The organism is Bradyrhizobium sp. Leaf396, from assembly GCF_001424605.1.
Lineage (GTDB): Bacteria > Pseudomonadota > Alphaproteobacteria > Rhizobiales > Xanthobacteraceae > Bradyrhizobium > Bradyrhizobium japonicum_C.
The window spans coordinates 112,613-168,062 of record NZ_LMQJ01000056.1 but is presented as its reverse complement, the minus strand read 5'-3'; the positions used below and the strand labels follow the sequence as shown (position 1 = coordinate 168,062).

General features: G+C 65.4%; 52 protein-coding genes, 2 tRNA genes and 2 pseudogenes (1 of these 56 only partly in view). 35 read left to right on the top strand and 21 right to left on the bottom strand.

Annotated elements, in window-relative coordinates:
* Positions 1 to 36 precede the first annotated feature (36 nt).
* Complete coding sequence (locus tag ASG57_RS30415) at positions 37 to 630, top strand: thermonuclease family protein (protein WP_057198746.1); 594 nt, start codon at positions 37 to 39, stop codon at positions 628 to 630.
* Positions 631 to 679: 49 nt separating this feature from the next.
* Here ASG57_RS30415 and ASG57_RS30410 read toward each other — a convergent pair whose 3' ends face one another.
* The gene (locus tag ASG57_RS30410) at positions 680 to 1,195 is read right to left on the bottom strand and encodes a L,D-transpeptidase (protein ID WP_024338747.1); all 516 of its coding nucleotides are present in this window, start codon (positions 1,193 to 1,195) and stop codon (positions 680 to 682) included.
* 338 nt (positions 1,196 to 1,533) lie between these two features.
* Entirely contained in the window at positions 1,534 to 3,480 is a 1,947-nt protein-coding gene (gene acs, locus ASG57_RS30405; RefSeq protein WP_024338748.1) for an acetate--CoA ligase, read from the bottom strand.
* A 398-nt stretch (positions 3,481 to 3,878) separates the two neighbouring features.
* On the opposite strand from acs, the gene ASG57_RS30400 reads away from it, so the two are divergent.
* Positions 3,879 to 5,045, top strand: coding sequence for a DNA topoisomerase IB (locus ASG57_RS30400; protein WP_024338749.1), 1,167 nt, complete (start codon positions 3,879 to 3,881; stop codon positions 5,043 to 5,045).
* Positions 5,046 to 5,173: 128 nt separating this feature from the next.
* Here ASG57_RS30400 and ASG57_RS30395 read toward each other — a convergent pair whose 3' ends face one another.
* From ASG57_RS30395 to tsaD, 3 genes are read right to left on the bottom strand one after another with little or no spacing between them, the layout of a single operon-like run.
* A complete protein-coding gene (locus ASG57_RS30395; protein WP_057198745.1) occupies positions 5,174 to 5,587 on the bottom strand; it encodes an EVE domain-containing protein in 414 nt (137 codons plus the stop codon).
* A gap of 2 nt (positions 5,588 to 5,589) precedes the next feature.
* Positions 5,590 to 6,570, bottom strand: coding sequence for an NAD(P)H-dependent glycerol-3-phosphate dehydrogenase (locus ASG57_RS30390; protein WP_057198744.1), 981 nt, complete (start codon positions 6,568 to 6,570; stop codon positions 5,590 to 5,592).
* A 2-nt stretch (positions 6,571 to 6,572) separates the two neighbouring features.
* Positions 6,573 to 7,646, bottom strand: coding sequence for a tRNA (adenosine(37)-N6)-threonylcarbamoyltransferase complex transferase subunit TsaD (gene tsaD, locus ASG57_RS30385; RefSeq protein WP_057198743.1), 1,074 nt, complete (start codon positions 7,644 to 7,646; stop codon positions 6,573 to 6,575).
* A gap of 152 nt (positions 7,647 to 7,798) precedes the next feature.
* Here tsaD and ASG57_RS30380 point away from each other — a divergent pair, with 152 nt between their 5' ends.
* The 6 genes from ASG57_RS30380 (at position 7,799) to ASG57_RS30360 (ending at position 12,485) form a co-directional block, all read left to right on the top strand.
* On the top strand, positions 7,799 to 8,545 hold the full coding sequence (locus ASG57_RS30380; RefSeq protein WP_057198742.1) for a uroporphyrinogen-III synthase: 747 nt from the start codon (positions 7,799 to 7,801) through the stop codon (positions 8,543 to 8,545).
* A 77-nt stretch (positions 8,546 to 8,622) separates the two neighbouring features.
* Positions 8,623 to 9,885: a COG4223 family protein gene (locus tag ASG57_RS30375; protein WP_057198740.1), complete on the top strand. Its 1,263-nt coding sequence runs from the start codon at positions 8,623 to 8,625 to the stop codon at positions 9,883 to 9,885.
* A 36-nt stretch (positions 9,886 to 9,921) separates the two neighbouring features.
* A complete protein-coding gene (locus ASG57_RS30370) occupies positions 9,922 to 11,685 on the top strand; it encodes a heme biosynthesis protein HemY (protein ID WP_057198738.1) in 1,764 nt (587 codons plus the stop codon).
* A gap of 99 nt (positions 11,686 to 11,784) precedes the next feature.
* Positions 11,785 to 11,860 (top strand) — tRNA-Thr (locus tag ASG57_RS30365).
* Positions 11,861 to 11,911: 51 nt separating this feature from the next.
* Positions 11,912 to 12,037, top strand: coding sequence for a hypothetical protein (locus ASG57_RS39760; protein WP_283805268.1), 126 nt, complete (start codon positions 11,912 to 11,914; stop codon positions 12,035 to 12,037).
* 52 nt (positions 12,038 to 12,089) lie between these two features.
* Positions 12,090 to 12,485, top strand: a complete 396-nt coding sequence (locus ASG57_RS30360) for a hypothetical protein (RefSeq protein WP_024338756.1) — start codon at positions 12,090 to 12,092, stop codon at positions 12,483 to 12,485.
* Between the two features lie 134 nt (positions 12,486 to 12,619).
* Here the strand turns inward: ASG57_RS30360 and ASG57_RS30355 are convergent, their stop codons facing one another.
* A complete protein-coding gene (locus ASG57_RS30355; RefSeq protein ID WP_024338757.1) occupies positions 12,620 to 13,675 on the bottom strand; it encodes a polysaccharide deacetylase family protein in 1,056 nt (351 codons plus the stop codon).
* Positions 13,676 to 13,928: 253 nt separating this feature from the next.
* Here ASG57_RS30355 and ASG57_RS30350 point away from each other — a divergent pair, with 253 nt between their 5' ends.
* Together ASG57_RS30350 and ASG57_RS30345 are read left to right on the top strand one after the other, a co-directional pair.
* Positions 13,929 to 14,222 (top strand): hypothetical protein, encoded by a 294-nt coding sequence (locus tag ASG57_RS30350; protein ID WP_024338758.1) that lies wholly within the window; start codon positions 13,929 to 13,931, stop codon positions 14,220 to 14,222.
* Between the two features lie 170 nt (positions 14,223 to 14,392).
* A complete protein-coding gene (locus ASG57_RS30345) occupies positions 14,393 to 14,605 on the top strand; it encodes a cysteine rich repeat-containing protein (protein ID WP_024338759.1) in 213 nt (70 codons plus the stop codon).
* A 143-nt stretch (positions 14,606 to 14,748) separates the two neighbouring features.
* Here ASG57_RS30345 and ASG57_RS30340 read toward each other — a convergent pair whose 3' ends face one another.
* Entirely contained in the window at positions 14,749 to 16,437 is a 1,689-nt protein-coding gene (locus ASG57_RS30340; protein ID WP_057198736.1) for an MFS transporter, read from the bottom strand.
* A 136-nt stretch (positions 16,438 to 16,573) separates the two neighbouring features.
* On the opposite strand from ASG57_RS30340, the gene ASG57_RS30335 reads away from it, so the two are divergent.
* The 7 genes from ASG57_RS30335 to ASG57_RS30305 all read left to right on the top strand — a co-directional run bounded on the left by ASG57_RS30335 (position 16,574) and on the right by ASG57_RS30305 (position 24,307).
* Entirely contained in the window at positions 16,574 to 17,947 is a 1,374-nt protein-coding gene (locus ASG57_RS30335; RefSeq protein WP_057198734.1) for a hypothetical protein, read from the top strand.
* A gap of 34 nt (positions 17,948 to 17,981) precedes the next feature.
* Positions 17,982 to 19,352 carry a cytochrome P450 gene (locus ASG57_RS30330; RefSeq protein ID WP_057198732.1) on the top strand — a complete coding sequence of 457 codons (1,371 nt, stop codon included), beginning with the start codon at positions 17,982 to 17,984 and terminating at the stop codon, positions 19,350 to 19,352.
* 50 nt (positions 19,353 to 19,402) lie between these two features.
* A complete protein-coding gene (locus ASG57_RS30325; RefSeq protein WP_024338763.1) occupies positions 19,403 to 20,812 on the top strand; it encodes an adenylate/guanylate cyclase domain-containing protein in 1,410 nt (469 codons plus the stop codon).
* A gap of 177 nt (positions 20,813 to 20,989) precedes the next feature.
* Entirely contained in the window at positions 20,990 to 21,478 is a 489-nt protein-coding gene (locus tag ASG57_RS30320; RefSeq protein WP_024338764.1) for a tellurite resistance TerB family protein, read from the top strand.
* A gap of 220 nt (positions 21,479 to 21,698) precedes the next feature.
* Complete coding sequence (locus ASG57_RS30315) at positions 21,699 to 22,478, top strand: SDR family NAD(P)-dependent oxidoreductase (protein ID WP_024338765.1); 780 nt, start codon at positions 21,699 to 21,701, stop codon at positions 22,476 to 22,478.
* A gap of 123 nt (positions 22,479 to 22,601) precedes the next feature.
* Positions 22,602 to 23,396 carry a glutamine amidotransferase gene (locus ASG57_RS30310; RefSeq protein ID WP_024338766.1) on the top strand — a complete coding sequence of 265 codons (795 nt, stop codon included), beginning with the start codon at positions 22,602 to 22,604 and terminating at the stop codon, positions 23,394 to 23,396.
* 98 nt (positions 23,397 to 23,494) lie between these two features.
* Positions 23,495 to 24,307, top strand: a complete 813-nt coding sequence (locus ASG57_RS30305) for an enoyl-CoA hydratase (protein WP_057198730.1) — start codon at positions 23,495 to 23,497, stop codon at positions 24,305 to 24,307.
* A gap of 111 nt (positions 24,308 to 24,418) precedes the next feature.
* On the opposite strand, the gene ASG57_RS30300 is transcribed toward ASG57_RS30305, so the two are convergent.
* Positions 24,419 to 24,494: transfer RNA gene (locus ASG57_RS30300), tRNA-Ala, on the bottom strand.
* 204 nt (positions 24,495 to 24,698) lie between these two features.
* Between ASG57_RS30300 and ASG57_RS30295 the strand changes: the two genes are divergently transcribed.
* Genes ASG57_RS30295 through folD form a run of 3 tightly spaced genes read left to right on the top strand, consistent with a single transcriptional unit; the run spans position 24,699 to position 26,243 of the window.
* Positions 24,699 to 24,989 (top strand): YggT family protein, encoded by a 291-nt coding sequence (locus tag ASG57_RS30295; protein WP_024338768.1) that lies wholly within the window; start codon positions 24,699 to 24,701, stop codon positions 24,987 to 24,989.
* A 15-nt stretch (positions 24,990 to 25,004) separates the two neighbouring features.
* Positions 25,005 to 25,349: a DUF167 domain-containing protein gene (locus ASG57_RS30290; RefSeq protein ID WP_057198728.1), complete on the top strand. Its 345-nt coding sequence runs from the start codon at positions 25,005 to 25,007 to the stop codon at positions 25,347 to 25,349.
* A 9-nt stretch (positions 25,350 to 25,358) separates the two neighbouring features.
* Entirely contained in the window at positions 25,359 to 26,243 is an 885-nt protein-coding gene (gene folD, locus ASG57_RS30285; protein ID WP_024338770.1) for a bifunctional methylenetetrahydrofolate dehydrogenase/methenyltetrahydrofolate cyclohydrolase FolD, read from the top strand.
* Between the two features lie 103 nt (positions 26,244 to 26,346).
* Here folD and ppa read toward each other — a convergent pair whose 3' ends face one another.
* Both ppa and ASG57_RS30275 read right to left on the bottom strand, forming a co-directional pair.
* On the bottom strand, positions 26,347 to 26,883 hold the full coding sequence (gene ppa / locus ASG57_RS30280) for an inorganic diphosphatase (RefSeq protein WP_024338771.1): 537 nt from the start codon (positions 26,881 to 26,883) through the stop codon (positions 26,347 to 26,349).
* A gap of 178 nt (positions 26,884 to 27,061) precedes the next feature.
* Entirely contained in the window at positions 27,062 to 27,571 is a 510-nt protein-coding gene (locus tag ASG57_RS30275) for a GNAT family N-acetyltransferase (RefSeq protein WP_057198821.1), read from the bottom strand.
* A 266-nt stretch (positions 27,572 to 27,837) separates the two neighbouring features.
* Between ASG57_RS30275 and ASG57_RS30270 the strand changes: the two genes are divergently transcribed.
* The 4 genes and pseudogenes from ASG57_RS30270 (at position 27,838) to ASG57_RS30255 (ending at position 30,935) form a co-directional block, all read left to right on the top strand.
* Positions 27,838 to 28,737, top strand: a complete 900-nt coding sequence (locus ASG57_RS30270; RefSeq protein ID WP_057198726.1) for an alpha/beta hydrolase family protein — start codon at positions 27,838 to 27,840, stop codon at positions 28,735 to 28,737.
* Positions 28,734 to 29,200, top strand: a pseudogene (locus ASG57_RS30265) (DUF2269 family protein). Before ASG57_RS30270 ends, ASG57_RS30265 begins: the two are co-directional and overlap by 4 nt.
* An 8-nt stretch (positions 29,201 to 29,208) precedes the next feature.
* Positions 29,209 to 30,528, top strand: coding sequence for an SDR family oxidoreductase (locus ASG57_RS30260; RefSeq protein ID WP_057198725.1), 1,320 nt, complete (start codon positions 29,209 to 29,211; stop codon positions 30,526 to 30,528).
* The gene (locus ASG57_RS30255; RefSeq protein ID WP_024338776.1) at positions 30,528 to 30,935 is read left to right on the top strand and encodes a thiol-disulfide oxidoreductase DCC family protein; all 408 of its coding nucleotides are present in this window, start codon (positions 30,528 to 30,530) and stop codon (positions 30,933 to 30,935) included. Before ASG57_RS30260 ends, ASG57_RS30255 begins: the two co-directional genes overlap by 1 nt.
* A gap of 4 nt (positions 30,936 to 30,939) precedes the next feature.
* Here ASG57_RS30255 and ASG57_RS30250 read toward each other — a convergent pair whose 3' ends face one another.
* The 6 genes from ASG57_RS30250 to ASG57_RS30225 all read right to left on the bottom strand — a co-directional run bounded on the left by ASG57_RS30250 (position 30,940) and on the right by ASG57_RS30225 (position 37,677).
* Positions 30,940 to 32,196 carry a flavin monoamine oxidase family protein gene (locus ASG57_RS30250; protein WP_024338777.1) on the bottom strand — a complete coding sequence of 419 codons (1,257 nt, stop codon included), beginning with the start codon at positions 32,194 to 32,196 and terminating at the stop codon, positions 30,940 to 30,942.
* Positions 32,197 to 32,373: 177 nt separating this feature from the next.
* Positions 32,374 to 34,200 (bottom strand): translational GTPase TypA, encoded by a 1,827-nt coding sequence (gene typA / locus ASG57_RS30245; RefSeq protein WP_024338778.1) that lies wholly within the window; start codon positions 34,198 to 34,200, stop codon positions 32,374 to 32,376.
* A 237-nt stretch (positions 34,201 to 34,437) separates the two neighbouring features.
* Positions 34,438 to 34,734 (bottom strand): hypothetical protein, encoded by a 297-nt coding sequence (locus tag ASG57_RS30240; RefSeq protein ID WP_024338779.1) that lies wholly within the window; start codon positions 34,732 to 34,734, stop codon positions 34,438 to 34,440.
* Positions 34,731 to 36,161 (bottom strand): radical SAM protein, encoded by a 1,431-nt coding sequence (locus tag ASG57_RS30235; protein ID WP_057198723.1) that lies wholly within the window; start codon positions 36,159 to 36,161, stop codon positions 34,731 to 34,733. Before ASG57_RS30235 ends, ASG57_RS30240 begins: the two co-directional genes overlap by 4 nt.
* Positions 36,142 to 36,858 (bottom strand): prolipoprotein diacylglyceryl transferase family protein, encoded by a 717-nt coding sequence (locus tag ASG57_RS30230; RefSeq protein WP_057198721.1) that lies wholly within the window; start codon positions 36,856 to 36,858, stop codon positions 36,142 to 36,144. The genes ASG57_RS30235 and ASG57_RS30230 overlap by 20 nt, the downstream gene beginning before the upstream one ends.
* Before the next feature lie 54 nt (positions 36,859 to 36,912).
* Positions 36,913 to 37,677, bottom strand: a complete 765-nt coding sequence (locus ASG57_RS30225) for a Crp/Fnr family transcriptional regulator (protein WP_024338782.1) — start codon at positions 37,675 to 37,677, stop codon at positions 36,913 to 36,915.
* Between the two features lie 175 nt (positions 37,678 to 37,852).
* Here ASG57_RS30225 and ASG57_RS30220 point away from each other — a divergent pair, with 175 nt between their 5' ends.
* Positions 37,853 to 38,236 carry a response regulator gene (locus ASG57_RS30220; protein WP_024338783.1) on the top strand — a complete coding sequence of 128 codons (384 nt, stop codon included), beginning with the start codon at positions 37,853 to 37,855 and terminating at the stop codon, positions 38,234 to 38,236.
* 3 nt (positions 38,237 to 38,239) lie between these two features.
* Here the strand turns inward: ASG57_RS30220 and ASG57_RS30215 are convergent.
* Positions 38,240 to 39,781, bottom strand: a pseudogene (locus ASG57_RS30215) (alkaline phosphatase D family protein).
* A 193-nt stretch (positions 39,782 to 39,974) separates the two neighbouring features.
* Positions 39,975 to 41,420, bottom strand: coding sequence for a TAXI family TRAP transporter solute-binding subunit (locus ASG57_RS30210; protein ID WP_024338785.1), 1,446 nt, complete (start codon positions 41,418 to 41,420; stop codon positions 39,975 to 39,977).
* Positions 41,421 to 41,571: 151 nt separating this feature from the next.
* Between ASG57_RS30210 and ASG57_RS30205 the strand changes: the two genes are divergently transcribed.
* A complete protein-coding gene (locus ASG57_RS30205; protein ID WP_024338786.1) occupies positions 41,572 to 41,862 on the top strand; it encodes a 4a-hydroxytetrahydrobiopterin dehydratase in 291 nt (96 codons plus the stop codon).
* A 99-nt stretch (positions 41,863 to 41,961) separates the two neighbouring features.
* A complete protein-coding gene (locus ASG57_RS30200) occupies positions 41,962 to 42,354 on the top strand; it encodes a YkvA family protein (RefSeq protein WP_024338787.1) in 393 nt (130 codons plus the stop codon).
* A gap of 29 nt (positions 42,355 to 42,383) precedes the next feature.
* Here ASG57_RS30200 and ASG57_RS30195 read toward each other — a convergent pair whose 3' ends face one another.
* Positions 42,384 to 43,358 carry an NADPH:quinone oxidoreductase family protein gene (locus ASG57_RS30195; protein WP_057198719.1) on the bottom strand — a complete coding sequence of 325 codons (975 nt, stop codon included), beginning with the start codon at positions 43,356 to 43,358 and terminating at the stop codon, positions 42,384 to 42,386.
* Positions 43,359 to 43,591: 233 nt separating this feature from the next.
* Here ASG57_RS30195 and ASG57_RS30190 point away from each other — a divergent pair, with 233 nt between their 5' ends.
* The 7 genes from ASG57_RS30190 (at position 43,592) to ASG57_RS30160 (ending at position 51,347) form a co-directional block, all read left to right on the top strand.
* Positions 43,592 to 44,431 (top strand): SDR family oxidoreductase, encoded by an 840-nt coding sequence (locus tag ASG57_RS30190; RefSeq protein ID WP_024338789.1) that lies wholly within the window; start codon positions 43,592 to 43,594, stop codon positions 44,429 to 44,431.
* Positions 44,432 to 44,547: 116 nt separating this feature from the next.
* Positions 44,548 to 45,198: an invasion associated locus B family protein gene (locus ASG57_RS30185; RefSeq protein ID WP_024338790.1), complete on the top strand. Its 651-nt coding sequence runs from the start codon at positions 44,548 to 44,550 to the stop codon at positions 45,196 to 45,198.
* Between the two features lie 187 nt (positions 45,199 to 45,385).
* Positions 45,386 to 46,588, top strand: coding sequence for a dual-specificity RNA methyltransferase RlmN (gene rlmN / locus ASG57_RS30180; RefSeq protein ID WP_024338791.1), 1,203 nt, complete (start codon positions 45,386 to 45,388; stop codon positions 46,586 to 46,588).
* Positions 46,589 to 46,739: 151 nt separating this feature from the next.
* The gene (locus ASG57_RS30175; protein WP_024338792.1) at positions 46,740 to 47,234 is read left to right on the top strand and encodes a hypothetical protein; all 495 of its coding nucleotides are present in this window, start codon (positions 46,740 to 46,742) and stop codon (positions 47,232 to 47,234) included.
* 54 nt (positions 47,235 to 47,288) lie between these two features.
* On the top strand, positions 47,289 to 48,065 hold the full coding sequence (locus ASG57_RS30170) for a phosphatase PAP2 family protein (RefSeq protein ID WP_057198718.1): 777 nt from the start codon (positions 47,289 to 47,291) through the stop codon (positions 48,063 to 48,065).
* 93 nt (positions 48,066 to 48,158) lie between these two features.
* Positions 48,159 to 49,496, top strand: coding sequence for an argininosuccinate synthase (argG, locus tag ASG57_RS30165; RefSeq protein ID WP_057198716.1), 1,338 nt, complete (start codon positions 48,159 to 48,161; stop codon positions 49,494 to 49,496).
* Between the two features lie 93 nt (positions 49,497 to 49,589).
* Positions 49,590 to 51,347 (top strand): alkaline phosphatase, encoded by a 1,758-nt coding sequence (locus tag ASG57_RS30160; protein ID WP_057198820.1) that lies wholly within the window; start codon positions 49,590 to 49,592, stop codon positions 51,345 to 51,347.
* Positions 51,348 to 51,436: 89 nt separating this feature from the next.
* On the opposite strand, the gene ASG57_RS30155 is transcribed toward ASG57_RS30160, so the two are convergent.
* Positions 51,437 to 52,057 (bottom strand): TetR/AcrR family transcriptional regulator, encoded by a 621-nt coding sequence (locus ASG57_RS30155; RefSeq protein WP_024338796.1) that lies wholly within the window; start codon positions 52,055 to 52,057, stop codon positions 51,437 to 51,439.
* A 231-nt stretch (positions 52,058 to 52,288) separates the two neighbouring features.
* Here ASG57_RS30155 and ASG57_RS30150 point away from each other — a divergent pair, with 231 nt between their 5' ends.
* Positions 52,289 to 53,245 (top strand): homocysteine S-methyltransferase family protein, encoded by a 957-nt coding sequence (locus tag ASG57_RS30150; RefSeq protein WP_057198714.1) that lies wholly within the window; start codon positions 52,289 to 52,291, stop codon positions 53,243 to 53,245.
* A gap of 52 nt (positions 53,246 to 53,297) precedes the next feature.
* On the opposite strand, the gene ASG57_RS36355 is transcribed toward ASG57_RS30150, so the two are convergent.
* On the bottom strand, positions 53,298 to 55,450 hold the 3' portion of the coding sequence (locus ASG57_RS36355; RefSeq protein WP_063997030.1) for an OmpA family protein. 16 nt of this gene lie beyond the right edge of the window; 2,153 of the gene's 2,169 nt are visible here — the last part of the coding sequence; the start codon falls outside the window, past its right edge; the stop codon is at positions 53,298 to 53,300.

Sequence of the window (55,450 nt, the reverse complement as noted above, 5' to 3'; positions counted from 1 at the left end):
TTGCGGGATTGGCCGACTCAGCTCTAGCGTGAAACAATGCGTTCTCGCGCCCGGATCAATGCTCGTCAATCGTCGTTCGGCGGCTCCCCGTTCGGCCGCCGCTTCTCGGGCCTCATACCGTGGATGTTCGTGGTCGGCGTGGTGGCGGCGATCGTGCTCACCTTTCGTCACGGAACAGGCTGGCTCCTGCCGCATGCGGCAGACGACCGGGCCCAGGACGCCGAGATCATCCTGCAGCAGATCGGCAATCCGGATCTCCTCCGCCCGGTCGACGTCATCCGGACCATTGACGGCGACACCTTTCTAGCTCGTATTCGTCAGCGCGAGGGGCGCGACCCCGTCGTTCGCATTCGGCTGCGGGGCATCGATGCACCTGAACTCAAGGCGTCCTGCCAGCAGGAGCTGGACAAGGCCGAAGCTGCGGCCCGCGCATTGCGCGATCTGCTCGGCCAGGGCGACGTGACCATTGCCAATCTCGGCCCGGACAAATACGGCCGGGTTCTGGCCGACGTGGCGACCCGACAGACTGCGAGTGTTGCGGCGGCGTTGCTCTCCGGCGGCTTTGTGCGCAGCTACAATGGAGGCCATCGCGACGGCTGGTGCGCTCGCCGCTGGCGCTTCTGGCAATAAAAAAGCCGCGTCCCAAGACGCGGCTGCTTGTCTCGGCGGATGCAGGCGGTCAGCGCGTCACGACCACCGTCGTGCCGACGGAAACGCGACCATAGAGATCCGTGATGTCGTCGTTGAGCATGCGGATGCAGCCATAAGAGACGAAGCCGCCGATCGAGCCCGGCACGTTCGTGCCGTGGATCGCATATTCGCCGCCGGCGAGCGTCATCGCCGCAACGCCCATCGGGTTGCGCGGCGAGCCGCCCGGAATGACGTCGGGGATGTTCGGCTTGTCGCGCTTCACCTCGGCGGGTGGCGCCCAGGCGGGGTTGCGATACTTGCCGTCGATCTTCGTCGTGCCGGCCCATTGCTTGCCGGCCTTGCCGACGCCGACCGGATAGCGGACGGCGTGGCCGTTATCGAGGATGAGATACAGCCGCCGCTCGCTGGTCCTGACCACGATCGTGCCGGGCGAATAGTCGGGCAGGTGTGCACCCACCAGCTCCGGCCTTGCCTCGGCCGCCGTCGACATCATGACTCCAACCCCGATGGTGGCGGCCAGCGCCACCGCAATCCTCATCGACATCGATGCTTCCCCTCGCCCTGAAACGGATCGTCCAGAATGACGCAGAACCTGGCAATTGCAGCGCCCAGCCCTCGGTGAGGTCATTCTTAACCGCGCCCATTAACTGGAGAGTTTCCACGCGCGGCCGCCGAAAGCCAGCCAGCATCGGGAACAAAGGAAATGTTCGAAATAAAGTAAATGACCTGAAAACAACACTCGACGGGAAAGATGCGGGGCGCACTGACGCGAGCGCGAGAGCTGTGAACGGGCGTTGTTCCGGGCGGCTGACAGCGTGGGCCGGAACTCGCGACTTCCGGGTCGGTCCTGCGGACCGACCCGGAATGACGATGTCCTGGAGCCTACGCCGACTTCCGATTCTGCCGGTTCTTGACGAGATCGTCGACCACGGTGGGATCTGCGAGCGTCGACGTGTCGCCAAGGCTGCCCGGCTCGTCTTCAGCAATCTTGCGCAGGATGCGGCGCATGATCTTGCCGGAGCGGGTCTTGGGCAGGCCCGGCGCGAACTGGATCTGGTCGGGCGAAGCGATCGGGCCGATCTCCTTGCGCACCCAGGTCACGAGCTCCTTGCGCAGATCCTCCGTCGGCTGGACGCCGGCCATCAGGGTGACATAGGCGTAGATGCCCTGGCCCTTGATGTCGTGGGGGAAGCCGACCACGGCCGCTTCCGACACCTTCTCGTGTGCCACCAGCGCGCTCTCGACCTCTGCGGTGCCCATGCGATGGCCGGAGACGTTGATGACGTCGTCGACGCGGCCGGTGATCCAATAATACCCGTCCGCATCGCGGCGGCAGCCGTCGCCGGTGAAGTACTTGCCCTTGTAGGTCGAGAAATAGGTCTGCTCGAAGCGGGCGTGGTCGCCATAGACCGTGCGCATCTGGCCCGGCCACGACCGCGCCAGGCAGAGATTGCCGGTGGTCTCGCCTTCCAGCACCTTGCCGTCGGCATCGACGATCTCCGGCACCACGCCGAAGAATGGCTGTGTCGCCGAGCCCGGCTTCAGCTTGGTCGCGCCCGGCAGCGGCGTGATCAAAATGCCGCCGGTCTCGGTCTGCCACCAGGTATCGACGATCGGGCAGCGACCGTCGCCGACGACGCGGTGATACCATTCCCAGGCTTCCGGATTGATGGGCTCGCCGACCGAGCCGAGCAGACGCAGGCTCGCGCGCGAGGTCTTCTTCACCGGCTCATCGCCGCCTTGCATCAGCGCGCGGATCGCGGTCGGCGCGGTGTAGAAGATGTTGACCTTGTGCTTGTCGATGACGTTCCAGAACCGCGAGTTGTCCGGATAGTTCGGCACGCCCTCGAACATCAGCGTGGTCGCGCCGTTCGCCAGCGGCCCGTACAGGATATAGCTGTGGCCGGTGACCCAGCCGACGTCGGCTGTGCACCAGTAGATGTCGCCGTCGTGATAATCGAAGACGTATTGATGCGTCATCGAGGCGAACACGAGATAGCCGCCCGAGGTGTGCAGCACGCCCTTGGGCTGACCGGTCGAGCCCGAGGTGTAGAGGATGAACAGCGGATCCTCGGCGTGCATGTGCTCGACCGGGCATTCGGTCGTCACCATCGCCGCGGCTTCGTGGTACCAGAGGTCGCGCGTCGGGTTCATGTCGACCTTGCCGCCGGTGCGCTTGACGACAACGACCCAGTCGACGCCATCGGCCTTGGCGAGCGCCGCGTCGACATTGGCCTTCAGCGGCACTTTCTTTCCGCCGCGCAGGCCTTCGTCCGCGGTGATGATCACCTTGGACTGGCAGTCGTTGATGCGCTGGGCAAGACTGTCCGGCGAGAAGCCCGCGAACACCACGGAATGGATCGCGCCAATGCGTGCGCAGGCGAGCATCGCATAGGCGGCTTCCGGAATCATCGGCAGGTAGATGGTGACGCGGTCGCCCTTCCCGACGTTGCGGGTGCGCAGGATGTTGGCCATCCGGCAGACCTCGTCGTGCAGCTCCTGATAGGTGATGTGCCTGGACTGCGAGGGATCGTCGCCTTCCCAGATGATCGCGGTCTGATTGCCGCGCGTGCGAAGATGGCGGTCGATGCAATTGTGAGCGACATTGAGGACGCCGTCCTCGAACCATTTGATCGAGATGTTGCCGGGCGCGAACGAGACGTTCTCGATTTTCGTCGGCGCCTTCATCCAGTCGATGCGCTCGGCCTGCTCCGCCCAGAAACCGTTCGGGTCCGAGATCGAGCGAGCGTACATCTCCTTGTACTTGGCCTGGTCGACCCAGGCGCGCTTCGCCCACTCCGCGGGGACGTCGTAGATCTTCTCGGACATGCTTCCCTCCACATGCGGCAGGCCGAACGCCAGCGAACGGCGGGCCGACCGGTCATTGACTGATTATGCGTCGGGCTAACCGGACCCGACAAGGAGCACAAGCTGGACCTTCGGCGGGTCGCCGGCCATGCGGAGGATCAAGCTGCGCGGGCCGGCTGTCGCAAATCTGAAACAGGCGAGGACGGGCTTTCGGCCTCTTAACCCCGACCTTCAGAACAGGCCAATGCGGGGCGCCCATGCGACGTCGATGGTATCTGGGAACCGTCTGTCACTGATTCGGGACTCGCAATAGGGTTCGGAACACCCTAAATGGCCAATCCGGGTCCAACGAGGCCCCAAGGAACAAAACTCAGAACAGCGGCATTGAACGGTAACAGACAGGGTCAAGGCATAACACTATGATGGATCAGCAGAATCTCGGGACGATGCGGCCCGCTTCAGCCGATCCTGCGGCAGTCGCCCTCGCCAAAGCCCTGGGACAATGGCCGAAACCGACTGGCTTCAGGCGCCCCAGCCCCAAAAAGACCTTCGACACGGCCCCCGTGACGGTCGAAGCGCTCGCCAAGGAGCTCGGTCTGCGGCTCGGCGACCAGAACGAGCTGACCATCCGCCGTATCAAGCGCGGCAAGGGCTACTCCTTCGTGCGTCCGAATGGCGCGCATATCCGCGATGCCCGCACCATCCGCCGACTGCACTCCATGGCAGTGCCGCCGGCCTACCGCGAGGTACGCTACTCGGCCGATCCCAACTCGCACCTGCAGGCCGTCGGCCGCGATGCCGCGGGCCGGCTGCAATATCGCTATCACGCCGACTGGGAGAAGGTCCGCGAGCAACGCAAGGCGCATCGCCTAGCCAAGCTGGTCGGCGCGCTGCCGAAAATCCGGCGCAAGGTCTCGGCGTTCCTGTCTGGTGACGAGCCGACGCGCGAATTCGCGCTCTCGGCCGTGATCGAGCTGATCGCGCGCACCGCGATCCGTCCCGGCAATGAATCCTATGCCCGCCTCAATGGCACCCGCGGCGCCACCACGCTGCTCAAGTCCAACGTCACACTGGAAGACGATTGCTTCGTGCTGACCTTCAAGGCCAAGGGCGGCAAGGCGGTGCGCAAGGAGTGCGATGCGGCCAAGCTGGTGCGCGCCATCGGCATTCTGCAGGGCGTTCCCGGCAAGCGCATGTTCCAGTATCGCGACGCCTACGGCATCGTGCGCGCCGTCAACACGACGCAGGTGAATGCGTTCTTGCGCGAGATCGCCGGCATCAAGATCTCGCTGAAGGATTTCCGCACGCTGATGGCCTCTGCCGTCGTCGTGGAATCGCTGTCGCGAATCACGCCGGCCACCAGCCAGCGCGGCCGCAAGAAGCAGGTGCTGGACGCGATCCGTGCCGCGGCCGACCAGCTTTCCAACACGCCGGCGATCTGCCGCAGGAGCTACGTGCACGACACCATCGTCACCGCGTTCGAGGACGGCATCCTCGAGCGCTTCGCCGCGACCATGAAGGGCCAGCGCTCCCAGGCAAGGCGCGAGCAGCTTCTGGCCCAGGTGGTGGCGACTGCGGCGGTCTGACGGACGTTCGCGTGTCGCAGCCCGCATGAGCGTAGCGATCTGCGGGAAGCGATCCTGGATGTCGCTTCCGTCTTCACGGTGCGAGCGACGCAGGACAAGTCGCTCATCCGGACTGCGCACGGGGTGATCTACATCCCGCCCATCTTGCAGACGAGCTTCCACTCATCTGCCGTCACCGGCTGCACCGACAGGCGCGAATACTTCACCAGCGCCATGTCCGCGAGCTTCTTCTCGGCCTTGATCGCCGCCATCGTCACCGGTGTCTTCAAGGGCTTGTCGGCCTTGATGTCGACGCAGACGAACTTGCCGGTCTTGTCGGTCGGGTCGGGATAGGCTTCCTTGATGATCTCGGCGATGCCGACGATCTCCTTGCCCTCGTTGGAATGATAGAAGAACGCCTTGTCGCCCTTCTTCATGGCGACGAGGTTCTGGCGCGCGGTGTAATTGCGTACGCCGGTCCAGGCCTCGCCCTTGGCGCCCTTCGCCACCTGCTGGTCCCACGACCACACCGACGGTTCGGATTTCACCAGCCAGTACGCCATGCTCATTCCTCTGACTTGAAGGGGCGCGTCATCAGCGCCGAGATTGCGGCATCGATCGTGCTCTTGCCGCTCAGGATCGATGCGACCGCTTCCGATACCGGCATCTCGACGCGTTGCGAAGCTGCGAGCTCGATCAGCACCGGCGCCGTGAATTCGCCTTCGGCCAGCTTGCCGGCCGGAGGCTGCTCCCCGCGTCCGAGCGAAAGTCCGAGCGCGAAGTTGCGCGATTGCGGACTGGAGCAGGTCAGGATCAGATCGCCGAGGCCGGACAATCCGGAGAGCGTTTCGCGGCGCGCGCCGAGCGCGCGGCCAAGACGCGCCAGCTCGGCAAAGCCGCGGGTCGTTAGGGCGGCCTGGGCGGAGGCGCCGAGCTTGCGCCCGACCGCGATGCCGACCGCGATCGCCAGCACGTTCTTGGCCGCACCGCCGATCTCGACGCCCCGGATGTCCGTGGAGTGGTAGGGGCGGAAGGTCGGCGAGCCCAGCGCCTGTACCAGTGCACTCGAGAGCCTCTCCTCGCTTGCGGCCAGGGTGACTGCCGTCGGCAGTCCGCGCGCAACGTCGTCGGCAAAGCTCGGGCCCGACAGGATCGCCGGCTGCGCGTGCGGCGCGGCCTCGGCGATCACGTCGGTCATGAATTTGTGGGTGCCGTGCTCGATACCCTTGGCGCAGGCGACGATCGGGACCGGCTTTGCCAGATGCGACGCCAGCATGTTGACGGCGCCGCGCAAATGCTGCGCCGGTGTTGCAATCAGCAGCATGTCCGCACGTGCGGCGAGCGCCAGATCGTTCGTCACCACGATATCAGGCGCAAGCGGGACGCCCGGCAGCCGCGGATTGTCGCGCATTGAAGCCATCCGCGTGGCATGCTCGGCGTTGCGCGCCCACAATATGACGCTTCGTCCGGCTCGCGCCGCGACCGTCGCAAGCGCCGTACCCCACGCGCCCGCGCCGATGACCCCGACGGATTGCAGCGCCGTCATCGCTAGTATCCCGCCCGCGTGTTGCCGTAGCCTGCGGGAGCCGTCGCGTTGGCGTCGAGCAACCACCGTGCGCGCGGTTGCGCGTCCATCGTGTCGGACAAGCCGAGCGCGAGGCGTTCGGCGCCGGCCCAGGCGATCATCGCACCGTTGTCGGTGCAGAGCGCGGGCGGCGGAATGATCAGTTGCGTCTGAGCCTGCTGCGCGACGTCATGGAGTGCGCCGCGAATCGCCTGATTGGCGGCGACGCCGCCGGCGGCGACAAGCGCACGCGGGGCACCGAACTTCTCGCGGAAAATCCTGAGGCCGACGCTCAGCCGGTCGGCGGTCGAGTCGAGCACGGCGGCCTGGAAGCTCGCGCAGAGATCGCTGATGTCCTGCGATGTGATCTCTGCCAGCCGGCTCGCTTCGGTGCGGACCGCCGTCTTCAATCCCGAAAGCGAGAAATTGGCATCGGGGCGTCCCTGCATCGGTCGCGGAAATGCAAAGCGCGCGGCGTCGCCGCCTGCGGCGGCCCGTTCGACCTGCGGGCCGCCGGGATATGGCAGGCCCAGCATCTTGGCGACCTTGTCGAAAGCCTCGCCGATCGCGTCGTCGACCGTGGTGCCGAGCCGCACATATTGGCCGACGCCGGCAACTGCGACGATCTGGGTATGCCCGCCGGAGGCGAGAAACAGACAATAGGGAAATTCGATGCGGTCAGTGAGGCGCGGCGTCAGCGCGTGCGCTTCGAGATGGTTCACCGCGACCAATGGTGTATCGTGCACCATCGCGATCGCCTTCGCGGTGGTGAGCCCGACGATGACGCCGCCGATCAGGCCCGGGCCCGCGGCGGCCGCGACGCCATTGAGCTGGGCGAATCCGATGCCGGCCTCGCGCATGGCGCGATCGATGATGCCGTCGAGCAGATCGACATGCGCGCGCGCCGCGATCTCCGGCACCACGCCGCCGAAGCGGGCATGTTCCTCGATCTGCGACCGCACGATGTTGGACAGGATCTTGCCGCTGCCATCGCCCGCGCGCTCGATCACGGCCGCGGCGGTCTCGTCGCAGGTGGTTTCGATCCCCAGCACCAGCATTGGCGAATTGTTATCCAATTTGCGCCCTTGCGCTCATCCGTAAAGCAGAGTTCTGGTACGTCCGGTAGCATTCCGGGGCCGGATTGCGCAATCGTCACGCGCGGCCGTTTCTGATCAATGCGTGACCGCCACGTGGTTCGGGAACACCAGCGATGTCCATTCTTGTCACACGGCCACATCCCGACAATGAGGCGACAGCGGAAAGTCTGCGCTCGCGAGGGCACGCGGTGCTGCTTGCGCCGGTGCTCAAGTTCGAGCCCGTCGCCTTCCACGACGCGCGTGAGGCTCCCTACGGTGCCGTTCTCGTCACGTCCGCCAATGCGATCCGCGCCGTTGCGCCGCAATTGCCGGAGCTCGGCCTCCTGCAGCTGCCGTTGTTTGCGGTTGGCGAGCATACAGCTGCGGTGGCGCGCGAGGCCGGTTTCGCCGAGGTGATCGTCGCCGATGGCGATGCCGCTTCCTTGCGCGACAAGGTGATGCAGAGCGCGCGCGAGAAGGTGCTGAAGAAAAAGAGCACGCTGCTGTATCTCGCCGGCGCTGATCTGTCGCGCGACCTCGGCGGCGAGCTCGGTGCGGAGGGGTTCCGCGTGGTGACGCAGACGACCTACCGCATGGCCCCTGTCAAGCATCTTCCGCGCGAGGTCTGCGAGGGCTTTGCGACGCATGGCGTCGAGGCGGTGCTGCACTACTCCCGGCGCAGCGCGCGCGCGTTCCTGGATGCGGCGAGGGAGGAAGGCGTCGAGATCTCGGCGCTGGCGATCCCCCATTGCTGCCTGTCCGAGACCGTTGCGAGCGTGCTGCGCGACGCCGGCGCATCACAGGTTCTGGTGGCGGCGACGCCGGACGAAAGTGCCTTGTTCGACACCTTGGAGCGTGCGTTGCGCACCCGTTTGGCGTAAGAGGTCGGGCCGAATCCGACGCAGTCTGGTCCGCTCAAGGGCCTATGCAACGTATGGAAGTGTGAGGAACCGTCACGATGGCCGACGACAAGCCTGAAGACGCTGGACTGGCGCCCGACACGGGTCGTGCCAAGCGCACCCCGCCCACCATCGACCTCCAGGCGACGGAAGTCTCGACCCAGCCGCAGCAGGTTGCGGGCGAGCCTGAGGCTCAGCCCACACCGGAACACGCCGCGAGCGAACCGGCACAATCCGGGCAGGCCAAATTCGAGGAGAGTGAGCCCGTGCAGGCCGAGCCCGAGCCCGAGCACGTTGACACAGAGCCGAAGCGCGATGAGGCGGAAGCGGCCGTCGCGCCTGCTGCCGCGCCGCCACCGATTTCGCCCTGGGTCATTGCGCCGTTCTCCGGAGCTGCCGCAGCGGCGGTCGTGATCGCGGTTGGCTGGATGCTGGGCTGGCCCGCAGTGCAGGCGCCTTCGGCCGCGCCGCAGGTGAGCAGTGCGACGATCGATGCGCTGAGCGCGCGTGTTGCTGCGGTTGAGGTCAAGGCCGGCAAGCCCGGAGGCGATCCGGCCATGGCAGCGCGAATCGACGCGCTGGAGAAATCCGCAAGCAGCTTGCGCAGCGACATTGGCAATCTTCGTGCGCAGTCGGAAAAGACCGCGAGCGCCCTGAGCGAGGCGAGGACAGCGTCGCCTGCTGCAGCGCCTGATCTTGCCGCGCTCAACGACCGCATCGCTCAGCTCGAGCACGCCAGCAAGACCGAGCGCGCCGAACTTGCGCAGCAGAGCGAGAGGATCGCCGAGGTCAAGGCGATGGACGACAAGCCGCTCCGCCATGTGGTGGCGGCGTCCCTGCTCGACGTTGCCGTTCGCCACGGCGATCCCTATCAGTCGCAGTTGGCCGCGGCACGGTCGCTGGCGGCCAAGCCCGACATGCTGAAGCCGCTTGAGGCATTTGCGTCTTCCGGCATCCCGACGCCGGCGGCGCTGAGCCGGGAGCTCCTCAATATCGTGCCGAAGCTGTCGCCGCCGGCGGAAGCTCCGGCCAGCAACGCCGGCATCGTCGAGCGTCTGCAGGCCGGCGCGTCAAAACTCGTCCGCATCGAGCGCACCGACGCCGTCGGCAACGATCGCGGCGCCATCGTTGCGCGCGTGACGGCGGCTGCGCTCCGCAACGATTTCGCGGAAGCGCGGCGCGAGCTGAAGACTCTGCCAGAGGCGGATCGTGCGCCAGCGCAGGCGTGGCTCGACAAGGCCGATGCCCGCGACGCTGCGCTCGCTGCGTCCCGCAAATTCGCCGACGGTGCCATGTCGGATCTCGTCAAGCCTCTTCAGTAAAGCTTCGCGCAACAATCGGCGCGTATAGGGATCGTCATGCTTCGCATCGTCCTCTTTCTCGTCCTGATCGCGCTGGCAGCGGCCGGCGCGGCCTGGGTTGCCGACCAGCCTGGCGATCTCGTCCTGACCGCGGGTGGTTTCCGCATCTCGACGACACTTCCCAGGTTCGTGTTCCTGCTCGGGCTTTTTGCCGCGGCCGTCGTGCTGGTCTGGAGCATTCTCACGATGATCTGGCGCACGCCGGGGCGTTTGCGCCGCCGCCGCCAGGACAAGCGCCAGGCCCGCGGCCGCCATGCCATCACCCACGGCCTGCTCGCGGTCGGCCAGGGCGATCCTGCGCTCGCCCGCCGTCACACCGAGGCGGCGCGGCGGCACGCGCCGAACGATCCGCTCGCCCTGCTGCTGCACGCGCAGTCGGCGCAGCTCGAAGGCAATCGCGAGGAGGCGCAGCGCGTTTTCCGAGTCATGGCCGAACGCGAGGACACGCGGCTGCTGGGCCTGCGCGGCCTGTTCATCGAGGCGCAGCGCGCGGATGACGCCGTCGGAGCGGTGATGATCGCGGAAGAAGCAATCAAGCTGTCGCCGTCTTCGACCTGGGCTTCGCATGCGGTGCTCGGCTTCCGCTGCGCGCGGGGCGACTGGGCCGGCGCACTCGCGATCCTCGATTCGAATCTGTCCGCAGGCCTGATCGACAAGCAGACCTACCGCCGACAGCGCGGCGTGCTGCTCACCGCACGCGCGCTGGAGCTGGAGACGATGGACCGGGACGTCGCGCGCGAGAGCGCGATGGAGGCGGTCAAGCTCGCGCCGACCCTGGTGCCGGCGGCCGTGCTCGCGGCAAAATTCGAGAGCGAGGCGCATCAGGTGCGCCGTGCCATGAAGCGGATCGAAGCCGCCTGGCTCGCCAATCCGCATCCCGATCTCGCGGACGCCTATGCCCATGTGAAGCTCGGCGATACCGCTTGGCACCGCTTGCAGCGGGTGGAGACGCTCGCCGCCAAGACGCCCGCCGACAGGCCCGGCCATATCGAAGGCCAGCTCGCGATCGCACGCGCTGCGATCGACGCCTCGGAGTTCGCACGCGCGCGTGAGGCGCTCGCACCTTATCTCAGCGATCCCACCCAGCGCGTTGCGCTGCTGATGGCCGAGCTCGAGCGCACCGAGCATGGCGACGGCGGCCGCGCCCGCGCCTGGACCCTGCGCGCGGTGCGCGCCCGGCTCGATCCGGCCTGGACGGCAGACGGCTATGTCAGTGAGCGCTGGCGCCCGGTCTCCCCGGTCACCGGCCGCCTCGATGCGTTCCAATGGCAGACGCCGGTCGCGAGCTTGCCCTCGGACAGGGGGACCACGATCGAGTCCTCGGCTTTCGAGGAAGCCATGCTGGCTGCCCCGCCGCCAAAGCGGGTGACCGCGGCTCCCAGCGAAGCCTCGGTGGAACCGGCGGCGTCGGTGGCCCCAGTGGCGGCTCCAGCCGCTCAGGACAATTCGCCCCCTCAGGCCCAAGAGGTTGCCAAGGAACCTGCGAAGGAGGAGCCGGCGACCGCGCCCGCCGAGCCGGCCGATCCCGCTCCGGCGCCCGCCGAATCGTCGCCGCCAGCACCAACACCGGTCTTCCGAACCCGGGCCGACCTCGGGAAGCCGGCAGCGGCGCCGATCCAGGCCGTCATTCCGATCGTCCGTGCGCCGGATGACCCCGGAATCGACGACGACGCCCCGACCGATGAATTTACGGAACAAATCGGCACGCCGAAGGCCCAGGCGGGCGGCTGGCGTGGATTCTGGTCGCGCTGGGGCGCGTGAGCCGCATTTCGCCTCCCGCTTGTCCTTGCCAATTCAGGCCATGCCCGATATCAGGAGCGCGCGTATCGGGACCGGCATTGCCTGGGCCCGGCAGGGGTCGCCGCAATAGCTCAGTCGGTAGAGCACGTCATTCGTAATGACGGGGTCGGGGGTTCGAATCCCTCTTGCGGCACCAGCGCCCCGATTGTCCTGCCCGAACACATAGGCAACAGATCGCACCTGAGACATGGGTGACAACCTCGCGCCGAGCGGTGTTGCGCGGCTTCCAGGTCATCTGCTCAGTGGCGCGGCCAATGCTGAGCGCATCAGCCTGCATGAAGGCCCGTTTGGCTGGGTGATCGCGATCACATAACCTCGGACATGACTCCCCTAACATCCCGTCACGAAACACGGGGAGACTTCACATGCGCAAGATCATTCTGGTTGCCGCCATGCTGCTGGCTTCTGCGTCTGCCCAGGCAGGCGGCTCCCGCGGTCTGTCCTTGGCCGCTGCGGGCGAACAGAGCTCCGCACCGCAGACCACGACCTCGTCAACGGCCAGTGCGACGACGCGGGTCAGCGAAGCCGCGCCGGCCACCGAGGCTTCGAAATATTCCGATCGTCCACCGGCAGTGTCGCTCTCCGCGCCGCCCGCTGCGGCCGCACCGGCGGCGACCACAGCCGCGCCGGCCTCCGTGCCGGTCGCGACGACCAAGCCCGCTACCAAGAGTGCGGCAAGAGCGCACAAGCCGAAACACAAGCGCAGCTGGACCGAGCGCCGCATCATCAGCGAACTGCATCGTCACGGCATCTATTGGTAAGCCGCGGACCTGTACCCCGATCCTGCGGTCATGCCCGGTCTTGACCCCGGCATCCACGTCTTCGCGTCTGATGCAAAAACGTGGATGGCCGGGACAAGCCCGGCCATGACGCAAGAGTTCTGGATTTGGTGCGGTTACTGCGAGATCGTCTGCACGACGCTCGCGATCGGACGGGAGTTCGTGCCTGCTGTCGGCACCTTCATGTCCTTCATCAGCGCCTCGTCGTATTCCGGCAGCGTCTGAAGCTGCGCCTTGGCCTTCATCTGCACGACCTTGTAGCCGCCCGCCTTCAGCCGCGCGAGCAGCGTCGGCATGGCTATGCCGGTGTTCTTCTGGAAATCGTGCATCAGGATGATGCCCTTGCCGAGCTTGTCGAGCCTGGTCATCACGGTTTCGACGATCTTCTCCGGCGTCGCGCCCTTCCGGAAGTCGAAGGAGTCGATTTCGGTCGAGAACATCGCGACGTTGCGCGTGCCGAAATAGGCCACCATCGCCGGATTGTGCTGAAGCTGCGGGAAGCGGAAGAACGGTGCCGGATTGGTGCCGAGCGCGAACTTCACCGCGCTGAAGCCTTTCTCGACCTCGTCCTTGACCTGTTGCTCCGTCAACTTCTTGCTGTTCAGATTGACATGCGACCAGGTGTGCGTGCCGACCGTGTGGCCCTGGGCCAGCACCTGCTTCAGGATCTCCGGGTGATAAGTCGCGTGCTTGCCGACCGAGAAGAACAGGCCCCTGGTGCATTCATCCGCGAGCGCCTTCAGCACTGCGGGCGTGTTGACCGGCCACGGACCGTCGTCGAAGGTCAGCACGACCTCCTTGTCGGTGAGGAAGTCGAACTGCTTGAAATGCTCGAAACCGAAGCCGGGTCCGCCTGTCGTGTCTATCTCGACGACGCGGGACACGCCCAGCGCGTTCGGATTGGCGCAGGCCTGCTTCGGCTGCATCGGCATGGCCGGGGCGGGCGCGGGCGCCGGAGCGGCTGCCGCCGGCCTGGCCGCGACGGCCGCAGTGGTTTCGACGTCGTCCCTGGCGGCGAGCTTCGCCTGTGCCGGCAATGGATCGGCGGCACGGGCGGCAACTGTCTTGGGAGCGCCCTGATCGGCGCGCGCGGAATAATAAAACCAGCCGCCGGCGGCGATCACGACCGCCGCAACTACACTGGCCAGCATCAGGCCCAACGCATTACGCATCGCTACTCTTTCCAATTACGCAACCAAACCTGCGGAATTCCCCGCGCGACCAGCCATTAATGCGAACTAAGAGTTAACGTGACACCAACACGATCGGGGTTGCGGAGTAATTTCAGCGGCGTGCGCAAAAGTGACTGACGTCACAGAGGGTGGGCCCCCCGTGAGCGTCATCACAGTGCAAACGGTTTTTCCGGAGCATGGTGACTCCCATCGATAACGAGCCCGCTTTGCGCGGTGCCAATGGGAGCTTCAAATGACCAAGTCGTTCATCAGCAAGATTCGTGACACCAGCCTGGCTCTGGGCTTTGCCGCCATCGTCTCCATCGTTTCGACGAGCGCGAGCTTCGCCTTCTCGGCCGAGGCGCAGCAGATGTGCACCGGCGATGCCTTCCGCCTCTGCTCGGCGGAGATCCCCAACATCCCGAAGATCACGGCGTGCATGATCAAGCATCGCTCGGATCTGAGCGCCGGCTGCCGCGCGGTCATGGACAAGACTCTCGCCAAGGGCGCCTCGCGCAAGGTCGCTGACGCCCAGGACAAGCAGTAAGAGCGCGTAAACCGATATCGCCGCATCGGCAAGCTGCTTCCGCAATGTGCCCCGGCGTCGATCCGGGGCCGCGCGGTCGGACGCTGCAGCCAGTCAACAAAGCCGTTGCGGGCCCGGGATCATCGCACTAGCTTCGCCCACGCATTGTTCCGGGTAAGAGGCATTACGCGATGTCGAGATTTCTTTTCGTTGTTTCCTTGCTCATGTGCGCATCGGGCGCGTCAGCGCAGCAGCCCGGCCATGACGCTTGCGCGCGTGACGTCACGCGCTTCTGCCGCGCCGTCATGAACAATGGTGATGGCGCCGTGCTCGCCTGCCTGAAGCAGCACCGCACCCGGCTGAGCAAAGGCTGCGACAAGGTGCTGACGGATCACGGGCAGTGATCGTCATTCCGGGGCGCGGCGTCAGGCGCGAGCCCGGAATCCATTTCTCCAAATGTATCCCGCTCGATGGATTCCGGGCTCTTGCTTCCGCCTTCGCACTCCGAGCTAGGGCGGACAAGTCGCGCGACCCGGACTGACAGTCCTTACGTACTGCTCCCCGCAGCGGTTGCGACCACCGGCAGCACCTCCGCGCTCGCGCGGTCCGGCGTGTCGTCCTTCCATCGCACCGAACCGAAAGGGCGCTCCAGCATGCGCCGGATCCGGACAGGCTCGGGACCGATGTGGAAACCGATCGCCTGCTGATGCAGCGCGCGCTCGGACTGGGTGGAGCGATTGCGCTGACGCAGGTAATCGAACCAGGTCGGACAATGATAGCGCTCGGTCCACAGCTCGGGATCGGCGATGTCGCGGGCGATCGACCAGCCATAGGCGCCGTTGCGCTGGCGCGACAGCTGCACGTCCTGCATCACGTTGTGGAAGGCACGCGCGTTCTCCTGCGCCACGCGATATTCGATCTCGACCACAAGCGGCCCGCTGCGCCCCGTCAGCGACAGCTTCACTTCCGGATCGGCCAGCATGTCCGCATCCTCGTTGCGGGCGCCGACGCGCGGCATCGTGAGCCAGATGCCGAGCAACGGCGAGATCAGCATCAGGCCGGCCGCGGTCAGCAACGCGATCTCGACGCCGGCATAGTCGGTGAGATGACCCCAGCCCCAGGCGCCGATCGCGATGCCGCCGGCGATCGCGGCCTGGAACGCCGCGAGCGAGCGGCCCGCGACCCAGCGCGGCGCCGAGAGCTGCACGCCGATGTTGAACAGCGCGATCGCGGCCATCCAGACCGCGCCGCCCAGCACCAGCGCTGCCGCCGTCAGCACCGGCTCCGTGCTCAGGGCGAGGGCCGCCATCGCGAAAGCCATCGAGATGGTGCAGGCGCGGATCGCGGCCTCGCCGCTCATGCGCTTGCGCAATTCGTGAATGTTGAGCGCCCCGATCACCGCGCCCATGCCGAAGGCGCCGAGCATGATGCCATACATTTGCGCGCCGCCGCGCAGAAGGTCGCGCGCGACCAGCGGCATCAGCGCCATCACCGCACCGCCGATCAGGCCCATCACCAGCGTGCGCAACAGCACGATCTTGATCGGTGGCGAATTGGTGATGTAGCGGAAGCCCGAGACCATGGCGCGGTTGAGCTTCTCCCGCGGCAGGCGCGAGGGCTCGGTGCTGCGCCGCCAGAGCAGCAGCACCACCAGCAGTGGCAGATATAGGATTGCGTTGCAGGCGAACGCGGCCACCGCTCCGAGCGCAGCGACGATGACGCCGCCCACCGCGGGTCCGAAGCTGCGGGCAATGTTGTAGCTGATGCCGTTCAGCGCTACCGCGGATGCCAATGCCTCGGGCGGAACCTGTTCGCTGACCGAGGACTGCCAGGCCGGTCCGAACAGCGCATTGCCGCTGCCGACCACGAAGCAGAAGGCGAGCAGGGCTTCCGGAGTGATGAGCTCGAGCCAGGCCAAAATCGTCAGCGCCGTTGCGCCGATCAGCGCGATCGATAGCGAGATTATGCTGACGATGCGGCGGTCATACATGTCGGCGATGGCGCCGGCCGGCATCGAAATCAGCATGATCGGGAGCATCAATGCGGTCTGCACCAGCGCCACCTGGTCGGCCGATGCGGCCATCTGCGTCATCGCCCAGGCCGCGCCCACGCCCTGGATCAGGAGGCCGAGATTGGAGAGCAGGCTGGCGAGCCAGATGCGCCGGAACACCGTGTACCGCAGGGGCGCAGTGATGCCGTCTGCGGCGATTTTCTGGCGGTTCGTCTGCTCGGTCATATCCCCTTCCAAACGGTATGGCAGAAAAGGTCCCGGGCGATTCCGGCAAGTTCAGTGATGCCCGTGAAAGTCCTTCGCTGTCCAGTGGTTAGGCCGCTATAAGCGGTGCAAAGAGCGGGTTGCCGGGGAGGAACAGATGAAGCTGTCGCGACGGACGATCCTGCAGGGCGTTGGCAGCTTGCCTTTTGCGGTTGCGAGCTTGCGGACTGGTGTGCTGGCCCAGACCGCACCCGCGGCGACGCCGGACGCGGAGGTGCCGCCGATCCTGTTCGTCCATGGCAACGGCGATTACGACGCGCTCTGGATAACGACGCTTTGGCGGATGGAATCGAACGGTATCGCGCGCGAGCGCATGATGGCAATCAATTTCAGCGATCCGCTTGCGCGTAGTGACGACAAGGTCGAGCAGGCGAACCGCTCCTCGACCGAGGACCAGCGCCGCGAGCTCGCCGCTGCCATCACTGAACTGAAGCGCAGGACGAGCGCGTCTCGCGTGGCGCTGGTCGGCAGCTCGCGCGGCGGCTATGCCATCCGTAACGTCGTCAAGAATGGCGGTGCCGGCGAGGTCAGCCACGCCGTGCTGTGCGGCACGCCCAATCACGGCGTGTTCGCGACCGACGACCAGCCCAACAACGAATTCAACGGCCGCGGCACGTTCCTGCGAAGCCTGAACGAGGGCGCGAGCGAGGTGACGCCCGGCGTTGCCTTCCTCACCTTGCGCAGCGACGGCCTGGACAAATATGCGCAGCCTGACGGCCGCTTCATTGGCAAGCCCGGCACCCCGACCAATGTCACCGCCGAGGGACCGGAGCTGAATGGCGCCACCAATCTCGTGCTCGGCGCGCTCGACCATCGCGAGGTGGCTTTTCACCCGCGCGCGTTCCGGGAAATCTACAAGTTCATCGCCGGCCGCGAACCCACGCGCATCGCGATTGTGCCGGAGGCCAGCGTGAAGCTGAGTGGCCTCGTCTCTGGCACGCCCGGCGGCGTGCCGACCAACCGTCCCCTTGCGGGCGCGACCGTCGACATCTTCCGTGTCGATGCTGATACCGGGGAGCGCAAGGGTGGGGCGGTGCACAGCTCAAAAACAGGTGCCGACGGGCGCTGGGGACCGGCGCAGGTCGATCCAACCTGGTCGCTCGAATTCGTCCTGATGTCGCCTGGCGCGACGACGACGCACATCTACCGCTCGCCGTTTCCGCGCTCGTCCGAAGTCGTGCATCTGCGGCCTGCGCGCCCGCTCGGCGCGGCGGACAAGGACGCAGGGGCGGTGGTCATCATGTCGCGGCCGCGCGGCTATTTCGGCCTGCCGCGAGACGTGGTGCTGTTCGACGGCAAGGAGCCGGCCGACGTCAAGCCGGGCGTACCCACCGATGCGACAGCAACCCTGCGGCTTCCGGCCGGCGAGATCGGGCGTAACATCGTGGCCCAATTCGGCGAAGAACGGGTCGTGGCCCGCGCCTGGCCTGCCGCCGAGAACAGGATTGCGATTGCCGAAATGACCTATTAGCTGTTGGGGTGCGTCAGATCCGCGGGAGAGAGCCATGAATATCGCAAGCATGCGTCGGCCCATCATCCCTCCGGCCCCGCCGCGGGCACCCGACGACATGTCGTTCTTCGCGCGTCTCGCCGTCGTCAGGCAGAACATGATCGCGACCTGGGGACAGCGAGCCTATGAGGAGGACGTCATCCCGGGCCGCTTCTTCTTCCGGAACAGCTTCATCCTGAACCAGCCGGATGCGATCCGTCATGTCCTGCTCAGCAACTACGAGAACTACACGCGCACGCCGGCCGGCATTCGCATGCTGCGTCCCGTGCTCGGCGATGGCCTCCTGATCGCGGAAGGTCATTCCTGGACCTTTCAGCGCCGCACCCTCGCGCCGGCTTTCACGCCGCGCGCCACCGCGAATCTCGTTCCGCACATGACGGCGGTGCTCGACGAGACCATCGCAAAACTGGATGCCCGAACGGGTGAAGACATCGATTTGCGGGAGGTCATGCAGCGCATGACGCTCGAGATCGCCGGGCGCACGATGTTCTCGTTCGGCATGGACCGGCATGGCGCGACGTTGCGCAACTTCATCATGGAATATGCCGCGCGGTTGGGACGGCCGTATTTTCTCGACATGCTGCTGCCGGTCTCCTGGCCGAGCCCGATGGATTTTGCCCGCGCCCGTTTCCGCAAGCGCTGGACGGAATTCGTCGCGATGCTGATTGCGGAGCGGCGTGCAACCGGCAAGAAGGAAGGCGCGCCGCCGCGCGACCTGTTCGATCTCATGGACGAGGCGCGCGATCCCGAAACCGGCAAGGGCTTCTCGGACGAGCAGCTCGTGGACGAGGTCGCGACCATGATCCTCGCCGGTCACGAGACCACGGCGACGGCACTGTTCTGGGCTCTCTATCTGCTCGCACTGGATCCTGACACGCAGGAGGAGGTGGCGTCCGAGACCCGCGGTGAACACCTCGACAGCATGGCCGACATCGATCGGCAGAAATTCACCCGGGCCGTGATCGACGAGACGATGCGGCTCTATCCCCCGGCTTTCCTTGTCGCGCGTGCTGCGCGCGACAAGGACAATGCGGCCGGCGTCGAGATCGGCAAGGGCGACATCATCATGATCGCGCCCTGGCTGCTGCACCGGCACGAGAAGCTGTGGGACCAGCCCAACGCGTTCATTCCGAAACGCTTCATGTCGAAGGAGGCCCCCGACCGTTTCGCTTATCTCCCGTTCGGCGCGGGTCCGCGCGTCTGCATCGGTGCGCCGTTTGCCCAGGCCGAATCCGTGCTGGCGCTGGCGCGGCTGATCGGCGCATTCCGTGTCGAGCTTGCGGACACGGCCAGTCCCGTGATGCCGCTGGGCGTCGTGACGACCCAGCCAGATCATTCACCCATGTTCCGCATCACGCGGCGGTGACAGGCGCTCGTCTGGCCGTTGGCGTGATCCACCCGAGATAGAGCCTCGCCATGAGCGACATCCAGGCCCAATTTTCCGTTCTGAAGCAGACCGCCGACGCGAAGGTCGCCGATGCGATCGCGCATCTCATCGAGGATGGGGAGGATCACGAGCTCAACCGCGTCAACGTCCTCGATTTTTCCAGACAGCACGGCCTTGACGAGGAACGCGTGATCTCGGCGTTCCTGCACTCGGCGCGGCTCGGCCTCTTCGACCTCGGCTGGAACGTGCTGTGCCCGGGCTGCGGCGGCGTGCTGGGCGCGCACTCGACGCTGAAGGCGCTCAAGCCGGACGATTATCACTGCGCGCTCTGCGCCTGCGGCTACAAGGCCTCCGTCGACGACCAGGTCGAGGTCTCCTTCACCGTGAACCCGCGCGTCCGGCGTATCGCGGCGCATGACCCTGACACGCTTCCGGTCTGGGAATATTTCAAGCAGGTGTTCTGGAGCTCCGGCGTCGACTTCAACAAGGACTCCTTTGCGACGCTGGCGAACGAGGTGACGCTCGACACGATGGAGCTGCCGGCGGGCGAGAAGGCGACCATGTCGCTGCAGCTTCCGAACGACTTCGTCATCATCTTCGAGCCGGTGACGCACGCCGCTCATTTCATCGACGTTCAGGGCGAGCCGACCAGGGATCGCCAGCAGCTCGCTATCATGTACAACAAGGTCCAGGCCCCGACGGGCACGACGACCATGCGGCCGGGCCCGTTGCGTCTGTCGCTGGAGAACCAGGCGGGCGTGCGCGTGCTGCCGTCGGTGTTCATCGCAGCCGAGGCGCTTCATCATCTGATCGGCAAGCGCAAGCCGTTCCTCACCGCCAAGCGCATGCTGTCGAACCAGACTTTTCGGGATGTCTTCAAGGCCGACAATCTCAGTCTCGACCAGAGGCTCCAGATCACCTCCCTGACCTTCCTGTTCACCGATCTCAAGGGCTCGACCGCGCTCTACGAGCGCGTCGGCGATCTCGCCGCCTTCGATCTCGTGCGTGCGCATTTCCATGCGCTGCTCGAGATCATCTCCTCCGAGAAGGGTGCGGTGGTGAAGACGATCGGCGATGCCGTGATGGCGACCTTCGTCCGTCCCGAGCATGCGATCGTCGCGGGCCTTCGGATGCGCGCGGCCATGGACGAGCTCAACAGGAAGCGCGGCACCACTGACCTCATCGTGAAGATTGGTATCCATGAAGGTCCTTGCCTTGCGGTGATGCTCAACGAGCGGCAGGACTATTTCGGTCAGACCGTCAACATCGCGGCCCGTGTGCAGAGCCTGTCGACCGCGCAGGAGATTCACATCACCGGTCCGGTGCTCGATGCGCCGGCGGTTGCCGAGGTGCTCGAGCAGCGCGAGATCAAGCCGATCCAAAAGCAGGCTGCGCTGCGCGGCATCGCCGACAAGATGGTGGTCTATGAGATCCCGTGAGGATCGAATCGCCATTCGGGGTTCGGGCTTTGGCGCCCCGGAACGACAGTGCCCAGATTGCCGAAACGTAATGCAGCGCGCGGAACTGACGCACGTTGCGCCGGTTGAGTTTCCCGCTCATATAATGCTGGTCACACGCCGCGCTCCTCGCGGCGGCATCCATCTCGGTAGGGTCTCATGCTCGACGGCTTGCGCCAATTCATCGCCGATATCGTCGGTCCCCAGGACCATGCCCGCGCATTCGGCGACAGCGATTATCGGCTGGCAGCCACCGCACTGCTGATTCACGTGGTCTCGCTGGACGGCCGGCCAACAGCAGCCGAGCAGCGCAAGCTGCACGGCCTGATCGAAAACCATTTCGGGCTGGACCGCGGCACGGCTGATCGGCTGATCGCGGATGCGACGGAGGTCGAGGGCGATGCGGTGGACCTCTATCGCTTCACCAGCGTCATCATGCGCTCGCTCGACGAAGAGGGTCGCAAGCGCATCGTGCAGATGATGTGGGAGCTGGTCTATGCCGACGGTCAGGTTTCCGAGTTCGAGGACAATGTGGTCTGGCGTGCTTCCGACCTGCTCGGGATTTCCCAGCGGGACCGGATCGAGCTGAAGCACGCGGTCGCGGAGCGTGCCGGCGGCCAGGTCAAGAATGGCGCCGTCGGCGGTTGACGGCTTTGGGCGCGACCAATCGCGGCCTGCGCGGATACATGACGAAACTTTAATCTGTTCGCCGCCCACGCCGCATTTTCCTGCAAATCAACGGTTTTCGGCGCTGCCTTTCGTTCTGCTCAGCCAGCCATGTTGACAGTGCCGCTTGCCTGTTGCGCACGGCCTATGCTCTCGTTCCGGCATTGCGGGGCCAGGAACTTGAATTCAAGAGACTTCGATCGTGGTTGAGCGGGTGACGCTGATTACTGGTGCCTCGGCGGGCATCGGGACGGAGTTGGCGCGTGTGTTTGCCGCCAATGGACATCGCCTCGCCTTGACCGCCAGACGCGCGGATCGGCTCGAGGCCCTGGCGGGCGAGATCGCTGCCAAGGGCGGCAAGAAGCCGATCGTGATCGCCTGCGATCTCGAGGAACGAAATGCCGGCGAGACGATCGCGTCAGCGCTTGCTGCCGAAGGCGTAGAGCTCGACCATCTCGTCAACAATGCCGGGTTCGGTGTCTTCGGCGATGCCATCGAGCAGGATCGCGCGGAACAGCTCGGCATCGTCGATGTCAATGTCCGGGCGCTCACGGATCTGTCGCTGCGCTTTGCCGACCAGCTCATCAGGAACAAGGGCGGCCTTCTCAATGTCGGCTCGGTCGCCGGCTTCCTGCCCGGCCCCGGCATGGCCGTCTACTATGCATCCAAAGCTTACGTGATCTCCTTCACCGAGGCGCTGCGGGCGGAGCTCGCCCCCCACGGCGTCCGCGTCACCGTGCTTTGCCCGGGCCCGGTCCCCACCGAATTCCAGGCCCGCGCCGGCGTCGGCTCCCAACACGATACCGCCCTCCTCAAGGTTTCGGCCGCCGATGTCGCGCAGGAGGCGTATCGTGGCCTCATGACCAACAAGCGGGCAGTGCTGCCGGGCCTCGGCATCAAGATTGTGCCGCTCGCACTGCGTTTCTTCCCGCGCGGCTTCATCCTGGCTGCCACCAGCCGGTTCCAGAGGCGCAGGCGATAGAGGATGGCAAAGCTCCCGTGTTGGCCCGGGGTTTGCTTATCGGATCTGTGTGCGCGAACTCACACGATCTTAACCATCGCTTAGCTATGCTGATGGTCTGAACCGATAGCACTCGCAAAGGCCATGTCGTTCCGGACGGACAGGTTTGTTGGCGCAGAGGTGGTCGCTTTCCCACGGAGAGCGCCGAGCGCCGCCGCCTCTGAAAGCCGGCTTCCGGTCCTGATCGTCCTGCATCAGGAATGCTCGACACCGGGCCGAGTCGGCAACGCGCTGCGCGCGCTCGGCCATGGCCTCGACATCCGCCGCCCCCGCTTCGGCGATGTCCTGCCCGAAACGCTGGAGCAGCATGCCGGCGCAGTGATCTTCGGCGGTCCTATGAGCGCCAATGATTCCGACGACTACATTCGTCGTGAGATCGACTGGATCGAAATTCCGCTCCGCGAGCAGCGGCCGTTCCTGGGCATCTGCCTGGGTGCGCAGATGCTGGCGATGCAGCTCGGGGCGCGCGTCGCGCCGCATGCGGATGCGCTGAGCCAGATCGGCTATTACCCGATCAGGCCGACCGCCGCGGGCCATGCGCTCTGCCCGCATTGGCCGGATCAGGTCTATCACTGGCATCGGGAGGGATTTGAGCTGCCGGTCGGCGCTGAGCTGCTCGCGGAAGGCGATGATTTCCCGGTGCAGGCGTTCCGCGCCGGCCATGCTTTCGGCGTGCAGTTTCACCCCGACGTGACTTACGCGATGATGTGTCGCTGGACCACGCGCGGCTATGACGGCTTCAGCGCGCCAGGTGCGCGGCAGCGCCACCACCACTTCGCGGATCGCGCCGTCTACGATGCCGCTGAACGCGCCTGGCTCGATCACTTCATCGACGGCTGGCTGGCGCGCCGGCCGGTGCTGGCGCAAGCCGCCGAGTGATCGCGCCTTCACGCAAGTCCTTGCCTCTGCCCTGGATATGCTAGGCTCGCTGCAAACGAGCGCGCACCAATGCGTGCCGGCAAGCAAGGGAGAGCGCCGTGGCCTACGAACACATTCTCTATGAAGTGAGCGACAAGATCGCGACCATCACGCTCAACCGCCCGGACCGCATGAATGCGTGGACGCCGGTCATGGAGCGGGACGTGCGTCACGCGATGGAAGCGTCAAATGCGGATGACAACGTCCGCGTCATCGTGATCACCGGCGCGGGCCGCGCCTTCTGCGCCGGTGCCGACATGGACGCGCTGAAAGGTCTCGACCCCGACGACGTCAGGCGCGCCTCTAGTCTGCCGCCCTTCGACATGAACCGCCGGCCGGATTGGCAGACCCGCTACGGCTATTACCCTTCGATCAAGAAGCCTGTGATCGCCATGCTCAACGGCGCGACGGCCGGCATCGGACTGGTGCATGCACTCTATTGCGACCTGCGCTTTGCTGCCGACAACACCGTGTTCACGACGGCCTTCGCGCGGCGCGGCCTGATTGCCGAGCACGGCATTAGCTGGATGCTGCCGCGTATCGTCGGCCATGCCAATGCGCTGGACCTGCTGCTCTCGGCGAGGCGCGTGTCGAGCGAGGAGGCGTTGCGGATCGGGCTGGTCAACCGGCTCTGTCCGCCCGAGAAGCTGCGTGAGGAGACTTACGCCTATGCGCGCGATCTCGCCGATATGGTCTCGCCGAGCGCCATGGCCGTGATCAAGCGGCAGCTCTACGAGGTGCCGTTCCAGACGCTGGCGGAGGCGACGATCGAGGCCAACAGGGAGATGATGGTGGCTCTGGGCGGTAGTGATTTCCGGGAGGGCGTAGCAAGCTTCATGGAGAAGCGCCCGCCGCGGTTTACGGGGAAGTAGAGGGGGAAATCTAAGTCCGTCTTCGCCGCCCCATGGGCTTCGCCGGACACCGCGCTCCACCGTTCGGGCTCTTGCGCGGCTGCGCCACGCGCAAGCCCGAAGGGCCAAGCGTGGTGGAGCCAGGCGGGATCGAACCGCCGACCTCGTCATTGCGAACGACGCGCTCTCCCAGCTGAGCTATGGCCCCTTTGCTGGCCGCTCTGGTGAATGCGGCCGACAACCGGGCGCCATTTAAGTCGCCGCCAAGGTCAAGTCAAGGACGGGCGTAACCCGGTTTTAGCCATCCCGGTGCCCGAACTTCCCTTGTTTGGGCCGGGGGGAACCGATATCTAGCAACAGGCGTCAATCCCGACCGCAGCCAGAGTTTTCAAAGCCAGAGTCTTCAAAAGCCATGCGTGCCGTTCTCGACATCGTCATCATCGTGCTCGATCTCTACGTCTGGCTGCTGATCGCCTCGGCGATCCTGTCCTGGCTGATCGCTTTCAACGTCGTCAACACCCGCAACCAGTTCGTCTCGGCGGTGGCGGAGTTCCTCTACCGCATTACCGAGCCGCTGCTCGCGCCGATTCGCAATTTCCTGCCGAGCCTCGGCGGCCTCGACATCTCGCCGATCATCCTGATCCTGATCATCATGTTTATCGAGCGGGTGATCCTGTACTACGTCTATCCCAACGTGATCTGAGCAGGCTGGAGCGCCTTGGTTGCGAGAGAAGCCCCTAGGGAACCCTGGCGCTACTCCGCCGCTGGAATCAGCATCGCGCTCCGGGTGACACCGCGTGGCGGCCGCGACGACATCGACGGGATCGAGCAGCTCGCGGACGGCCGCAGTGTGCTCAAGGTGCGGGTACGCGCCATCGCCGACGGTGGCGAGGCCAACAAGGCCGTTCTGGTGCTGCTGGCGAAATCGCTTGGCGTGCCCAAGGCCAGTGTGAAGCTGCTGTCAGGGGCCACCTCGCGGCTGAAGCAGATCGCGGTCGACGGCGATCCGGTGCGGCTCGGAGAAGCCCTGCGTCAGCTCGCCTCGGCCAAATCGAACGACTGAGGAACTGACATGACCGCCAAGATCATCGATGGAAAAATCATTGCCGCGGAATTGCGTGCACGGGTCGCTGACGAGGTCGCCCGCGTCAGGCGCGAGCACAATCTGATTCCCGGCCTTGCGGTGGTCCTGGTCGGCAACGACCCGGCCAGTGAGGTCTATGTCCGCTCGAAACACACCCAGACGCAGGCAGCGGGCATGGCCTCGTTCGAGCACAAGCTGCCGGCCGATGTCTCGCAAGCAGATCTGCTGGCGCTGGTCGAAAAGCTCAATCGCGATCCGTCCGTGCACGGGATTCTGGTGCAGTTGCCGCTGCCGAAGGGGCTGAATACCGAAGCCGTCATCAATGCCATCGATCCCGCCAAGGATGTCGACGGGCTGCATCCGAACAATGCCGGCCGACTCGCCGGGGGCTTCGAGGCGCTGTCACCCTGCACGCCGCTCGGCTGCATCATCCTGACCAGAAGCGTGCACGCTTCGCTTGAGGGCATGAATGCCATCGTCATCGGCCGCTCCAACCTGGTCGGCCGACCGCTGGTGCAATTGCTGTTGAACGAGAACGCCACGGTGACGATCGCGCATTCGCGCTCGCGCGACCTGCCGGGGCTCGTGAGGAAGGCCGACCTCGTCTATGCCGCGGTCGGTCGGCCCGAGATGGTGCGCGGCGACTGGCTGAAGCCCGGTGCGACCGTGATCGACGTCGGCATCAACCGCATCCCCAGGGACGACGGCAAGACACGTCTTGTCGGCGACGTCGCCTATCAGGAAGCGCTTGGCGTTGCCGGTGCCATCACGCCGGTGCCGGGCGGCGTCGGCCAGATGACGGTGGCGTGCTTGCTGGTGAATACGCTGCGCGCGGCCTGCGCGATCGCAGGGCTGCCGAAGCCGGCGGTGTAATTGAGCGTCATTCCGGGCGGCTCGAAGAGCCGAACCCGGTATCTCGGGACCCGGGTACGCGTTGACGCGTGCCCGGCATGGCGGCAGGGCTGACGGTAGGGCTTCAGCCCTTCTTCTTCTTCTCGCGATCCATGCCTTCGAGAATCAGCTTGTGCGCATCTTCCGGGCCGCCCCAGCGCAGGATCTTCACCCACTTGCCCTTTTCGAGATCCTTGTAGTGCTCGAAGAAGTGCTGGATCTGCTGCAGCGTGATGTCCGGCAGGTCGGAATAGCTCTTCACCTTGTCGTAGCGCTGCGTCAGCTTCGACGACGGCACCGCCAGAATCTTCTCGTCGCCACCGGCCTCGTCTTCCATGAACAGCACGCCGACCGGGCGCACGCTCATGACGGCGCCGGGGATGATGGCGCGGGTGTTGATGATCAGCACGTCGCAGGGGTCGCCGTCGTCTGACAGCGTGTGCGGGATGAAGCCGTAGTTACCGGGGTAACGCATCGGCGTGTAGAGGAAGCGATCGACCACCAGCGTGCCGGCCTCCTTGTCCATCTCGTACTTGATCGGTTCGCCGCCCACGGGGACTTCGATGATGACATTGACGTCATGGGGGACGTTTTTCCCGATCGAGACCGCATCGATACGCATTCAAGGCTCCGTTGTTGCCGAGGTGAAATCGCGCCCGGCAGCGATTTTGGCGCTGTCATACGCGGGCTTGGCCCGCTGATCCATCGCGTTCTGGTGAAATAATGAATCCGGCGATCACCGGCGCGAAAGGCAACGGTATCGACGGACGGGAAACGCTGCCGGGAAGAACTTCAGCAGCTCAATTGGTCCAAGCGAAGGCAACCTTGTCGAGCGCCCTGGGCCCGAACCGCTCCGACGAGCGCGCCACCATACGGCCGCCCAGTGCCCGGTAGAACTCTGTCGCCGGATCGTTGTCCGAGAGTGCCCACACCACCATGCTCTTCAGCCCGCTCTGCATGAGGTCGCGGCGAGCGGCGGCGAACAGCCGGCGGCCGAAGCCGAGGCCCTGGAATTCGGGACGCAGATACAGCTCGTAGATCTCGCCGTCGAAATGCAGGCTGCGGGCACGGTTGCGGCCGTAATTGGCATAACCCGCGATCTTGTCGCCGAACACGAGCACGCTGACGCGGCTGCCCTTGCGGATTGCGCTGTCCCACCACTGCGGACCGCGGCGGTTGATCAGCTTCTCCAGTTCGGCACCGGGGATGATGCCCTGATAGGCCGAACGCCAGGCTTCGTCATGGGTCGATGCCACCGCAGTTGCATCTGCAGCTTTCGCGGGCCGGACCTCGATCAGGGTTGTGCTCATGGACGCGATCAAACCAAGTCGCCGCGCCGGCGGCAAGACCTATCGTTAATTATCGGTTAACCTGTGGACTTTCTGCATCAGTATTGTGGCCATGTTGTACCGAAAGAGGACAAGCCGCCATTTCAAACGGCAACCGCCGGGCGTGGACCGGTGCAAAACTACTTTACGGCAGCGAATGATTGGCAATGGCAACGCAGAAAGTCCGCCGATAATGATTCGTTCCTATTGGTCCGGCAGCCGCTGTTCGCGTGCGTTCCCAACAAGTCATGCGACTCCATAACACCATCGCGCTCCTGCCTCTGCTGGCTTTGCTGACTGCGGCACCCCTGTGCGCCCAGGCCACGTTCGGTCCATCGGGCGAGGAGGACGGACCGTTTCGCCGGCAACATTGGCTTGTGCCCTCGCCGGATCCGGGCCTTGCCGCGAAAGCCCTCCTGTTTCGTCCGCCGGGGGCGGGCCCGTTCCGGCTCGCGGTGATCGCACACGCCTCGACGCAGAACGCACTGCGTCGTGCGCAAATGCCGCCGCCGGAATACCGCGCGCTCGCCGCCTATCTCGTCGCGCGCGGCTTTGCTGTGCTGGTGCCGGAGCGGCCCGGCCATGGTGCCACCGGAGGTCGCTATGTCGAGGATCAGGGCGGCTGTGACGAGGCCGACTATGCGCGCTCGGGCCGTGCAACGGCCGAGGCAATTTCGCTCGCTGTGGACTATTTGCGAACGCAGGATTTCATCGGCAAGGACGCCGCGATCGTAATCGGCCATTCCGCCGGCGGCTGGGGTGCGCTGGCGCTCGCCAAGGCCGATCCGAAGGTGATATCCGCGATTACGGTGTTTGCGCCGGGGCGTGGCGGCCATGCCAATGATGAGCCGAACCGGGTCTGCGCGCCGGATACGCTTCTCGGCGCCGCGGCGGAGTTCGGCACGGCGGCGCGCATTCCGGTTACATGGCTCGTCGCAAGCAATGACAGCTATTTCGCGCCGCCATTCTCGCAGAAGCTCGCCGATGCGTTTCGCGCACGTGGCGGCAAGGCCGACCTGCGCGTCCTGCCGGCCGTCGGCAGCGAGGGCCACTGGATGATCGAAACCGAAGCCGGGGTCAAAGCCGCAAGCAGCGAACTCGCACGGGCACTGAACCCACCCAAGCCTGTGGCGACCAAGAAGCGATGACGCCGTATTTCCTGCTCAAGTTTTTCCATGTGCTGGGCGCCATCGTCATCCTCGGCACAGGAACCGGCATCGCCTTCTTCATGCGATGGCACATCGCACGGCCGACGTGGCGTTCATCGCCCGCACCGCCTCGGTGGTCGTGATCGCGGATGCGATCTTTACGCTGTCGGCCGTGATCCTGCAGCCGCTGACGGGGGGCCTGTTGATGATGCTCTCGGCAACGTCGGTGACCGAACGCTGGCTGCTCGCATCGCTCGCGCTCTATGCCTTTGCGGGTCTGTTCTGGATCCCGGTTGTCTTCATGCAGATCGAGATGCGCGATCTCGCCGGCAGGGCCGCCGCTCAGCGCAGTGCACTCCCGGAGCGCTATTTCGTCCTGTTCCGCCGGTGGTTTGCGTTCGGCTTCCCCGGCTTTGGGGCAACAATGTTGATCCTCTGGCTGATGATCGCAAAACCGTTCTGAGAGAATTGATGAGTGGGCGAACCATCCTGGTGCTCGGCGCCTCCGGCCTGATCGGCCGCTTCGTCACCGACGATCTGCGCTCACGTGGTTTTCGCGTTGTCGGCGTGGCACGCCGCCTGTCCTCGGCGCAGAGGATGAGCGCGCTGGACGTCGAGCTTCCGATACTCTCGCTGGATACTGCCTCGCTGACGCGTCTCCTCAACGAGCATGCGGTGAGCGTCGTCGTGAACTGCCTCGGCGTGCTACAGGATGGCCCTGGCAGCAACACGAGCACGGTGCATCGCGACTTCGTCGCGCAGCTGCTGAAGGCGGTCGGCAATAGTGGCCGTCTAATCCGGCTGGTGCACATATCCATCCCCGGCTCTGCGGAGGCGGATCGCACCGCCTTCGCCACGACCAAGCGCGAGGCCGAGCACCTGATCGCAAGCAGCGGCATTCCCCATGCCATCCTGCGACCCGGCTTCGTGGTTGCGCCCTCAGCCTACGGCGGCAGCGCCATGCTCCGCGCGCTTGCTGCCTTCCCGATCGATTTGCCGGCGAGGGAAATGGCAACGCCATTCCAACCGGTCGCGATCGAGGATATTTCCGCGACCATCGCCTGGCTCGCAGCACGCGACATCGACAATGCGTCACTGAAGGCGGTGAGCTGGGACCTGATGCAGGCCGAACCGGTTTCCATGTCCGGTGTCATCAAGCCCTTCCGTGTTGCTTTTGGCACCGAAGGATGGCCTCGCATCGCGATGCCGACTTTCATCCTCGACCTGGGCGCCAAACTCGGCGATCTCGCCAATTATCTCGGCTGGATGCCGCCGATGCGCTCGACGGCCATCGCCGAACTCCGTCGCGGGGTGACGGGCGACCCCTCCGCATGGATCGCTGCGACGGGCATCGCGCCGAAGAGGCTGGCCGATGCAGTCGGGCGCCACCCCGCCACCATCCAGGACAAATGGTTTGCGCGCCTGTTTCTGATCAAGGCACTAATCTTTGCCAGCTTGGTCGCCTTCTGGCTCGTCTCCGGCTTCATCGCACTGTTCGTGTCCTATCCGGCCGCCGCCGGCATTCTGAGCGCGCACAACTTCCCGCCCGCGCTGGTCGATCCCATCACGATCGGCACCAGCCTGATGGACATGAGCATCGGCATCCTGATCGCATTTCGTCGCACTGCTGCTGTTGGGTTGGTTGCGGGCATCGTCGCCTCGTTCGGCTATATGGTGGGGGCGGCGATCCTGACGCCCGACCTCTGGATCGAGCCGCTCGGCGCGCTGGTGAAGACGGGACCGGCCATCGTGCTGATGTTCGTCGCGCTCATGATGCTGGATAACCGCTGATGCCAAGTTGGCCCGACGATGACGTGATCCTGTTCGACGGCGTCTGCATCTTCTGCTCGCGCTGGGTCCGGTTTGTTGCGAACCGCGACATAGCCAAGAGGTTCCGGTTCACGCCGATCCAGTCGGATTATGGAGCCCGGCTGGCGCGCACGTTCGGCATCGACCCCCATGATCCCGATACCAACGCGGTGGTCCATGGCGGTGAGGTCTTGTTGAAGTCCGACGCGGCGCTGACCGTGCTGTCGCTCTTGCCCGGATGGGATTGGGTGCGCGCGCTGTTCGCGATACCGAAGCCGTTGCGGGACGCCGTCTACGGCCTCGTCGCGCGCAACCGCTATCGCATCTTCGGCAGGTACGAGGCCTGCTTTGTGCCAGACTCGGATTTGCGGGCAAGGGTGATTGAGTAGCCCGTCATTGCGAGCGTAGCTCACCCAAAGCCGCCAGCACCTCCTTCGCCGCCCGCTCGCCGCTGTCCCTCGCGCCATGGGCTGTCGAGAAGAAGTTCGGTGATGTGGCCTCGCCGGCAAAGAACAACCGGCCATCGACCGGCGCGGCCAGCACGGCGCGGTCACCGGCATGTCCGGGCAGCGCGTGCGAATAGGAACCGCGGGCGAACGGATCGTGCGCCCAGCGCGACTCGCGCAGCGGCCTCAGCTTGCGCCTGATGTCGTTGCCGAGGAAGGCGGCGATTTCGTCGATGCTCTGGGCGGCGAAGGCGCCGTCGCCTGCATCTTCCAGCTCGCGCGCGAACCGGCCGCCGAAAAAGCCGTCGATGCAGGGCTGGCCGAAGGGACGGATATGGTACGTGCCCATCGCGGTGCGCATGGTGGCGCCACGCAGGTTTCCCTCGATTGGAAAGGCTTCGGCGCCATCGAGCGCCAGCGTCACCTTGTCGTCGACGCCGAGTGGCAGGCCGCGCGCGGCATCGAGCTTGACGGGCAGGGCCGGGGAAAAGCGGATGGCCTCGTCCGCGATCAGATTGGTCGGAACGGTGATGATCACAGCTCCGGCCTCGAGCGTGCCGCGCGACGTCTCCAGCCGAATGCGCTTTCCGGAATGGTCGACCAGCGTGACGTTGCAGTTCAGTGCGACCGGGCAAGGCGCGCCATAGGCGGCGATCAGCGTCCCGTAACCGGCGCGCACGCGCCAATTGAAGTAGGTGTCCTCGTAGGCCTCCATGTCGAGGAGCGAGACCTGGTCGAGCTCGCACCCGTTCACGTAGGTCGAGATCGCGTCGATCATCGGATTCCAGCGATTGCCCGGCTCGAGATAGCCGGCGGCGGGCGCATCCTCGCCTTGCTCCGCCGCTTCCCATATCCGCTCGTAGAATTCGTCGATCGCACGCACGAATTCCTTGCGTTCGGATTCCGGAAACGCATCGCCAAAGGCGCGGTCGCCCCAGGGCGGAAGGTCAGTGTTGATCTCGAAATTGAGCTGCTTGGCGATCGTAACGAAGGAGTTCTTGTCGGCCGAATGCAGCCAGCCGCAGCCGACATCGAACGTCACCTCGGGCGAGGCCTGTACCGTCCATGCACGGCCGCCGAGCCGGTCGCGCGCTTCGAGCACGATGGCGGAAAGTCCTGAGTCCTTCAGCGCATGCGCCGCACCAAGCCCGGCCGCGCCGGCTCCGATGACCGCGATGTCGACGAAGGAGGGAAGGGAGCTCATGGTCCGGCTCTAACACGTTCCCCGCGGGTGCTAAAGCCGTCCACGCAATCGTGTTCCTATCCGGTCCAGGACGCAGTGCGCAGGGCGGGAAAAGCGGAGCGTGCGCCTCTCCCGTCCACGAAAGTGGTTGGCAAGAGCGCCTTTGCCCACCACCGCAGTCCCGCGGAGAGCGGCGGCTTACGCCACCGCTTCCTTGGCCTTTTCCGCGCGCTTGCGCTCGTTCGGGTCGAGGTGCTTCTTGCGCAGGCGGATCGACTTCGGCGTGACTTCGACGAGCTCGTCGTCCTCGATATAGGCCAGCGCCTTTTCCAGCGTCATGCGGATCGGCGGGGTCAGGCGGACGGCTTCGTCCTTCGAGGTCGTGCGGATGTTGGTGAGCTGCTTGCCCTTGAGCACGTTGATCTCGAGATCGTTGTCGCGGGTATGCTCGCCGACGATCATGCCGCGATAGACCTTCCAGCCCGGCTCGATCATCATCGGGCCGCGGTCCTCCAGCTTGAACATGGCGTAGGCCACCGCTTCGCCCTGGTCATTGGAGATCAGCACGCCGTTGCGGCGGCCCTGGATTTCGCCCTTGTACGGCGCATAGCCGTGGAACAGGCGGTTCATGATCGCGGTGCCGCGGGTGTCGGTGAGCAGTTCGCCTTGGTAGCCGATCAGGCCGCGGGTGGGCGCGTAGAACACTAGGCGCTGGCGGTTGCCGCCGGAGGGGCGCATCTCGATCAACTCGGCCTTGCGCTCGCTCATCTTCTGCACGACGACGCCGGAATGCTCCTCGTCGACGTCGATCACGACTTCCTCGATCGGCTCCATGGTGGCGCCGGTCGCCTCGTCCTTCTGGAACACGACGCGCGGGCGCGACACCGAGAGCTCGAAGCCTTCGCGCCGCATGGTTTCGATCAGGATCGCGAGCTGCAATTCGCCGCGGCCCGACACTTCCATCGCATCCTTGTCGGCGGATTCGACCACGCGCAGCGCGACATTGCCCTCGGCCTCGCGGAGCAGGCGGTCGCGGATCATGCGGCTCGTCACCTTGTCGCCTTCGGTGCCGGCGAGCGGCGAGTTGTTGACGATGAACGACATCGAGACGGTCGGCGGATCGATCGGCTGCGCCGGCAGCGGCACCTCGACGGTCGGATCGCAGAAGGTGTCGGCGACGGTGCCCTTGGTGAGACCCGCGATCGCGACAATGTCGCCGGCCTCAGCCTCATCGAGCGGCGTGCGCTCGAGGCCGCGGAAGGCCAGGATCTTGGTGATACGGCCCTGTTCGACCAGCTTGCCGTCGGCGTTGAGCACCTTGACCTGCTGGTTCGGCTTGAGCACGCCGGACGAGATCCGGCCGGTGATGATGCGGCCGAGATAGGGGTTGGCTTCGAGGATGGTCCCGATCATCCGGAACGGCCCCTCTTCGACCTTCGGAGGCGCGACGTGGCGCAGGATCAGGTCGAACAGCGGCTCCATGCCCTTGTCTTTCGGGCCCTCGGGGCTCTCGGCCATCCAGCCCTGCTTGGCCGACCCGTAGAGGATCGGGAAGTCGAGCTGCTCCTCGCTGGCGTCGAGCGCCGCGAACAGGTCGAACACCTCGTTGATGACTTCGGTCGGCCGCGCGTCGGGGCGGTCGACCTTGTTGATGACGACGATCGGCTTGAGGCCGACCTTGAGCGCCTTGGAGACCACGAATTTGGTCTGCGGCAGCGGGCCTTCGGCAGCGTCGACCAGCACCAGGGCGCCGTCCACCATGTTGAGGATGCGCTCGACCTCACCGCCGAAATCGGCGTGGCCGGGGGTATCGACGATATTGACCCGGGTATCCTTCCACTGCACCGAGGCTGCCTTGGCCAGGATGGTGATGCCCCGCTCGCGCTCCAGATCATTGGAGTCCATGGCGCGCTCGGTCACCTTCTGGTTCTCGCGGAACGTGCCGGATTGCTGCAGGAGACGGTCGACCAGGGTCGTCTTGCCGTGGTCGACGTGGGCGATGATGGCGACGTTACGAAGATTCATGAGTGAGCTTCTTTGCGGTCGAACAATGGGTTAAGCGCGATCTCGCCGGTCGGACCGGGACCTCTTCTCGAAACAACGCTGGAAGACTGGAAACGGGGCGCTTTGCGCCCAAAAAGGAAGCCCGGCCATCAGACCGGGCGCCCTGCGCGTTGCGGCGCAATATAGGCAAAAACGGCCAAAAAACAATGTGTTCTTTGCCCGTTGGTTGATTGAATTTTGTCCGGGGATCTCCGGGACTTACGGCCCGGTCGTGGGATGGGCGGGGGCCTTTCGCCCCTTGATGGCCGCCCAGACCAGCGCGACTCCGCCGATACCGATGACCAGCCCCAGGAAGACGAGCGGAGCGATGTCGGCGGCGATCCGGCCGTCCTCGACCACGGACATTCCGCCGAACAGCAGCGCGCAGAGACCCGGCAGCAGCATGAAGATCCCGAAGATCGCCATCAGCGCGGTCAGGCAGCCGCTGCGCCTATGCGGTTGGACAGGAGGCGGCGGTGGCGGTGGTGCCGATGGAATCGTGTCGCTGCTGCTCATGCCTGCAAGACTCCCTCGCTCACCTGCGCAGCCAGCGCGGCGCGGATGCCCTCGATCTTTCCATCACGGTAGAACAGATTGTAGGTGTCGAACGGAATGATCGCCCCCTGCTCCGTCACGAAATGGATGCAGCTCCGCTTGACGTTGCCGACGCAGAAATTGAAGCGATCGAGAAACTGCACGATGGTGACTCGGAAGACGTTTTCGTAAGAGAGCCCTTCCGGCACCTCGAAGCTTGGCAGGCAGCACAAGAGTTCGCAGACCCGCTCGCTCGTGTTGAGCGGGCCCGACGACAGCGAGAACAGGTCGACGAACTTCTCGCGCAGCGCCGGATATTTCTCCGGGCTGATGGTGTTGGGCATCACGGCGACCAGTTGCTCCTGCGGAATCAGCGAGGTCAGCGGCATGACCTTCTCGCCGTTGCGCAGCCCGTAGCCGATCGAGATGCTTTCGGGGTTGCAGGGCAGCGGGATCATGTCCTTGTCGCCGAACACGCCGGTCTGGATCACGCCCTTGCGGATATCCGACAGCATGATGCGGTCCGAATGCTGATCGAAACTCTCGTTGCGGCCGGCGTCCTGCACCGGCTGCAGGGTGACGCCGCGCACGCATCTCCAGGTGAGGGCATGGCGAATGATGTCGCCGACCTCGTCATCATTGACGCCGCGCTTGATGGTGGCGACGAGCGTGGTCGACACACCAAAATGCTCGAGGTTCTCCAGCGCCTGCTGTCGGATCCTTCGCAAATCCGCGCCGCGCAGATGGATCAGGGCATCGCGCCGAAGCGAATCGAACTGGAGATAGATCTCCAGCCCGCGCCTGTTCTCGGCGAGCCGCGCCACGAAATCCTTTTCGCGAGCGATGCGCAGGCCGTTGGTGTTGATCATGACGTGGCGGATCGGGCGGGCGCGCACGGCGTCCAGGATCTCGAAGAAATCGGGGTGCAGCGTCGGCTCGCCGCCGGAAATCTGCACCAGATCAGGCTCGCCTTCGCTCGCGACCAGCGCGTCCAGCATCTTCTCGACCGTCGCAAGCGGGGTGAATTTCGTTCGCGCTGGAGCAGAATCGGCGAAGCAGACCGGGCAGGTGAGATTGCAGTGCTCGGTGATCTCGATCAGCGCCAGGCAGGAATGCTGCTCGTGATCAGGGCAGAGGCCGCAATCATGGGGGCAGCCGAACTCCGTGCGCTGCTGGAATTGCAGCGGCCGGTCGCCCGGCTTGATGAAATCCTTGCACAGGCGCCAATAAGCCGCATCCGTCGACACCAGAGTCGACTGCACGCCATGCGCCCTGCAGCGCTTTTCGTACCAGACCTCGTTGCCGAGGATCTGGATCTTGGTCGGCACCAGCTTCAGGCAGGTCTCGCAGAGGGATTGGGTCTGGCCCCAGAAGATGTAGGGACGCGATTTACGCAGCGGCGCGTTCATGCACGGGTCTCGCTTTGGGCGCCGTCGCCAGCATGAAGGCGGCGTAGAGCAGGATGAACAGCGACAGCAGATGAAACAGGGTGAGGGGGCCGATCAGCGTGCCGTAGGGCTTGAGGAATTCCCACAGGAAGCGTTGCGCTCCGTAATAGGCGAGCACCAGGTAGAAACCATTTGTGACCGTGAACGTCTCCCGGTTCAAGATCGCCAGCACATAGGCCAGCGCAAATGCGGCCATGGCCGCGCTCTCGTAGAGCTGCACGGGATGGCGGAGAACGCCGTCGCCGAAATCATGGCCGAATGGCAACGTCGTCGGCGTGCCGTAGGTGAAATCCTCGAGGCCTGCGAAGTAGCAGCCTAGACGACCGATCGCGATACCGAGTGCCAGGGGTAGCGCAAACCGGGCTCCGGTTCGGACCGCGATCCCTGCGAACCATTTGTAGAGCTCGATGGCCACGATGCCGCCGGCCAGCGCGCCCTCGACCGAGCGCGCAATGCCGCTCTGACCGGACAACCAGAGATTGGCGGAGCCGAACAGATAGGCGCCGAGGCCGGCGCCGAACACCAGCGCGGCGATGTAGGGCAGCTCGAAGGATTGCGCCGGAAACCGTAAGCCTTGTCGCGTCAGCCAGTAGACAGCCGCCGCGGCCGCCAGCCACGCGGCAATGTCGAAGAGAATGTGAAGCAAAGCCCCGCCCATGCGGGTGCTTCATAGCACAGTTGCGCCGAGAGAGCGCGCCGCGCAGACCGGCCGCTACCCGGCCTCCCGCTCCTCGGTCGGGTAGACGCCGCGCAGCACCTCTTCGAAGTGCATTTTTACGGCCTCGTTGCAGAGGCAGGCGCGAAGCTTCAGGCCGTCGCGGTTGCGAACCAGGATCGAACCGCGCCTGGTGTCGAGGATTCGTTCAGCCTTGAACGACTGAAGCACGCGGCTGGCGTAGCTGCGGCCGACGCCGAGCAGCGTAGCGAGCTGTTCGTGGGTCAGCGGCACGCTGGTTTCGTCGCCGGTCCGCTCCATCGCGGCCAGAATCCATTTGGCGGTCCGCTGCTCTATCGAATGGATCGCGTTGCAGGCGGTCGACTGGAAGATCTGGGCCAGCATGCAATCGGCATAGCGGGCGAAGATGTTGCGCAGCGAGGACGAGCGAACCTTGGCCGCTTCCAGCTTGCCAACGTGAATGCGGGCAAACGGCCCGCCGAACTTTACGCAGATCCGGGTATAGGCCGGCAGGAATCCCTCGCTGACGATCCCGCCTACCGCGCCTTCGCGGCCGACCAGAATGGTTTCGACGTCGCGGCCGTCCTCGTTGGGCACGAGGAACGTCGCGAGCGACGGCCCGCAGGGAAAGTGGACGACCTGGACGTCATCGCCCGGATTGTAGATCAACTGGCCCGCTGCGGCGTCCTCCACTATCACGTGCGGCGCCAGCAGGGCGTAGTCCGCCGGGCTCAAGCGCCGCAGCAGATTGTTGGCCGGCCGGCTCTCGACCTCGGTGACCTTGCCGGTACGCGCATCCATCGTGAACTCCCCTGCTTCCCTCCCAACATACCGAGTTCCATCCGCCCACTGTGTGCACAAGTGGACAGACGGTAGAACAATCATGTGGTGAGTTTCGTTCCGGGAACCCTCCGCGCTGTAAGCAGGCATCGCGTCGCGGCAGTCCTGATCCTAGAACCCAACACAAGAAGCGATCATGGCAACCGCACCTTCCAATGGCTCAGGCAGGCCGGCCGATGTTCTGATCGTGGAGGACGATCCGATCATCGCCATCGATTTCGAGGACCGTCTTCTCGGCTTCGGGGTCAGCGGCGTGCGGACCGTCGGTTCGGTGACGCAGGCGCTGGACGCCATCGCGAAGCGTACGCCGGATTTCGCGCTCCTTGACGTGGAGCTGATCCGCGAGACGAGCTTTGCGGTCGCCCAGCGGCTGATGACGTTGAAGGTTCCGTTCATTTTCGTCACCGGCTACGGTGCCGAGGCGCGAATTCCGCCCGATCTGGCGGGCCGGCCGCGGTTGCAGAAGCCGTGTTCGAGCGAGGCGCTGGAAGCGGCGATTCAGGCAGGCGCCGCCGACTAACGATCAGCTCTGCTTCGGATCGAGCGTGGTTGACCAAAGCGCAACGTCAGCGCGGTCGCGCAGGGTCACCGTCATCTGGCCCGAGGCGCCGTCGATCTTGACGTGTCCGAAGAACTGCATGCCGGCCGACGGCGGCAGGTTCTGGCTGTCTTTGCCCGGCGCCTTGACGAAGCGCACCTCCGGGCCAAAGGTGTTGTCGAGTGTGTTCGGACCGAACGTGCCGGCATGTAGCGGGCCTGAGACGAATTCCCAGAACGGGTCGAAATCCTGGAACTGCGCCCGGTTGGGGTCGTAAAAATGCGCGGCCGCATAATGCACGTCCGCGGTCAGCCACACCGTGTTGCTGATCGGTGCAAGTTTGATGAAACGCAGGATCTCGGCGATCTCGAACTCGCGGCCCCGCACCGGGCCGTCGCCCTGCGCGATGGCCTCCGAGCCGCCCTTCGGCGTGTCCCTAACGATCAGGCCGATCGGCATGTCGGAGGCGATCACCTTCCATGTCGCGCGCGAATTGAGGAGGGCGCGCTTGAGCCAGGCGATCTGGTCCGGTCCGAGGAAATTGCTGGCGGGACCGTAAGCGGTTTCGAGATTGGCGCCGTTAGGGCCGCGATAGCTGCGCTCGTCCAGCATGAACACGTCGAGATGCGGACCGTAGGAGATCTGGCGATAGACCCGGCCGGGCTCAGTGATGCTCTCGCGCATCGGGTACATCTCGTGGAAGGCGCGCGCGCCGCGCGCGGCGAGCAGCGAGATGTCGCGCAGCTTGTAGGCGGCCGGCAGCTCCTTCGAGAGCGACCAGTTATTGGTGACCTCGTGGTCGTCCCACTGGACGAAGATCGGCACCTCGGCATTGAAGGCGCGGAGGTTGTCGTCGGCGAGATTGTATTTGTGCGCGGCGCGAAACTCGTCGAGCGTCTCGGCGACCTTGGCCTTCTCGGGGATCGTCAGGTTCTTCCAGATCTTGCCGTCGGCAAGCTTCACCTCGGATTGGATCGGACCGTCGGCATAGATGGTATCGCCGGAATGCAGGAAGAAGTCAGGCCGGTGCTGGCGCATCGTCGAGAAGGTGACCATGCCGCCGTCATCCGGGTTGATGCCCCAACCCTGGCCGGCGACGTCGCCGCCCCAGACGAAGCTGACGTCGCGGCGGTCGGCCGGCGCGGTGCGGAAGCGGCCGGTTACCGGCGCGCCCTCGACAGCGCTGTGCGAGAGATCCCGGAAGCGGACGCGGTAGAAGATGTCCTGGCCGGCGGGGAGATTTTCAACCAGCATCTTTGCGGTGAAGTCGCTCTCGGGCAGCGCCGCGATCGGCGGCAGCGCACGGGCATCCCTGAACGTATCCGTCGTCGCCACCTCGACCAGCATCTACGCGGGTCGATCGGTGCGCGCCCACACCATGCCGCCGTCGGCCGTGACGTCACCAGACTGTACGCCGTGAGTGACCGCTGGCCGATCGGCTGCGCGCGAAAGATATGGCATTGCAATCGTGCCGAGCGCACCGGCGCTGGTGGCGAGAAAGCGGCGGCGCGAGAATTTGATGTTCATGGACGGGTTCGCTGCTTGCTGCCGGCGCGCATCTTGCGCCGTCAGTCCGGGATGATCCGAAGGGCTGGACCTTGGGTGCGCAATTGCGCACCGGGGAGTATCGAGATTCCGGGTTCGATGCTGATGCATCGCCCCGGATGGTAACGAACGCTATATTGAGACAATGTGACGCGGCAATTGCGCGCGCAAGCGCTCACGCGTTGCCGGCGGCCCGGAATTGCGCGCCTGCGCGTTGCAGGTTCTGAGGCAGGCTCATCAGCACCGTCTTGCGGTCCGCGACGGCGGCGTGAAACTGGTCGAGCGCGATGTTGAAGGCGGTGAGCGCTGCTTCCTCGATCGCGCCGTGGTCGAAGCAGCGCAGCGTATCGCGCAGGATGTCGTCCGCTTCGGTCTGCATCTGGTCGAGCTCTTCGGTCGTGTCGCATTTGCGTGCCGCAGCGATCATGTCGAGCAGACGTTCGCGCTGGTGGTTGCTGTTGTCGCGCTCGTCCTTCTTGAGATAGCCGGCGAACCAGGCGCCGATCGAGCCCATGGCGGACAGCGCCATCAGGCTCCACCAGATGTAATCGCTGTACTTGTCGAGGAAGGTCTTCTCCTCGCCATCGACGAAGGCCGCAGCGCCGGGATGCACGGGGATCACCGCATCCTTGTCGGTGTCGGGCGTCTCGATCTTTGCCGCCAGCGGGAACTCGGTCACAAGTTGCTGGCGCACGGCGAAGAGCTGGCGCGTGAATGCCGCAATGGTGCTTTCGGGCACGCCTCTGCGCGCCACGATGTGATGTGAAAAGCTGATGGTCTTGACCTCGTCGTCCGGGCGAGCGGGAGAGCCGCCATAGGCGCCTGCGGGAATCTCGGACGCTTCGTAGACCGGATGGTTTTGCGCGATCGCGTCTGCCGAATCGATGGCGAGGAAGGTAGGGGCGCCGAAATCCCTGGTGGAGGCGGCGATCGCATCCGCCGTAATCTTGCTGTTGACGGGGCCGGCGGCGAGATAGACGTCGGCCTTTTGTGCCTTGATCGCCTCGGCCGCTTCGTTCGCCGGGAATTGAACGATCTCGACCTTGGCGGGATCGACGCCGTATTGCTGGAGGATCACCCTGAGCAAATTGACGTTGGCCTGGGTGCGACCCACCACGCCGACGCGATGACCGGCGAGCTGGGCGATCTTGGTGATCTTCGGACCCCGCTTCTTGCCTTTGCCGGGCACGGACCACAGCACCACGACGTTCTTGCGCAGGGTCGCGACCGCTTGCGCGTTCTTGGGAACGTCGACGTCGCCGCGCACGATAGCGAGATCGACCTTGCCTTCCTTGAGCGCGTCCGCGCTGGCGGTCGCGCCGTCGGTCTGGAAAGGTCGCAGCCGCACCTGGCCCTTGCTCTGCGTAAAGGCCTGCGTCAGCGTCTGAACCACCTTGACGTCGTCGCTGTTGGCGGGCCCCACCGCGATCTTCAGCGTCACCGGGCGCATTGCGAAGTAATAGGCGCCGGCAAGGGCGCCGATGATCGCAAGCACGAGCGCCAGAGACACGAGCGCAGTCTTCCGCACCGCGGATCGCGGCGAAGGCGGAGGGGGCGCTTCGGCCAGGTTCAGTCCCCCGGTCATCGATCTCCCAAACAGGCGCTTCAGGCTCAGTTTCATCTTGGCCGGCGGTCTACGACCGCAATTGTAGCAAATTTCTTGTCCGGCGGGGTTACATCTCCGTCATGGTTAGCGGATGGGGCCAATTCCGTATGAACCCGGGCGTCGGGACGGTGTTAGGGTAAAGTTCCCCTGAACGATGGAGGCAATCATGGCAGAGCGGTTGACGGCTGACGCGCGCAAGCAGGCGCTGGGCGGAATCCCGGGCTGGACCGACGTCCAAGGCCGCGACGCCATTGGGAAGACCTTTGTCTTCAAGGATTTCAACCAGGCTTTCGGCTTCATGACCCGCGCGGCGCTGGTCGCCGAGAAGATGGATCACCATCCCGAATGGCGCAACGTCTACAAGACCGTCGAGGTGGTGCTGTCGACCCATGATGCCGGCGGCGTCACGACGCTCGACATCGAGCTGGCCAAGGCGATGAACGCCATCGCGACCTGACATGGGCTGACGTCTTGCGGCGTCCGGCCTCATCCCCATCTTGTGATCATGGATGTGATGCGGCGGTCCGCCGCCGCGGGCTGAACGGGGAGTTTCGAGATGGCTGCCGAGCACAGCGTCGGCTTCGAGCCGGCCGATCGGCTCGCGGAAGATCGCGAAAGCGTGCGCCGCCGCTTCTGGCGCAAGCTGAAGCGCGTCGCCGCCCAACTGCCGTTCGCGGAAGATCTGCTTGCCGCCTATTACTGCGCGTTCGACCGGCAGACGCCGCGGCACGTCCAGGCCTCCCTGCTCGGCGCCATTGCCTACTTCGTCCTGCCGTTCGACTTCGTCGCTGACGTGATGCCGATGCTCGGCTTCGCGGATGACGCTGCCGTGCTCGCGGCCGCCATCCGCATGGTTGCCGGCCACATCACGAACGAGCACCGCGACGCTGCGCGCGCTGCGCTGAAGCGTGGGGTGGAGGAGGCGGCCGGCACAGCAGAAGTCGCGTAGCCTGCGCGACTTCAACCGCCTGCATCAGTTCACGGATGCAGGATCACTTTGCCCATCGCCTGGCGCCCCGCCAGCACCTTCAGCGCGTCGGCCGTCTGCACCAGCGGGAAGGTGCGGTCAACATGCGATGAGATCTTTCCTTCCGCGGTCCACTTCACGAGCTTTTCCAGGTTGACGCGGTTCTTCTCCGGATTCTGCCGGGTCCAGGCGCCCCAGAACACGCCGCGGATGTCGCAGCCTTTCAGCAGCGCGAGGTTCAGCGGCATCTTCGGAATGTCGCCCGCGGCGAAGCCGATCACGAGAAAGCGGCCCTCCCAGGCGATCGAGCGCAGCGCCTGCTCGGCATAGGCACCACCAACCGGATCGAAGATGATGTCGACGCCCTTGCCGCCGGTGAGCTTGCGCAGGCCCTCCTTCAGATCTTCCTTGGCGTAGTTCAGCGTCAGCTCGGCGCCGTGCGCCTTCGCGAATTCGAGCTTCTCGTCCGAGGAGGCGCAAGCGATCACCTTCAGGCCCATCAGCTTGCCGAGCTCGCAGGCGGCAAGGCCCGTGCCGCCGGCGGCGCCCAGCACCGCGAGCGTCTCGCCGGGCTTGGGGCTGGCGCGATCTTCCAGCGCATGCAGCGCGGTGCCGTAGATGATGATGATGCCGGCCGCGCGGTCGTAATCGAGATTGTCCGGAATCTTCACGATCGATGCCGCCGGCAATGCGATCTTCTCGCGCGCGCCGTTGTGGCCGCAAGATGCGACCACGCGATCACCGACTTTCAGATCGGTCACGCCCGCGCCGATGCTCTCGATCACGCCCGCGACTTCCGCAGCCGGCGAGAACGGGAACGGCGGCTTGATCTGGTATTTGCCCTGGATCATCAGGAGGTCGAAGAAGTTCAATGCCGCGGCCTTGATCGCGATCACGGCTTCGCCCGGACCTGCCACCGGATCCGGCACCTCCGTCAGCACGAGATCGTCAGGCTGGCAGTATTGCGAGCAGAGGATGGCTTTCATGGCGGCACCTTCTTGAGAAGTAAGTCCTGGGCGTTTCGAGTGAATTATAGTTGGTCCGTTTCTGCCGGATTTGGCGCGCCCCGACAATCCGGTTTCTTTGCCAAAGCGATGCGCCGGCCTATCCTCGCGTCGTTGCGAGCGCAGCGAAGCATCCAGGCTATTTCCGCGGCGCGGACTCCGGACTGCTTGGCTGCAACAGCAATGACGAAATCCGCGGAGAAGGGATTCAAACGATGTTTGAAACGGGCCTGCTGAAGAACAAGCGCATCCTCGTCACCGGCGGCGGTTCGGGCCTTGGTGCCGCGATGGGTCGTCGCTTCCTCGCGCTGGGCGCCGAACTCGTGATCTGCGGCCGCAAGCTCGACCGGCTCGAGGCGACTGCGAGCGAGATGCGCGCGCAGATCGGCGGCAAGGTGAAGACGATCGCCTGCGATATCCGCGATGGTGCCGCGGTCGACGACATGATGGATCAGATCTGGCGCGAGGCGCCGCTCGACATCCTCGTCAACAATGCTGCCGCGACCTTCATTGCGCAGACCGAGCACCTCTCCTTCCGTGCCGCGGACGCCGTCCTGGCGCCGACGCTGCATGGCGCGATGTATTGCACCCTCGCTGCGGGGAGGCGCTGGATCGAGGCCAGGCGTGGCGGTGTCGTGCTGTCGATCCTCTCGACGTCGACCATCACCGGCCGTGCGTTCACCGTGCCGTCGGCCATGGCGAAGTCGGCAGTGCTGGCGATGACCAAGAGCCTTGCGGTGGAGTGGGGGCCGAAGGGCATCCGCACCGTTGCGATCGCGCCGGGTCCGTTTCCGACCGCGGGGGCTACCGGGCAGCTCCGTCCCGAAGGCCGCGACGACAGCTGGACGGCGCGCAACCCGCTGGGCCGCACTGGGGAGCACAGCGAGCTTGGCGATCTCGCCAGCTTCCTGGTCTCCGACCGCGCCGCCTACATCAACGGCGAGATGGTCGTGATCGACGGTGGCGCGCATTTGCGCAGTTCCGGCGCCGAGGATTTGCTCGGCTGGACCGAGGTGCAGTGGACCGAGCAACGCGCCGCGCGATCCAAGGCCTAGCTGCTGCTGGTACCGCTAACTGCCTTCCCAAATTGAGCTTTCCCGGTTATCCCTGCCCGGGGACAAAGCGCTGCCGGGCCATCTTCCAGTCACAATATTGAGGGAACCACTCCAGCATGTGGCGGGTGCTGATTTTAGCTTTGATGACTGTCGTCATGGCCGGGGGAATCGCCGATTCCGCGCGGGCGCAGACGGCGCCCAAGTCTGCTCCAAGAGAGACGGCACCGAAGTCGGCTGCGCCGTCCAATACGACCGCCAAGGCGGCCGCAAAGCCCGAGAGCAAACCGGGCGGGCCACCCGCGGGCGTTGCGGGTGGTGCTGAGCCGACCTTGATCGGGCAGTTCGGCACCTGGGGCGCCTATTCGGCGACGCCCAACGGCAAGAAGGTCTGCTTCGCGCTGGCCAAGCCCTCGTCGTCGAAGACCAATCCGCCGAATCGGCCGCGCGATCCGGCCTACGCCTTCGTCTCGACCCGGCCGGCGGAGAAGGTGAACAACGAAGTCTCGGTCATGATCGGCTACGCGCTGAAGCCGGGCTCCGAATCGACGGTCGAGGTCGGCGGCGCATCCTATGCCATGTACACGCAGGGCGACGGTCTCTGGATCAAGAACGCGGCCGAGGAGGAGCGGATGGTCGAAGCCATGCGCAAATCCGCCGATCTCGTGGTCAAAGGCGTCTCGGCCAAGGGCACGGAGACGACCGACACTTTCTCGCTGAAGGGCCTTTCCCAGGCGCTCGACAAGATCGCGCAGGACTGTCGGCGTTAAGGCTGCGGGCGATAGCACGGTCGCAATCGGCGGGTTCGGTTGCTATATAAGGCCGGTTCCAGATTTTCGCCGTCATGGCTTGGCTTGACCGGGCCGTCCACGCGTTACCGCAATAAAGGAAAGACGTGGATGCCCGGGTCAACCCCGGGCATGACGAGTTCAGACAGCAGTGATCCTAGGCGCTTTGATGCAAACCTCGACCGAGCCGCGCAACGCTATCCTGGTGGAGAAGACTCCGCTCGAAACCTATGTGCCGCCGGCCAAGCCGTCGCTGATCGGCCTGTCGCGCACCGAGCTTGCCGATCGTCTCGGCGAGATCGGCGTCGCACCGGCGCAGCGCAAGATGCGCGTGCAGCAGCTCTGGCACTGGATCTATTTCCGCGGCGCCCAGAGTTTTGAGGAGATGACCTCGATTTCGAAGGGGATCCGCGCCGATCTCGCCCAGCATTTCACCGTCGATCGGCCCGAGGTCGTGGCCGAGCAGATCTCCAACGACGGCACCCGCAAATGGCTGCTGCGCTTGCCGAGCGGCGATTCCGTTCAGAAGGCGCATGAGGTCGAGTGCGTCTACATCCCCGAGACCGACCGCGGCACGCTCTGCGTCTCCTCGCAGGTCGGCTGCACGCTGAACTGTTCCTTCTGCCACACCGGCACGCAGCGCCTGGTGCGCAATCTCACCGCCGGCGAGATCGTCGGACAGGTGATGGTGGCGCGCGATCGCCTCAACGACTGGGCCGATCGCGAGGACGGCACGCGCCGCGTCACCAACATCGTGATGATGGGCATGGGCGAGCCGCTCTACAATTTCGACGCGGTGCGCGATGCGCTGCTCATCGTCGGGGACAACGAGGGCATCGGCATCTCCCGCCGCCGAATCACGCTCTCGACCTCGGGCGTGGTGCCGAACATCGTGCGTGCCGGCGAGGAGATCGGCGTGATGCTGGCGATCTCGCTGCATGCCGTGCGCGACGAGCTGCGCAACGAGCTGGTGCCGCTCAACCGCAAATATCCGATCAAGGAATTGCTGCAGGCCTGCCGCGACTATCCCGGCGCCTCGAACGCCCGCCGCATCACCTTCGAATATGTGATGCTCAAGGGCGTCAACGATTCGCTCGACGATGCCAAGCTGCTGGTGAGGATGCTCAAGGGCATTCCGGCCAAGATAAACCTGATCCCGTTCAATCCCTGGCCCGGCACCGCCTATGAATGCTCCGACTGGGACCAGATCGAGAAGTTCTCCGAATACATCTTCAACGCCGGCTATTCCTCGCCGGTGCGCACCCCGCGCGGCCGCGACATCCTCGCCGCCTGCGGCCAGCTCAAGTCGGAGACCGAGAAGCTCAGCGCGCGCGAGCGCCAGGCGCTGCGCGCCATGGCGATGACGGATTGATGATGGCAATGCCATCAACGTTCGTCATGGCCGGGCTTGACCCGGCCATCCACGTCGGGCCGCGATTGGAAAAGTCGTGGATGCCCGGGTCAAGCCCGGGCATGACGACCGGGGGCCTGGTGACACTGCCGGTCACCAATTCGCTTGCGCCATGTCCCTGATCGGCCGTCTCGTCGTCATCTTCATCGGCTTCCTCGCCGCCTGCTTCGTCGGCGGCATGATCATCGTCGTCGCGCTGCTGTTTCCGGAATTCGCCGATCTGGGCGCAGGTCCCGTCGACCAGGGCACGATCGATGTCCTGCTCGGTTTCGGTTTCATCTTCGTCTCCGGCTTTGCGCTGGTGCCGGCGGCGGTGATCGTCGCGATCACCGAAGCGCTCTACATCCGCAGCGCGCTCGCCTATGCCCTCGGTGGCGGCCTCGTCGGGCTCGCCTGCTATCTCGGTCTCGTCCCCTTCCATGCCGACACGTTCCAGTTCGAGGGCATCGTGCGGCGGCATCTGGAGATCATGACCGGAGCCGGCATCGTCGCCGGCGTGGTCTACTGGTTGATCGCCGGCCGCAACGCCGGCGCCTGGCGCAACCCGCCACCCCCGCGGAAGCCGCCGCCGCCCTTGCCGTCGAACTCGAGGCCGGATGCGCGATAAGTTGCGCCGCGTCCGGGGTTTTCATCGCCTCCCCACTCCGCTAAACCGCGCGCCATGAACCGGACCGGACTCTTCATCGCCCTAGCGCTGTGGCTCGTGATCGGCGTCGTTTTCGGCCTCTATCCCGAACTCGATCTCAAGCTCGCGGCGCTTTTCTTCGACCCCGCAACCAGGACGTTCCCGCTCAAGCTGAACGGCTGGGCCGGCTTCGCGCGCGATGCGGCGATGTGGATCGCCTGGGCATTCGCCTTGCCCTCGATCGTCGCGCTCGTGGTCAAGATGATCCGGCCCGACCGGCCGATGATGGTGCGGGGCCGTACGGTCGTCTTCCTGCTGGTGACGATGACCATGTCGGCCGGCATCCTGACCAACCTGACGTTCAAGACTTACTGGGGCCGTCCGCGTCCGGTGGTGGTGACCGAGTTTGCCGGCGATCAGCAATTCGTGCCGTGGTGGGATCCCCGCGGCGGCTGCGGACGCAACTGCTCGTTCTTCTCCGGCGAGGGGGCGACGGCATTTTGGACGCTCGCGCCGGCTGCGCTGGCGCCGCCGCCGTGGCGCCCGATCGCCTATGCCGCCGCAGTGGTGTTCGGGGCCTTGACGAGCGGGCTTCGCATGGCCTTCGGTGGCCACTTCTTCACCGACGTTTCCATCGCCGGCCTCGTCACCTTCGTCGTGATCTGGTTCGCCTACGCGCTGATTTACCGCTGGCCGCGGACGAGGTTCTCGGACGAGGCGGTCGACGCCGCCTTGACCCGGCTGAGCTGGCCCGGCTACCGGCTCCGCCAGCGCCTGTTCGGCCGCAAGACCGGTCCCGAGCCCTCGGTTTGAGCCATTAAAGGGATGCCGAGGCGTGCGAAATTTGATATTCGCGCGGCCAAGTTTCGCACCTTCATCAGCCCTTGAGACCCGATTGGAAGCCCCATGACCACGATCCTGAAAAGCCTGCCCAAGGGCGAGAAAGTCGGCATCGCGTTTTCGGGCGGCCTCGACACTTCTGCGGCGCTGCTCTGGATGAAGCAGAAGGGCGCGCGCTGCTACGCCTACACCGCCAATCTCGGCCAGCCTGATGAGGCCGACTACAACGAGATCCCGCGCAAGGCGATGGAATTCGGCGCCGAGAAGGCGCGGCTGGTCGATTGCCGCACTCAGCTCGTCCATGAAGGCATCGCCGCGATCCAGTCCGGCGCCTTTCACATCTCGACCGGCGGCATCACCTATTTCAATACCACGCCACTCGGCCGCGCCGTCACCGGCACGATGCTGGTCGCGGCGATGAAGGAAGACGGCGTCAACATCTGGGGGGATGGCTCGACGTTCAAGGGCAACGACATCGAGCGCTTCTACCGCTATGGCCTGCTCACCAATCCCGGCCTGAAGATCTACAAGCCCTGGCTCGACCAGCAGTTCATCGACGAGCTCGGCGGCCGCGCCGAGATGTCGGCGTTCATGACGGCGCAAGGTTTCGCCTACAAGATGAGCGCCGAGAAGGCGTATTCGACCGACAGCAACCTGCTCGGCGCCACGCACGAGGCCAAGGATCTCGAAAGCCTCGACAGCGGCATCAAGATCGTCAATCCGATCATGGGCGTGCCGTTCTGGCGCGACGACTGCAACGTCAAGGCGGAGAAGGTCGTGGTGCGCTTCGAGGAAGGCCAGCCGACCGCGCTGAACGGCCAGACCTTCACCGATCCCGTGGCGCTGTTTCTCGAAGCCAACGCCATCGGCGGCCGCCACGGCCTCGGCATGAGCGACCAGATCGAGAACCGCATCATCGAAGCCAAGAGCCGCGGCATCTACGAGGCGCCCGGCATGGCGCTGCTCCACGTCGCCTATGAGCGCCTCCTCACCGGCATCCACAACGAGGATACCATCGAGCAGTACCGCATCAGCGGCATGCGCTTGGGCCGCCTGCTCTATCAGGGCCGCTGGTTCGACTCGCAGGCTCTCATGCTGCGCGAGACTGCGCAGCGCTGGGTCGCGCGCGCCGTCACCGGCGAGGTCACGCTGGAGCTGCGCCGCGGCAACGATTATTCGATCCTCAACACCGAGAGCCCGAACCTGACCTACGCGCCGGAGCGGCTCAGCATGGAGAAGGTGGAGGACGCCGCCTTCACGCCGGCCGACCGCATCGGCCAGCTCACCATGCGCAACCTCGACATCGCCGACACCCGCACCAAGCTGAAGCTCTACAGCGAGACCGGCCTGCTCTCGGGCAGCGAAGGCTCGCAGATCTTCCGGCTGGAGAGCGATAGAGGCTGAGACGTCCGGGCCACGCGATGATAGCTTAATGACGGTGTCATTCTCGATCGCTACGCTCCTGTTTCTGTCGGAATGGGTTTCGGAGCATCGCGCATGATCAAGACATCGGCACTCGCCTCCCTCATCGTCCTCGGCTGGACCTCGTCGCTGTCGGCGCAGACCGTCTACCCGATCGATCGTGCCGAGATCCTGGCCGGAGCCAAATTCGACTTCAAGGTCGAGCTTCCCGGCCCGGTCGATGCGACCAAGTTGAAGGTGACGATGAACGGCGCGGATTATGCGACGGCCTTCGGCCGTGCCGGGACTTTCATCGAGCGCGAGGATGGCAAGGACCAGTCGGCCCTGATCCTGCGCGACGTCACGCTGGCCAGGCCCGGCAACGTTGTCGTCGACATCAGCGACGGCACGCGCCAGCGCAGCGTCACATGGACGGTCTACGACACCGGCCCGCGCAAGGCGAAGAATGTCATCCTGTTCATCGGTGACGGCATGTCGCCCGCGCACCGGGTCGCAGCGCGAATCCTCTCCAAGGGAATCTCGGAGGGCAAGAGCCGGGGCAAGCTCGCCATCGACGACATGCCCCATATGGCCCTGGTGGCAACCGCAGGCTCGGATTCGATCATCACCGATTCCGCGAACTCGGCCAGCGCCTATGCGACCGGGCACAAGAGCGCCGTCAACGCCCTCGGCGTCTATGCGGACCGCACTGCAAGCCCGCTCGACGATCCCCGTGTCGAAACCATCGCCAGCCTCGCCAAGAGGCGGCTCGGCATGGCGATCGGCATCGTTACCAATACCGAAATCGAAGACGCAACGCCGGCGGCTATGGTAGCGCACACCCGCCGGCGCGCCGCCTATGACGACATTGTCGAGCAGTTCTTCGACGCGAAGCCGGATGTGCTGATGGGCGGCGGCAGCGCGAACTTTCTGCCGAAGTCGGTCGCCGGCTCGAAACGCAAGGACGAGACCGACTACATCGCGAAGTTTCGCGATGCCGGCTATCAGGTGGCGACCACCGCGAGCGAACTCGGCGCGTCCGCCGCAAGACAGGAGACCACCAAGCTGCTCGGCCTGTTCGCGACCGGCAATATGGACGGTGTGCTCGACCGCAAATTCCTGAAGGGCGGCGGCGTCAGGAAATTCCCCGAGCAGCCTGATCTCACCGAGCAGGTCCAGGCGGCACTCAACATCCTTTCGAAGAACGAGAACGGTTTCTTCCTGATGGTGGAATCCGGAATGATCGACAAATATGCGCATCTGCTCGACATGGAGCGCGCCGTCTACGACACGATCATGCTCGACAACGCGGTGCGCCAGACGCGCGAATGGGCGCGCGCACGCGGCGACGACACTCTCATCATGGTGGTCGCCGACCACAATCATCCCAACAGCCTTGTCGGGACGGTGAATGACGACATGGGCACCGTGCCCAATGTTCCCTTGCGCGAGCGCGTTGCGGTCTACGACAAGGCCGGATTTCCCAACTATCCGGCGCCGGATGCGGAAGGTTATCCGGCGCGCATCGACGTGAGTCGGCGGCTCGCGATCTTCTCGGCCAGCCTGCCTGATCACTACGAGACGTTCCGTCCGAAGCTGGACGGCCCCAACCAGCCGACCATCAAGGCGGGCGACGACGGAACCTTCAAGGCCAACGACAAATACAAGGACGTTCCGGGCGCGGTGCTGCGCCCCGGCAATCTTTCCGCGCTGATCGGCGCCAGCGTGCATTCGGGCGAGGATGTCATCCTGACCGCGACTGGACCGGGCAGCGAGCGCGTGCACGGGTCGATGGACAATACGGAAGTGTTCCGGGTCATGGCCGACGCGTTGGGATTGGCAGCGGGGCAATGAAGCGGAGGATCGACTGCGAATCGCAAAGTCGCACGCCTCCGCAAACGGGCTCAGCAGGGCAGCCCCGGCTCGCTCACGTCACATGCGTTTCACGATGAGAGAGGCGGCGCGAAGATCAGCTTCACACAGCTGCGGAAGAGCAGGATCTGCCGCTCCAGCCGCTTCGGGTCGTTGAGCGTCTTCGACATGATGATCGCGCCGTCGACCACGCACGAGATCATCTCGGCGAGATCGTCGAGGTCGATCGGCTCGCGGGGCCGATGGACGGCAGCGATGCCGTCGAGAATCTCGCGGAAATGCGCATTCCAGCTCCGGACGGATTGCGCGGTCAGATCGCGAACCTCGCGGTCGAACAAGCGCTCCTGATAGCAGATGCTGGCGATTAGGCAGCCGGGGTGGCCGTTCGGCAGATCGGCCATGATTTCGGCGAGCAGTTTCAGCGAGATCAGGAACGATTGCAGCGGGTCGTCGGAGAGCTCGCGTCCCCGCCTGAAGATCTCGTCGAACAGGCGATCATTCGTCTCCACGTAGCGACGCAGCATCTCCCGTGCGAGCGCGTTCTTGTCCCTGAAGTGATAGAAGAAGCCGCTCTTGGTCAGGCCGGCCTCTGCAATGACCTCGTCGATCGAGGTCGCGCCGAAGCCCTTTGCGAGCACCGCCGCTTCCGCGATCTCAAGAATGCGCTCGCGCGTCGCTTCGCCCTTTCCCATCGATGTCTCCAAAACTGTACCGACGGTGCGGAATCTGGCGCTCGGGGCCAAGCACTGCTCCGAGCGTCTCATGCAAGTATTTGATTTGTCTCCGCTTGCGAGGGGAAGTTCAGCCGCACCGCGAGGCTTCTAGAGCGACGCGACATTATGCGGCACCACATGCCGAGACCAAAGACGGACATGGCGCGACCGAATGAAGAGAGCGAGTCCGTCCAAATGATGGAGCGATCAATGGCCAGATACAGACATGGTCTGCCGCAGCACGGCGGCGGCATTTTCCTGACCGACGGCGGCATGGAGACAACCCTCATCTTCCACCACGGGCTGGAACTGCCCCACTTCGCGGCATTCGTGCTGCTCGACAGCGCGGATGGCCGCGCCCATTTGAGGCAGTACTACGAAGCATATCTGCGGATCGCCCGGCAGCACGGGCTCGGCTTCGTCCTCGACAGTCCGACCTGGCGCGCCAACCCTGATTGGGGCGCCAGGCTCGGCTATGATGCGGCCGGGCTCGAGGCCATCAACATGCGCGCCATCCGCTTCCTCGACGAGTTGCGCGGCGCCTGGGAGTCCCCCCGCATGCCTTGTGTCATCAACGGCGCGATCGGTCCGCGAGGCGACGGCTACAAGGCCGGCAACATGGACGCGGCGGAGGCGGAAGCCTACCACTCGGGCCAGATCGCGGCCTTCAGCGAGGCGGGCGCCGATATGGTGACTGCGTTCACGCTGAACAGCATCAACGAAGCCGTCGGTGTGGTCCGCGCAGCCAAGAGGCAGGATATTCCGGTCGCGATTTCTTTCACGGTCGAGACCGATGGTCGCCTCGTCAGGGGAGAGACACTGCGCGAGGCGATCGAAGCGGTCGACGACGCAACGGAGCGTGCCTGCGAATACTTCCTGATCAATTGTGCGCATCCAACTCACTTCGAGAGTGCAATCGCGACCGGCGAGACGTGGGTCCAGCGCATCCACGGCATCAGAGCCAATGCATCGGTCAAGAGCCATGCCGAACTCGACGAATCGGAGACCCTCGACAGTGGCGATCCCGCAGATCTCGGCCGCCGTTACCTTTCGCTCAGGCGCGCATTCCCGGGCATGCGGATTCTCGGCGGCTGTTGCGGCACTGATCACCGGCATGTCGCCGCCGTTTGCGAGGCCTGCCTGCCGTCAGACGCGTTGACGGTGTGATGCAAGAGAAATGGCCGGGATCGCTCCCGGCCATTTGCGTTTGTGGTCTCCCTCAGCGCGGCGGCGCCGTGCCGGGCGGGGGCGGCGGCAGCGAGGCCGTGCCGCCGTTGAGCAGCGGCGTGATGCGGCGGACCGTGACGCGCCGGTTGATCAGGCTCGGCCCTTGCGTCTGTTCCTTCAGATACTGCTCGCCATAGCCCTGCGACGTCAGGTTCTCGGCAGGCACGCCGAACTGCTGCGTCAGCAATTCGGCTGCGGACTGCGCGCGGCGGTCCGACAATGACAGGTTGTCGACCTCGTTGCCGACCGCATCGGTGTGACCCTCGATCAGGAACACCTCGCGCGGATTGCGCTGGATCGCCTGGTTGAGGCCGTCCGCGATCACCTGCAGCCGGGCCGCCTGGTCCGGCGGGATCGTCCACGATCCCGTCTCGAAGTTGATCGTGTTGACGTCGATGCTGGGCATCTGCATGCGAACATTGGGGCTGTAGCGGATCTCGTCGAGCGAGTAGCGCCGATCGATCCGCTGCACCGGCGGTGCCTGCATGGTCGCGTAGATCACGTCTGGCGATGCGTCCTCAGCGCTGACGATGTAGCGATCATAGGGCATGTTCACGACCGGCGGCGGCAGGTCCACATAGAAGCCGCCGACGGCACGCGGATCGCGGTAGCTGTTGTCGATGATGACGATCTCGCGCCCGCGGGGGTCCCTGCGGATACGCCGCAGCAGCCGGCCATCGGCGCCGACTACGGTGATGATCTCGCTGCCGTCAGGACGAATCACGACCGTGCGGGTCTCGCCGCCGACGGTGTCGGTGCGGATGTCGCGGGCACCATAGCGGAAGCGATAGAGATCGTTGCCGCGGACATAGGCCTGCCCGCCCGGGTCGCGGATGATGATGCGGTCCGGCTCTGTGTAGATGGTGCGGCCGCCTTCGACGGTCTCGCGTCGCTGGTTGTGGAGGTCGGCAATGGTCGCGCCGATGACGGCGCCGGCTACCACGCCTGCACCGACCGCGAGCGGGGTCAGGTCACGCTGCGGCGGGCGCGGCGGCGGCGGCAACGGGGCCGAGATCGTCGGCGCGGCGCGGAAGGCTGGCTTCACCGTGGGCGGCGCGTATTGCGCTCTGTCGGGCGGCGGCGCTGCGGCTGGCGTGCCGGGCACCACGGTCGGCGCTGCAGCGCCGGCGGGAGGTGCCGGCGGCCTGGTCGGGGTTGCGGCTGCGGGCGCGCCGGCAGGCGGCGTGCCACCCTGCTGCCCAGGGGTTGGCGTCGCCGTTGGGCTCGGGGTCGCCATCGGGGCTGGGGTTGCGGTCGGAGCTGGGGTCGCGCCAGGCGCCGGTGTCGCCGAACCCGGGCGTCCGGGCGGCGGCGTCGGAGTGCCAGTCGGAGCTGGCGTCGCGGTTGGGGTCGGCGTGGCACCCGCTGCCGGTGATCCTGCCGGCGGAGGCGCGCCGGGGCGCCCGGGCGGCGGTGTGCCGGGGCGGCCGGCTGGCGGCACGCCAGGCGTGCTGCCCGGAGCAGGCGTCGCTGTCGGTGCAGGTGTGGCGGTCGGAGCGGGTGTGGCGGGTGTGGCGGTCGGAGCAGGGGTACCTGGCCGGGCCGGCGCTGCGGGCGCTGGCGTTGGTGTCGCGCTGGGTGCCGGCGCCGGGCGGCCCTGAGGACCTGCTGCGGGAGGCGGGGCCGGTGGCGTCGGAGCCGGGCGAGCGCCGGACGGTGCCGGAGGCGGCGTTGCCGGCGCGCGCTGCTGCGGAGCCGCTGCAGGAGGCGGTGCTGACGGCGAGGGCGCCGCGCGCGGGGCAGGCGGTGCGGGAGGCGGCGGTGTCGGGGCGCGCTGCTGCGGGGCCGCGGCCGGCGGCGGCGAAGGCTGTTTGGGAGCGGCCGGAGGTGGCGGTGGCGGCGGTGGAGCCGGACGGGCCGCGGGTGGAGGCGGAGGCGGAGGTGGCGGTGGCGCCGCAGGGCGCGCCGGTGCCGCTGCCGGCGGAGGTGCGGCGGGCGGTGCAGCCGCCGGCGGCGGTGCGGCCGGGCGCGCGGGTGCTGCCGGCGGCGCGGCCGCCGGCGGTCCCTTCGGCGGCTGCTTCGGCCTCCCGTCAGGCCCGGCCTCCGGCTGGGCCTGTGCGAGCACGAGCGGCGGCGCACTTTGCGCATGCGATGCGGAGCTTGCCAATTGCATCGCGGTCAGCGCCGTCGTTGCAAGCAGCACGA

Bases quoted from the DNA above. Each gene is read 5' to 3' on its own strand.
- ASG57_RS30415 (WP_057198746.1), top strand. From the start codon at position 37: ATGCGTTCTCGCGCCCGGATCAATGCTCGTCAATCGTCGTTCGGCGGC.
- ASG57_RS30410 (WP_024338747.1), bottom strand. From the start codon at position 1,195: ATGTCGATGAGGATTGCGGTGGCGCTGGCCGCCACCATCGGGGTTGGA.
- acs (WP_024338748.1), bottom strand. From the start codon at position 3,480: ATGTCCGAGAAGATCTACGACGTCCCCGCGGAGTGGGCGAAGCGCGCC.
- ASG57_RS30400 (WP_024338749.1), top strand. From the start codon at position 3,879: ATGATGGATCAGCAGAATCTCGGGACGATGCGGCCCGCTTCAGCCGAT.
- ASG57_RS30395 (WP_057198745.1), bottom strand. From the start codon at position 5,587: ATGGCGTACTGGCTGGTGAAATCCGAACCGTCGGTGTGGTCGTGGGAC.
- ASG57_RS30390 (WP_057198744.1), bottom strand. From the start codon at position 6,570: ATGACGGCGCTGCAATCCGTCGGGGTCATCGGCGCGGGCGCGTGGGGT.
- tsaD (WP_057198743.1), bottom strand. From the start codon at position 7,646: ATGCTGGTGCTGGGGATCGAAACCACCTGCGACGAGACCGCCGCGGCC.
- ASG57_RS30380 (WP_057198742.1), top strand. From the start codon at position 7,799: ATGTCCATTCTTGTCACACGGCCACATCCCGACAATGAGGCGACAGCG.
- ASG57_RS30375 (WP_057198740.1), top strand. From the start codon at position 8,623: ATGGCCGACGACAAGCCTGAAGACGCTGGACTGGCGCCCGACACGGGT.
- ASG57_RS30370 (WP_057198738.1), top strand. From the start codon at position 9,922: ATGCTTCGCATCGTCCTCTTTCTCGTCCTGATCGCGCTGGCAGCGGCC.
- ASG57_RS39760 (WP_283805268.1), top strand. From the start codon at position 11,912: ATGGGTGACAACCTCGCGCCGAGCGGTGTTGCGCGGCTTCCAGGTCAT.
- ASG57_RS30360 (WP_024338756.1), top strand. From the start codon at position 12,090: ATGCGCAAGATCATTCTGGTTGCCGCCATGCTGCTGGCTTCTGCGTCT.
- ASG57_RS30355 (WP_024338757.1), bottom strand. From the start codon at position 13,675: ATGCGTAATGCGTTGGGCCTGATGCTGGCCAGTGTAGTTGCGGCGGTC.
- ASG57_RS30350 (WP_024338758.1), top strand. From the start codon at position 13,929: ATGACCAAGTCGTTCATCAGCAAGATTCGTGACACCAGCCTGGCTCTG.
- ASG57_RS30345 (WP_024338759.1), top strand. From the start codon at position 14,393: ATGTCGAGATTTCTTTTCGTTGTTTCCTTGCTCATGTGCGCATCGGGC.
- ASG57_RS30340 (WP_057198736.1), bottom strand. From the start codon at position 16,437: ATGACCGAGCAGACGAACCGCCAGAAAATCGCCGCAGACGGCATCACT.
- ASG57_RS30335 (WP_057198734.1), top strand. From the start codon at position 16,574: ATGAAGCTGTCGCGACGGACGATCCTGCAGGGCGTTGGCAGCTTGCCT.
- ASG57_RS30330 (WP_057198732.1), top strand. From the start codon at position 17,982: ATGAATATCGCAAGCATGCGTCGGCCCATCATCCCTCCGGCCCCGCCG.
- ASG57_RS30325 (WP_024338763.1), top strand. From the start codon at position 19,403: ATGAGCGACATCCAGGCCCAATTTTCCGTTCTGAAGCAGACCGCCGAC.
- ASG57_RS30320 (WP_024338764.1), top strand. From the start codon at position 20,990: ATGCTCGACGGCTTGCGCCAATTCATCGCCGATATCGTCGGTCCCCAG.
- ASG57_RS30310 (WP_024338766.1), top strand. From the start codon at position 22,602: ATGTCGTTCCGGACGGACAGGTTTGTTGGCGCAGAGGTGGTCGCTTTC.
- ASG57_RS30295 (WP_024338768.1), top strand. From the start codon at position 24,699: ATGCGTGCCGTTCTCGACATCGTCATCATCGTGCTCGATCTCTACGTC.
- folD (WP_024338770.1), top strand. From the start codon at position 25,359: ATGACCGCCAAGATCATCGATGGAAAAATCATTGCCGCGGAATTGCGT.
- ppa (WP_024338771.1), bottom strand. From the start codon at position 26,883: ATGCGTATCGATGCGGTCTCGATCGGGAAAAACGTCCCCCATGACGTC.
- ASG57_RS30275 (WP_057198821.1), bottom strand. From the start codon at position 27,571: ATGAGCACAACCCTGATCGAGGTCCGGCCCGCGAAAGCTGCAGATGCA.
- ASG57_RS30270 (WP_057198726.1), top strand. From the start codon at position 27,838: ATGCGACTCCATAACACCATCGCGCTCCTGCCTCTGCTGGCTTTGCTG.
- ASG57_RS30260 (WP_057198725.1), top strand. From the start codon at position 29,209: ATGAGTGGGCGAACCATCCTGGTGCTCGGCGCCTCCGGCCTGATCGGC.
- ASG57_RS30255 (WP_024338776.1), top strand. From the start codon at position 30,528: ATGCCAAGTTGGCCCGACGATGACGTGATCCTGTTCGACGGCGTCTGC.
- ASG57_RS30250 (WP_024338777.1), bottom strand. From the start codon at position 32,196: ATGAGCTCCCTTCCCTCCTTCGTCGACATCGCGGTCATCGGAGCCGGC.
- typA (WP_024338778.1), bottom strand. From the start codon at position 34,200: ATGAATCTTCGTAACGTCGCCATCATCGCCCACGTCGACCACGGCAAG.
- ASG57_RS30240 (WP_024338779.1), bottom strand. From the start codon at position 34,734: ATGAGCAGCAGCGACACGATTCCATCGGCACCACCGCCACCGCCGCCT.
- ASG57_RS30235 (WP_057198723.1), bottom strand. From the start codon at position 36,161: ATGAACGCGCCGCTGCGTAAATCGCGTCCCTACATCTTCTGGGGCCAG.
- ASG57_RS30230 (WP_057198721.1), bottom strand. From the start codon at position 36,858: ATGGGCGGGGCTTTGCTTCACATTCTCTTCGACATTGCCGCGTGGCTG.
- ASG57_RS30225 (WP_024338782.1), bottom strand. From the start codon at position 37,677: ATGGATGCGCGTACCGGCAAGGTCACCGAGGTCGAGAGCCGGCCGGCC.
- ASG57_RS30220 (WP_024338783.1), top strand. From the start codon at position 37,853: ATGGCAACCGCACCTTCCAATGGCTCAGGCAGGCCGGCCGATGTTCTG.
- ASG57_RS30210 (WP_024338785.1), bottom strand. From the start codon at position 41,420: ATGAAACTGAGCCTGAAGCGCCTGTTTGGGAGATCGATGACCGGGGGA.
- ASG57_RS30205 (WP_024338786.1), top strand. From the start codon at position 41,572: ATGGCAGAGCGGTTGACGGCTGACGCGCGCAAGCAGGCGCTGGGCGGA.
- ASG57_RS30200 (WP_024338787.1), top strand. From the start codon at position 41,962: ATGGCTGCCGAGCACAGCGTCGGCTTCGAGCCGGCCGATCGGCTCGCG.
- ASG57_RS30195 (WP_057198719.1), bottom strand. From the start codon at position 43,358: ATGAAAGCCATCCTCTGCTCGCAATACTGCCAGCCTGACGATCTCGTG.
- ASG57_RS30190 (WP_024338789.1), top strand. From the start codon at position 43,592: ATGTTTGAAACGGGCCTGCTGAAGAACAAGCGCATCCTCGTCACCGGC.
- ASG57_RS30185 (WP_024338790.1), top strand. From the start codon at position 44,548: ATGTGGCGGGTGCTGATTTTAGCTTTGATGACTGTCGTCATGGCCGGG.
- rlmN (WP_024338791.1), top strand. From the start codon at position 45,386: ATGCAAACCTCGACCGAGCCGCGCAACGCTATCCTGGTGGAGAAGACT.
- ASG57_RS30175 (WP_024338792.1), top strand. From the start codon at position 46,740: ATGTCCCTGATCGGCCGTCTCGTCGTCATCTTCATCGGCTTCCTCGCC.
- ASG57_RS30170 (WP_057198718.1), top strand. From the start codon at position 47,289: ATGAACCGGACCGGACTCTTCATCGCCCTAGCGCTGTGGCTCGTGATC.
- argG (WP_057198716.1), top strand. From the start codon at position 48,159: ATGACCACGATCCTGAAAAGCCTGCCCAAGGGCGAGAAAGTCGGCATC.
- ASG57_RS30160 (WP_057198820.1), top strand. From the start codon at position 49,590: ATGATCAAGACATCGGCACTCGCCTCCCTCATCGTCCTCGGCTGGACC.
- ASG57_RS30155 (WP_024338796.1), bottom strand. From the start codon at position 52,057: ATGGGAAAGGGCGAAGCGACGCGCGAGCGCATTCTTGAGATCGCGGAA.
- ASG57_RS30150 (WP_057198714.1), top strand. From the start codon at position 52,289: ATGGCCAGATACAGACATGGTCTGCCGCAGCACGGCGGCGGCATTTTC.